Annotated in this window: 42 protein-coding genes (2 of these 42 cut by a window edge); 37 read left to right on the forward strand and 5 right to left on the reverse strand. The window is 42.6% G+C overall.

Annotated elements, in window-relative coordinates; translation table 11 throughout:
* From HNR77_RS18760 to glsA, 11 genes are all read left to right on the forward strand, one after another.
* Positions 1 to 511, forward strand: the 3' portion of a protein-coding gene (locus HNR77_RS18760; RefSeq protein ID WP_184187584.1) for a DAK2 domain-containing protein. Its footprint begins 1,286 nt before the window's first position; 511 of the gene's 1,797 nt are visible here — the last part of the coding sequence; the start codon falls outside the window, past its left edge; the stop codon is at positions 509 to 511.
* Positions 512 to 612: 101 nt separating this feature from the next.
* Positions 613 to 1,476 (forward strand): DegV family protein, encoded by an 864-nt coding sequence (locus HNR77_RS18765; protein ID WP_184187586.1) that lies wholly within the window; start codon positions 613 to 615, stop codon positions 1,474 to 1,476.
* An 11-nt stretch (positions 1,477 to 1,487) separates the two neighbouring features.
* The gene (gene recG / locus HNR77_RS18770) at positions 1,488 to 3,533 is read left to right on the forward strand and encodes an ATP-dependent DNA helicase RecG (RefSeq protein ID WP_184187589.1); all 2,046 of its coding nucleotides are present in this window, start codon (positions 1,488 to 1,490) and stop codon (positions 3,531 to 3,533) included.
* 84 nt (positions 3,534 to 3,617) lie between these two features.
* Positions 3,618 to 3,905, forward strand: a complete 288-nt coding sequence (locus HNR77_RS18775; RefSeq protein ID WP_184187592.1) for a stage VI sporulation protein F — start codon at positions 3,618 to 3,620, stop codon at positions 3,903 to 3,905.
* Between the two features lie 873 nt (positions 3,906 to 4,778).
* Positions 4,779 to 5,024 carry a hypothetical protein gene (locus HNR77_RS18780; protein ID WP_184187595.1) on the forward strand — a complete coding sequence of 82 codons (246 nt, stop codon included), beginning with the start codon at positions 4,779 to 4,781 and terminating at the stop codon, positions 5,022 to 5,024.
* A gap of 32 nt (positions 5,025 to 5,056) precedes the next feature.
* Positions 5,057 to 6,709, forward strand: coding sequence for a LytS/YhcK type 5TM receptor domain-containing protein (locus HNR77_RS18785; RefSeq protein ID WP_184187741.1), 1,653 nt, complete (start codon positions 5,057 to 5,059; stop codon positions 6,707 to 6,709).
* Between the two features lie 344 nt (positions 6,710 to 7,053).
* Complete coding sequence (locus HNR77_RS18790; RefSeq protein ID WP_184187743.1) at positions 7,054 to 7,869, forward strand: LytR/AlgR family response regulator transcription factor; 816 nt, start codon at positions 7,054 to 7,056, stop codon at positions 7,867 to 7,869.
* A gap of 200 nt (positions 7,870 to 8,069) precedes the next feature.
* The gene (locus tag HNR77_RS18795) at positions 8,070 to 9,338 is read left to right on the forward strand and encodes an L-lactate MFS transporter (protein WP_260410677.1); all 1,269 of its coding nucleotides are present in this window, start codon (positions 8,070 to 8,072) and stop codon (positions 9,336 to 9,338) included.
* Positions 9,339 to 9,600: 262 nt separating this feature from the next.
* Positions 9,601 to 10,083 (forward strand): GNAT family N-acetyltransferase, encoded by a 483-nt coding sequence (locus tag HNR77_RS18800; RefSeq protein WP_184187601.1) that lies wholly within the window; start codon positions 9,601 to 9,603, stop codon positions 10,081 to 10,083.
* Positions 10,084 to 10,474: 391 nt separating this feature from the next.
* Positions 10,475 to 11,641, forward strand: a complete 1,167-nt coding sequence (locus HNR77_RS18805) for a hypothetical protein (RefSeq protein ID WP_184187604.1) — start codon at positions 10,475 to 10,477, stop codon at positions 11,639 to 11,641.
* Between the two features lie 117 nt (positions 11,642 to 11,758).
* On the forward strand, positions 11,759 to 12,700 hold the full coding sequence (glsA, locus tag HNR77_RS18810) for a glutaminase A (protein ID WP_184187607.1): 942 nt from the start codon (positions 11,759 to 11,761) through the stop codon (positions 12,698 to 12,700).
* Positions 12,701 to 12,819: 119 nt separating this feature from the next.
* Here glsA and HNR77_RS18815 read toward each other — a convergent pair whose 3' ends face one another.
* From HNR77_RS18815 to HNR77_RS29965, 3 genes are all read right to left on the reverse strand, one after another.
* Positions 12,820 to 13,173, reverse strand: coding sequence for a YolD-like family protein (locus HNR77_RS18815; RefSeq protein WP_184187610.1), 354 nt, complete (start codon positions 13,171 to 13,173; stop codon positions 12,820 to 12,822).
* Positions 13,170 to 14,414, reverse strand: coding sequence for a DNA polymerase IV (locus HNR77_RS18820; protein WP_184187612.1), 1,245 nt, complete (start codon positions 14,412 to 14,414; stop codon positions 13,170 to 13,172). The genes HNR77_RS18815 and HNR77_RS18820 overlap by 4 nt, the downstream gene beginning before the upstream one ends.
* A 478-nt stretch (positions 14,415 to 14,892) precedes the next feature.
* Positions 14,893 to 15,096, reverse strand: coding sequence for a hypothetical protein (locus HNR77_RS29965; protein ID WP_221443913.1), 204 nt, complete (start codon positions 15,094 to 15,096; stop codon positions 14,893 to 14,895).
* Positions 15,097 to 15,294: 198 nt separating this feature from the next.
* Here HNR77_RS29965 and HNR77_RS18830 point away from each other — a divergent pair, with 198 nt between their 5' ends.
* The 6 genes from HNR77_RS18830 to HNR77_RS18855 all read left to right on the forward strand — a co-directional run bounded on the left by HNR77_RS18830 (position 15,295) and on the right by HNR77_RS18855 (position 23,957).
* A complete protein-coding gene (locus HNR77_RS18830) occupies positions 15,295 to 17,520 on the forward strand; it encodes a hypothetical protein (protein WP_184187616.1) in 2,226 nt (741 codons plus the stop codon).
* Between the two features lie 141 nt (positions 17,521 to 17,661).
* A complete protein-coding gene (locus HNR77_RS18835; RefSeq protein WP_184187618.1) occupies positions 17,662 to 18,873 on the forward strand; it encodes a HEAT repeat domain-containing protein in 1,212 nt (403 codons plus the stop codon).
* Between the two features lie 22 nt (positions 18,874 to 18,895).
* Positions 18,896 to 20,296 carry a glycosyltransferase family 2 protein gene (locus HNR77_RS18840; RefSeq protein ID WP_184187746.1) on the forward strand — a complete coding sequence of 467 codons (1,401 nt, stop codon included), beginning with the start codon at positions 18,896 to 18,898 and terminating at the stop codon, positions 20,294 to 20,296.
* Between the two features lie 238 nt (positions 20,297 to 20,534).
* Positions 20,535 to 21,338, forward strand: coding sequence for a response regulator transcription factor (locus tag HNR77_RS18845; protein WP_184187620.1), 804 nt, complete (start codon positions 20,535 to 20,537; stop codon positions 21,336 to 21,338).
* A 301-nt stretch (positions 21,339 to 21,639) separates the two neighbouring features.
* Positions 21,640 to 23,007, forward strand: coding sequence for a nucleotide sugar dehydrogenase (locus HNR77_RS18850; protein WP_184187622.1), 1,368 nt, complete (start codon positions 21,640 to 21,642; stop codon positions 23,005 to 23,007).
* A gap of 8 nt (positions 23,008 to 23,015) precedes the next feature.
* Positions 23,016 to 23,957 carry a hypothetical protein gene (locus HNR77_RS18855; protein ID WP_184187625.1) on the forward strand — a complete coding sequence of 314 codons (942 nt, stop codon included), beginning with the start codon at positions 23,016 to 23,018 and terminating at the stop codon, positions 23,955 to 23,957.
* 450 nt (positions 23,958 to 24,407) lie between these two features.
* Here the strand turns inward: HNR77_RS18855 and HNR77_RS18860 are convergent, their stop codons facing one another.
* Positions 24,408 to 25,313, reverse strand: a complete 906-nt coding sequence (locus HNR77_RS18860) for a helix-turn-helix transcriptional regulator (RefSeq protein WP_260410669.1) — start codon at positions 25,311 to 25,313, stop codon at positions 24,408 to 24,410.
* A 415-nt stretch (positions 25,314 to 25,728) separates the two neighbouring features.
* On the opposite strand from HNR77_RS18860, the gene HNR77_RS18865 reads away from it, so the two are divergent.
* The 4 genes from HNR77_RS18865 (at position 25,729) to HNR77_RS18880 (ending at position 30,245) form a co-directional block, all read left to right on the forward strand.
* Complete coding sequence (locus HNR77_RS18865) at positions 25,729 to 26,940, forward strand: LLM class flavin-dependent oxidoreductase (protein ID WP_184187628.1); 1,212 nt, start codon at positions 25,729 to 25,731, stop codon at positions 26,938 to 26,940.
* Between the two features lie 225 nt (positions 26,941 to 27,165).
* Positions 27,166 to 28,440, forward strand: a complete 1,275-nt coding sequence (locus tag HNR77_RS18870; RefSeq protein WP_184187630.1) for an ABC transporter substrate-binding protein — start codon at positions 27,166 to 27,168, stop codon at positions 28,438 to 28,440.
* A gap of 3 nt (positions 28,441 to 28,443) precedes the next feature.
* Positions 28,444 to 29,316: a carbohydrate ABC transporter permease gene (locus HNR77_RS18875; protein WP_184187633.1), complete on the forward strand. Its 873-nt coding sequence runs from the start codon at positions 28,444 to 28,446 to the stop codon at positions 29,314 to 29,316.
* 113 nt (positions 29,317 to 29,429) lie between these two features.
* Positions 29,430 to 30,245 carry a carbohydrate ABC transporter permease gene (locus HNR77_RS18880; protein ID WP_184187636.1) on the forward strand — a complete coding sequence of 272 codons (816 nt, stop codon included), beginning with the start codon at positions 29,430 to 29,432 and terminating at the stop codon, positions 30,243 to 30,245.
* 305 nt (positions 30,246 to 30,550) lie between these two features.
* Here HNR77_RS18880 and HNR77_RS18885 read toward each other — a convergent pair whose 3' ends face one another.
* Entirely contained in the window at positions 30,551 to 31,543 is a 993-nt protein-coding gene (locus HNR77_RS18885; protein WP_184187639.1) for a hypothetical protein, read from the reverse strand.
* Positions 31,544 to 32,082: 539 nt separating this feature from the next.
* On the opposite strand from HNR77_RS18885, the gene HNR77_RS18890 reads away from it, so the two are divergent.
* From HNR77_RS18890 to HNR77_RS18965, 16 genes are all read left to right on the forward strand, one after another.
* Entirely contained in the window at positions 32,083 to 33,303 is a 1,221-nt protein-coding gene (locus HNR77_RS18890; protein WP_184187641.1) for an MFS transporter, read from the forward strand.
* A gap of 713 nt (positions 33,304 to 34,016) precedes the next feature.
* Positions 34,017 to 34,643, forward strand: a complete 627-nt coding sequence (locus HNR77_RS30670) for a cell wall hydrolase (RefSeq protein WP_311768648.1) — start codon at positions 34,017 to 34,019, stop codon at positions 34,641 to 34,643.
* 1,629 nt (positions 34,644 to 36,272) lie between these two features.
* On the forward strand, positions 36,273 to 37,658 hold the full coding sequence (locus HNR77_RS18900; RefSeq protein WP_184187644.1) for a serine hydrolase domain-containing protein: 1,386 nt from the start codon (positions 36,273 to 36,275) through the stop codon (positions 37,656 to 37,658).
* Positions 37,659 to 37,695: 37 nt separating this feature from the next.
* Positions 37,696 to 39,441: an ABC transporter ATP-binding protein gene (locus HNR77_RS18905; RefSeq protein ID WP_184187647.1), complete on the forward strand. Its 1,746-nt coding sequence runs from the start codon at positions 37,696 to 37,698 to the stop codon at positions 39,439 to 39,441.
* Between the two features lie 50 nt (positions 39,442 to 39,491).
* The gene (locus HNR77_RS18910; RefSeq protein ID WP_184187650.1) at positions 39,492 to 41,234 is read left to right on the forward strand and encodes an ABC transporter ATP-binding protein; all 1,743 of its coding nucleotides are present in this window, start codon (positions 39,492 to 39,494) and stop codon (positions 41,232 to 41,234) included.
* A gap of 154 nt (positions 41,235 to 41,388) precedes the next feature.
* Positions 41,389 to 43,134, forward strand: coding sequence for a carbamoyltransferase C-terminal domain-containing protein (locus tag HNR77_RS18915; protein WP_184187652.1), 1,746 nt, complete (start codon positions 41,389 to 41,391; stop codon positions 43,132 to 43,134).
* A 36-nt stretch (positions 43,135 to 43,170) separates the two neighbouring features.
* Entirely contained in the window at positions 43,171 to 43,911 is a 741-nt protein-coding gene (locus tag HNR77_RS18920; RefSeq protein ID WP_184187654.1) for a TrmH family RNA methyltransferase, read from the forward strand.
* Between the two features lie 88 nt (positions 43,912 to 43,999).
* Positions 44,000 to 48,388 (forward strand): non-ribosomal peptide synthetase, encoded by a 4,389-nt coding sequence (locus HNR77_RS18925; RefSeq protein ID WP_184187657.1) that lies wholly within the window; start codon positions 44,000 to 44,002, stop codon positions 48,386 to 48,388.
* Between the two features lie 2 nt (positions 48,389 to 48,390).
* On the forward strand, positions 48,391 to 49,434 hold the full coding sequence (locus HNR77_RS18930) for a BtrH N-terminal domain-containing protein (protein WP_184187660.1): 1,044 nt from the start codon (positions 48,391 to 48,393) through the stop codon (positions 49,432 to 49,434).
* Positions 49,428 to 50,687, forward strand: coding sequence for a DegT/DnrJ/EryC1/StrS family aminotransferase (locus HNR77_RS18935; protein ID WP_184187663.1), 1,260 nt, complete (start codon positions 49,428 to 49,430; stop codon positions 50,685 to 50,687). Before HNR77_RS18930 ends, HNR77_RS18935 begins: the two co-directional genes overlap by 7 nt.
* 131 nt (positions 50,688 to 50,818) lie before the next feature.
* A complete protein-coding gene (locus tag HNR77_RS18940) occupies positions 50,819 to 51,616 on the forward strand; it encodes an FkbM family methyltransferase (RefSeq protein ID WP_184187665.1) in 798 nt (265 codons plus the stop codon).
* A 62-nt stretch (positions 51,617 to 51,678) separates the two neighbouring features.
* The gene (locus HNR77_RS18945; RefSeq protein ID WP_184187668.1) at positions 51,679 to 52,698 is read left to right on the forward strand and encodes a Gfo/Idh/MocA family protein; all 1,020 of its coding nucleotides are present in this window, start codon (positions 51,679 to 51,681) and stop codon (positions 52,696 to 52,698) included.
* Between the two features lie 73 nt (positions 52,699 to 52,771).
* Positions 52,772 to 54,487 carry a glycosyltransferase family 4 protein gene (locus tag HNR77_RS18950; RefSeq protein WP_184187671.1) on the forward strand — a complete coding sequence of 572 codons (1,716 nt, stop codon included), beginning with the start codon at positions 52,772 to 52,774 and terminating at the stop codon, positions 54,485 to 54,487.
* 13 nt (positions 54,488 to 54,500) lie between these two features.
* Positions 54,501 to 55,481, forward strand: a complete 981-nt coding sequence (locus tag HNR77_RS18955) for a BtrH N-terminal domain-containing protein (protein WP_184187674.1) — start codon at positions 54,501 to 54,503, stop codon at positions 55,479 to 55,481.
* A 32-nt stretch (positions 55,482 to 55,513) separates the two neighbouring features.
* On the forward strand, positions 55,514 to 57,334 hold the full coding sequence (locus HNR77_RS18960) for an amino acid adenylation domain-containing protein (RefSeq protein WP_184187677.1): 1,821 nt from the start codon (positions 55,514 to 55,516) through the stop codon (positions 57,332 to 57,334).
* Positions 57,335 to 57,671: the beginning of an aminotransferase class IV gene (locus HNR77_RS18965; protein WP_184187679.1), read on the forward strand. Its footprint extends 491 nt past the window's final position; 337 of the gene's 828 nt are visible here — the first part of the coding sequence; its start codon is at positions 57,335 to 57,337; the stop codon falls past the right edge of the window. It begins immediately after the preceding gene.

Genomic DNA, 57,671 nt, shown 5'->3' on the forward strand with positions numbered 1-57,671 from the left:
GTTTATTTTGCCGAACAACTCCAACATTGTACTTGCTGCTGAACAGGCTCGTGAACTGCTGGAGGATGAACGCCGTATTACGGTGATTCCAAGCAAGACCATTCCACAAGGCATGGCTGCTGCCTTTGCTTTCCAGGAGGACGAGTCTGCTGATACCAATCGGGATCAGATGCTGGAAGCGATCAGCCGTGTACAGTCCGGTCAGGTGACTCATGCCGTTCGGGATACGCAGTATGATGAGCTGGATATCAAGGCGGGACACTATATCGGTATTCATAACTCCAAAATTGTTGCAACAGATGAGAGCATGCTCCGTGCTTGTGAAGGTCTGCTTGCACAAATGCTGGAGAGCGGGGATGAAGTCGTCACGATTCTTGAAGGAGAAGAGGCTGATCCAGAGGTGACTGGTGCTCTGGCTGCATGGCTGGAAGAGCAGTATCCGGCTGCTGAGGTTGAGGTGCATCAGGGAGGACAGCCTGTGTATTATTATCTGTTCTCTGTCGAGTCCTGAGTCAAGCTGGCATCACAAACCGATTACTGCACTTTATGGTGCTGACAGATGGTTTGCTGAAAAAGGCTCGATTGTACTTTGGGTGAAGAGGAGGAATGCACATGAACCACAAAGTAGCGATTGTAACGGACAGTACAGCGGATATTCCTGAAGAACTGATTCGTAAATACGGTATACATGTGGTTTCGCTGCGTGTGTTGTTCGGGGAAGAAAACTATGCGGACGGGGTGGAGCTGACTTCGGAGCAGTTCTACGACAAGCTGAGGCAGAGCACTGTGCTGCCTACAACTTCGCAGCCTTCTCCTACGGATTTCATGAGCGTATACCAGCGATTGCTGGATGAAAATCCGGACAGACCGATTGTATCCATCCATCTGTCTTCGGGCATGAGCGGAACGTACCAGTCCGCGATGCTCGGCAAGTCACTTCTGGAACGTGAAGCAGACATTACGATAATCGATTCAAAATCAGCTTCATACGGGTATGGTTTAATGGTGGTGCATGCAGCCGAGCTTGCCGAGCAGGGTAAATCTGTGGCTGAGATTTCAGCTGCTGTTGAGGAGATGCAGCAATCCCGCAAGTTGTTTTTTCTGGTGGATACACTGGAGTATCTGCAGAAGGGCGGACGGATTGGCAAGGCCTCGGCTATACTGGGAACGCTGCTTAACATTAAACCAATCCTGTCTATTGATGAAGAGGGCATCATCTACGCTGTAGAGAAAGTCAGAGGCCACAAAAAGGCAATGGCACGTATTATTGAGCTGTTCCAGAAGGATCTGGCTGGAAAACGGGTCAACGTTGCGGTAGGTCATACCGCTGATCCTGCATCGGCAGCAGCTTGTGCTGAACAGTTAAGGAGTCATTTTACACTTAATGAAGTGATCTATACCAATATCGGGGCCGTCATCGGCAGCCATGTGGGACCCGGTGTCATTGCGATCTTTATGTGGCCTGTTCCGGAATGAGGGATTAAGACATGAAGCTTGAAGATATATCAGTGAAACAAATTAACGGCGTGAGTGCTCTCAGAGAGGGAGAGCTTCACGCCTTTGGCATCTCTAGTGTGAGAGACCTGTTAGAGTACTATCCATTTCGTTACGAAGATTATCGTCTGCGTTCGCTGAGTGAGGTCAAGGACGGAGACAAGATTACGGTACAGGGACAAGTTATGGGGGTTCCAGTGCTGCAGCGTTACGGCAAGAAGTCACGTCTGACCTGCAAAATTATGACGGAAGAGTGGATGATTACGGCAACGTGGTTCAACCGTCATTTTCTCAAAGACCAGCTTACGCCTAATCGGGAAATTGTGCTTACCGGTAAATGGGAGCAGAAGCGGATGCAGCTCACGGTATCTGACTCGGAGTTTCCGGATAAAGGAGACGGACGCTCTGGCACATTGCAGCCAGTCTATTCCGTCACGGGCAAGCTGACACAGCAGTGGATGCGCAAGACGATTAACCAGGGCTTAAACCAATACGGGGATATGATTCCCGAGATTCTGCCTCATTCCTTGATCAAAAAATATAATCTCATGCCGCGTAAGCAGGCTATTGCCGGTATTCATCGTCCGCAGGACAATCAGGAGGGCCAGCGAGCCAGGCAGCGGATGGTCTATGAGGAATTGTTTCTATTCCAGCTTAAAATGCAGGCGTTCCGTGCGCTGAATCGGAATCGGATGGATGGCATGGTCCATACGACGGACAATACAACAATTCGTGAGTTTGTTCGCAGTCTGCCGTTCGAATTGACTGATGCACAGAAGAAGGTTGAGCTTGAAATATTGCATGATATGCGTTCGCCCTATGCGATGAATCGACTGCTGCAGGGGGACGTAGGCTCTGGTAAAACGGTGATTGCAGCGATTGCGCTCTATACAACTGTGCGATCGGGCTTTCAGGGGGCTCTGATGGTGCCTACCGAAATTCTGGCAGAGCAGCATATGCGTTCCTTGCAGAAGCTGTTTGAACCGTTTGGTGTTACGGTGGGGTTGTTAACGGGCAGTGTGAACGGGCGCAAACGCAAGGATCTGATTGCCTCATTGCAGATGGGCATGCTCGATATTGTTGTGGGTACACACGCCCTGATCCAGGAGGATGTCTTCTTCCGGGAGCTGGGCCTTGTGGTAACGGACGAGCAGCACCGCTTCGGGGTGAATCAGCGCAGCGTTTTAAGACGTAAAGGGTATAATCCTGATGTGTTAACGATGACGGCTACGCCAATTCCGCGAACGCTTGCGATTACGGCTTTTGGAGATATTGAGGTATCCACCATATCGGAGCGGCCAAAGGGACGGATTCCGATCTCTACCTATTGGGTGAAGCATGACATGATGGAGCGTGTGCTTGGTTTTATTTCCAGAGAGGTGGACCAGGGTCGCCAGGCTTATCTGATCTGTCCGCTCATTGAAGAATCGGAGAAGCTGGATGTGCAGAATGCCATTGATCTGCATGTGCAGATGCAGCAGAATTTTCCGAAATATAGAGTAGGACTGCTGCATGGGCGCATGACTGCCGCGGAAAAAGAAGAAATGATGCGGGACTTCTACAATAATGATATTCAGCTGCTAGTGTCCACGACGGTGGTGGAAGTCGGCGTCGATGTACCGAATGCCACGTTGATGGTGATTATGGATGCGGATCGGTTCGGATTGTCTCAGCTGCATCAGCTTCGCGGCCGTGTGGGTCGTGGTGCGCATGCATCGTACTGTGTGCTCATCGCTGATCCCAAGACCGAGGTGGGGCAGGAGCGCATGAAGGTCATGACCGAAACCGAGGATGGCTTCGAGGTGTCCCGACGCGACCTGGATTTGCGGGGGCCGGGGGATTTCTTTGGTACCAAACAGAGTGGATTACCGGAATTCCGCTTGGCTGATATGGTCGCGGATTTTGCTGTACTGGAGCAAGCCAGAGATGATGTGTCTGCGTTGATCGCGGATGCCACGTTCTGGACATCGGTTGATTACGCGCCTTTGCGTGATTTTCTTCAGGAGCAGCAGGTGTTTAAAGGTGATCTGATTGATTAACCAAATTAAAAAGTGACAAGTAACCAAGCCCTCCCGACATATGAATAAGAAGTGAGTTCATTTTTTTGGGAGGTGCTGTACGTTTTGGGTTATCAACAATACGGAATCAGTCCGCAGCTGGTGGAGCGGATCAAACTAAAGATGAAAAATCCTGCGGTCAAAGAACGCATCAAAAAGCTGATTGATGGCGTGACCAAGTCCGATCTGCAGGATAAAACGAAGGTTCGCAGGCTGATCAAATCCTCCGCAGTCATTATGAATGAGCATTTTACCCCTGCACAGGAGGAGCAGTTTGTCGCCTTTGTCATCGCACAGAAGATTGATCCCAACAACACGTTCCATTTGATCAAGCTGTGGGGCATGTTTAGGTAGGCTTGAAAGTGATGTGTGGCGTTTCAAAAAAAGGGCGACTTCTTTACAAGGGTACAGGGCCCGATCGCTCTGCTCACAGACAAAAAGGCACTGTACATCATCCAGGCACGAGGTGGCGTGTTATCCCCGGATTTTTGGAATTACCCCTTATAAGGGTAAAAATCCGGGGATAAAGGCGTGATGATGCTTCTGAGGAAGCTTTCTTTCTTGGAGAAAGCTTTCAGGCGCCCGCCTCGCTTCTTCAGATTGGTTCTGTCCTCTCCGTTGTTGTGTGAACGAACATTCTGCTGAAAGGCCGCATTACATTCAAGGGGATTAGCAATGTGTGAAGGGCATTCTATCAGTCATCTGTGACTTGATGGAATGCCTTTTTGCTGTGATAAGCTGCTGTAGGCTGAGAAAGGGAGGGGGAGGAGGGCCCCATAGATTGGGTTGTCGCGGCGACGGGGCAGTGTGATGAGATAACTCCTCGGGGAGAAATGTGGCATGAACCGTTAGCGTACCGCTAACGAATCGAGAAAAGCTTATATAGCCCATTTAAGCATGCTGGAAAATGTAACGATTCTGAGAAACGTTATTTCCTTGTTTTTACCCCGGATTCATCGTTTTTTGCTGGTTTTGCAGGAAATAGCGTCGCTGGGAATCGTTACATTTTCGGGAGGGATAAAAACGCTATAATAAGGCTTCTGAGAATCGTTAGAGTTTGGAGTGGCACGATGTGGGTGCATGGAGGAGTTTCGCAGGAATAACGTGCTGCAGGTTTGGGCGCATAGATAAAGTATGGAGAAAATAATCGCGTGTTAAGCCGTGCTCAGCAAGGGAGTGAGGCGCTCGGTAGCGCCAAGTGTTGGTGGTGGAAGAGAAGTTGCTTGCATGCTGGCCCGTATTGGGCGTGGAAGTGAGGTTGTTGGTTCTAGCGGCGGAGTGCTGATGGTGATGGTCTCAAAATACAGAAATTCAGGTCAATCGAATCCATCCGATTGGCCTTTTATCCTTTTCACAGGTTATCCTTTGCTTTCCGGACAGCAGAACGGTAAACTGTTGCATACGAGTAGTGTGGTCGCCATATGCACCGGGATGCCGGGCAGTGCTCAGGCACTGCTGTATATTTTCAGATAGATGCGGGGGAAGTTACGTTGGAAATGTTTACAATGCTGCTGGGACTATTTGAACGGGCGGCGCTGCTGATTATATTTTTGTTTTTTCTGTCACGGGTACCGCGGTTCAGGCAGATTTTGCAAAAAGGGAATTTAAGAAGACAGGAGTATGCTGCGGTTACACTATTATTTTGTGCGTTTGCCATCTTTGGTACATATACAGGCATTAATGTGGAAGGTTCATTGGTTAATGTACGCATTATTGCGATCCTGTCGGGTGGAATATTGTTTGGTGCGCCTGTTGGCATCATTACGGGCATTGTCTCAGGGGTGCATCGATACCTCATTGATATGGACGGCATCACCGCTGTCCCATGTCTGATTACAAGTGTTCTTGCGGGTCTGGTGTCCGGCTACATTCACAAATACACCCCCAAATCCAAGCGCTGGATCATCGGCATTGGTGCAGGCATGATCATTGAAGCACTCACGATGCTGCTGATTCTGCTGTATTCGTATCCTGATCCTCTCGGGGCGGATATTGTATCGAAGATCGCACTTCCCATGATTCTGGGCGAGGTGAACATCGGTCTGATTGTACTTCTGGTACAGAGTGTGGAGGGGGAAAAGGAATTAATTGCAGGTCGTCAGGCCAAGCTGGCACTGGAGATTGCGAATAAAACACTGCCTTACTTCCGCTCGATTGATGAGGACTCACTCCGTAACGTTTGCAGAATAATACAGGAGGATATTCAAGCTGATGCGGTTGCCATTACCGATACGCGGAATGTTCTGGCTTATGTCGGTTTCGGGGAAGAGCGGTATCATATTGGCAATGAGATTATTAGCGAGATGACCAAAAGCACGATATCCAGCGGAGAAATTATGATCAGTAATGATGTGACGGATGAGAAAACACCGGATATTCACTCGCTGCTGATTATTCCGCTGAAGGAACGCGGTGAGGTGACCGGTGCGCTCAAAATTTATTATCGAAAAGCTTACAGAATTACGTATCCTCTGCAAACGATGGCTGTCGGGCTCTCCCAGATCATCTCTACTCAGATGGAGGTTTCAAGGGTAGAGGAGATTAAGGCTGCAGCGAACAAGGCGGAGCTGCGTGCACTGCAGACCACGATTCATCCTCATTTTCTGTTTAATGCACTGAATGCGATTGCCTCATCGATCCGTACCAAGCCGGACCGCGCACGGGAGCTGATTGTGAACCTCTCGGGATATATGCGTTACAATCTGGAGCTGTCTGATGAGTTGATTGATATTCATAAGGAGCTGGAGCAGGTCCGCAACTATGTAGAGATTGAGAAAGCTCGCTTTGGCAGCAGACTTAGCGTCATCTATGAGATTGATGAAGTGGCAGTGCATATTCCGAGTCTGGTTATTCAGCCGCTTGTGGAGAACGCGATTATCCATGGTATTCTCAAGGTGAAGGGACCAGGAACGGTACGGATTCGCGTTCAGGATGTTCCTGATTATGTGCGCATCAGCGTGAGTGATACAGGGGCAGGCATCAGTCCCGATATTATTGAGAAGGTATACCATGATCGCATGCCGGGCAATCAGATTGGGCTGTATAACGTGCATCGGCGTGTGAAGCTGATCTATGGACAAGGCTTAACGATTACAAGACTGGAGCAAGGAACGGACATTTCATTTGATGTGCCCAAAGGAGATGTCTTAACGAGATGAGGGATTTCTGGAAGTGAACGAGGATGGAATGAAGAGAGTTTCTATATAAGTTGAACTATTTATTTACACGTGAACGGAGAGGACAGAAAAAACCTGAAAAAGCGGAGCGGTCGCCTTTATCACCGGATTTTTCCCTCTGGAAAAGGGAATCCAAAAAATCTGGGGATAACAGCGATTGGAAGGTTGTTCTGTCATCGGAGTGGATTGTGTAAAATCTTTAGTTCAACTTATATAGACGAAGTACCCATGAGAGAGCATCTGATGCAGGTACTATGAGACGCACGATTGAGGTATTATAGGAGCCTATGATGGAGGGTATTATGAGAGCGTTAGATAGAGGTATTATGAAAGCTTTAATTGTAGAGGATGAAATTCCGGCTAGTGAGGAGCTTAGTTATCTGATTCAGGAGCACAGCCGCATTGAGATCGTGGATTGTCTGGAGGATGGCCTGGATGTGCTCAAGTTTCTGCAGGAGCAGGAGGTCGATGTTATTTTTCTCGATATTAATATTCCTTCGCTGGACGGTATGATGCTGGCTCATCATATTGGCATGTTTGCACGTAAACCCTACATTGTATTTACCACAGCGTACAAGGAGCATGCTGCCGAAGCTTTTGAACTGGAGGCATTTGACTATATTCTGAAGCCTTACGATGAGAAACGGATCGCAGCCATGCTGCACAAGCTGGAGGCGACCTTCAAGCGGGACCAGGAGCTGAGCGATGGAGTTCAGGTCAGTGGGCGGGAACAGCAAAACGTGCAAGGAAATCAAGGCACGCAAGGGCATGCTGTAGACAATGACCCTGGATATGAACAGGACAACCAGACGGGAAAACGTATTAATCTGCTGCGCAATGAAAATATTATCGTCACGGATTCGGCGGATATCTATTATGCAGAAGCTCAGGAGAAGGTGACGAAGGTGTACACCAAAAACGGGGAGTTTACGATGCCGGTCAGCATATCTGATTTTCACAGCCGTCTGCCTCAGGATGCCTTCTTCCGTTGTCATCGTTCCTATCTCGTGAATCTTTCCCAGATTCGTGAAATTGTACCCTGGTTCAACAATACGTATTTGCTGCGTCTGCGTGATTTGGAGGCCGAAGTGCCTGTCAGTCGCGGCAAGGTCAAAGAATTCAGGCAGCTCATGCGCATATAACGGCATTTCATTCCGTAAATGATGCAACTCATGCTCAAAACGTTCGAATGAATCCCCTTTCATGTATGATTGGCTTGTGAACAACGTTCCGGTTTGCTCGAGCAGCATACAAGAATGTTCAACAGGTTACAGACATCGGCAAAGGGGAGATTACGATGAAAGCAGCTATTTCATCCGCTTCATCAGCATCTGATTCAACCATGACATCATCTATACCAATGAACCGCTGGCTCATTGTACTTGGTACGATCATTGTACAAATGGGGCTCGGCACAATCTACACCTGGAGTTTATTTAACCAGCCGCTGGCTGACCGTTTCGGATGGGACGTCAGTTCGGTTGCGATAACATTTTCAATTACGAGTTTTGCTTTGGCTTTTGCTACGTTGTTTGCAGGTCGGCTGCAGGAGCGTTGGGGGCTTCAGCGCCTGATTCGTACGGCTGGCATTGTGCTTGGGCTGGGACTGATTCTTAGTTCTCAGGTCAGCTCACTAACGCTGCTGTATCTGCTGGCTGGCTTTGTCGTTGGTTTCGCGGACGGCACGGCGTATATTACGTCTCTTTCGAATTTAATTAAATGGTTCCCTGAACGAAAAGGTCTGATCTCGGGTATTTCGGTTGGTGCCTTCGGTACGGGTAGTCTATTGTTCAAATATGTGAATTCCGCCTTGATTGGTGCAGTTGGTCCGGCACAAGCGTTTATGTATTGGGGCATCATCGTTCTGGTGCTGATCACTGCAGGATCATTCCTGATCCGCGAGGCGGTCGTTCGTGAGACCTCTCCGGCGGCAGATGTAAAGGCGGGTACGGGTGTGAAACGAGCAGAGGTCCGTCATGAATACACGGTCAAAGAAATGCTTCGTACCAAAGAAGCATACATGCTCTTTGGTATTTTCTTCACAGCTTGTATGAGTGGTCTGTATCTGATCGGTATCGTCAAAGACATTGGCGTGAAGCTCGCAGGACTGGATGTAGCTACAGCGGCGAATGCGGTGGCCATGGTGGCGATTTTCAACACGGCGGGCCGTATCATTCTGGGGGCCTTGTCGGACAAAGTGGGACGTATGAAGGTCATCGCAGGAGCACTGCTGGTTACAGCTGTAGCTGTCATGACACTGAGTCTCGTACCACTGAACTTTGGCATCTTCTTCGCATGTGTGGCAGCGATTGCCTTCTGCTTTGGCGGTAACATTACGGTGTTTCCAGCCATTGTAGCCGATTACTTCGGTTTGAAAAATCAAAGCAAAAACTATGGCATCATCTATCAAGGCTTTGGATTTGGTGCTCTGGCGGGATCATTCATTAGTGCGCTGCTGGGTGGCTTCCATATTACCTTCATCGTAATTGCTGTACTCTGTGCCGTATCCCTGCTGATGGCTCTGATGATTACACCTCCGGGTTCAAACCGCCGGACACGTACTGCTCAGAAAAAACAGATGCAGTTCAATCCTTCATCACGCGCGAGCTGAGTCGGAGTATATATTGTGCATGATGTAATGCTGTGTCGCTATTCGGTTTAACGATTCTCCAACTGAACACAGCATGCCGTGCAAAATGAATAAACCTGACAGGCAAACGGTCTCTATTGAGACCGTTTTTTTGCTTTTGGAAACGGCTCTGTTATACTCAAGATGAATCGGGGACTTCGTGCACTTCGGGTGACGACGTTGCATCTTGATCCATAGCTGCCGCACAATCACATTTAATGATGTATTCCAAGGAGGCATTTCCATGAATTTTGTGAAATACACAGAACCGGACTTTGAACATTATTATGCACTTGTTTCCAATGAGGACGTTATGAAACAGATTACCGAGCGTGCGATTCCTGAAACGGAGGCCAGAACACAGTTTGATACGATGCTGGATTATAATCTTCGTTCGTTGTGCGGGCACTACCGAGTTAACTTGCAGGATGATGCAGGTGTGGCTTACGCCAAATTAATTCAGGATGAGGACAATCCGTCGCGGGCAGAGATGGGATATATGATTCTGCCGGAGCATTGGGGCCAAGGTCACGGAACAGCCATTGCGTCCCGTCTGATTATACAGGCTCAGGCCGCAGGCATAGAGCTGCTGTATGCCGTGATTGATCCTTCCAATGCGGCATCCCGACAGATTTTGCTCAGACAGAACTTTGAATCAACGTGGACGGGAGACTACGATGGTTTGCCTGGTGAGATATTGGAGTTAAATCTGCGTCCTGGCAGATAGAGAAGGTGGTTTATTCCGTGAAAAAGTCGCTGAAAAGCGATTTTTTTATATCTATCTATATCTGTTGTGCAGGTGATTTCTCATCGACTAATGATCCAGCAATCAATCATCCAGCAATGGAACAGTATAATACAATTTTCAGGCGGTTAAATTAAGTTTTGTAATAGAGCAATTTTGTCAATTCATTTACACCTTAACGGAGAGGACAGAAAAAACCTGAAAAAGCGGAGCGGTCGCCTTTATCACGGGATTTTCCCTTTAGAAAAAGGAATCAAAAAAATCTGGGGATAACAGCGATTGGAAGGTTATTCTGTCATCGGAGTGGCTTGTGTAAATTCTTTAGGTCAACTTATATGAATTACTCTTAAATCAAATGTACAAGGAGAGCGCCATGATCACACCACTGGAGAAGATCTCTCATCCTCCGTTTAACCCCATTCATAACAAACTTTATAATCCACTTGAGCTGCTGAAGGGCTTTAATCCGGACAACCCACAGAGCCTGCTAACCACGCCTGACTTCCAGTGTTTTATCTATTTTCATCAACAAGGGGGTACGACCATCTCGGACCCGTATGCCGCTATGATGGAGGCTATGCATGACACATCGGTGGTGCGCGAGATGAATGCATTTCTCGCAGCGGAGTTAGAGGCAGGCCGTCGTCCTGTTGCCATCATGGGAGGACATCAGGAAAAGCGAGGGAGTACAGCGTATTGTAAAGTAGCGCGAATTGCCAAGAAACTATCCGAGTCCGGCTTTGTTGTCGTTAGTGGAGGCGGACCGGGTTGTATGGAGGCAACGCATCTCGGCGCTCTTCATGCAGGGCGATCTGCGGACTCGCTTGAATCAGCCATTAATCGATTGGCCAAAGAACCCTACGATGCATTTCCCCAAAACATGCAGCATCTCATCGGGAAAGATGGACGTTCCGTTCAGGAAGAACTGTTAAAAGAACTGCATGCATGGATGCTTCCCGCGTGGGAGATTGTGAATGAACTCAAGGACCAGCTCACCCCGCTCAATCGCAGTCTGGCCTTGCCGACCTGGCATTATGGGCACGAACCCTTTACGCCGTTTGCTACCCATGTTGCGAAATATTTCCTCAATAGCATACGTGAAGATGTTCTACTGACCCTGGCTTCATGCGGTATCATTTTTTCGGAAGGAAGAGGGGGCACCATTCAGGAAGTGTTCCAGGACGCTTCACATGTCTATTATCGTGATAAGGATGCTGACAGCAAGGCTCCGATTACTTCCATGCTATTTCTCGATAGCAAGTTCTGGACTGTTCCAGACGTCCCGGATCAGGGACTTCACATGCCGGTTCTGGATTTGCTTTATCCACTTTTCGTGGGTACGAACAATATGACAGAAGAGGAATTCAAGCGTTATATCCGCGTTGTGGATGATGCGGATGAAGTGGTAGACATTATTATCGAAAATGCACATTCAGCGAGCCAGGTCGTACATAAACTCGCCAGAATCGGTATTACCAATATTGATTCGAAGCTCATGGCTGAAAGAGCTGAAACTTTTGTTAATCAAAGAAACATATGAGCATACTCCTGTCTCCAGTTCGGGTGATTTCCCGTGCCGGAGGGGTAATGAATAGGATAGAATAGGGATAGGCATCGTGCAGGATGCTTCTATAGATACAGGTGGAGGAGATGACATATGAGTGATTCAACGATGGATCGACTGAATGCCTTGCTGCCAGAGTGGCTGGAGACCAGCCGCTTGCATACAGGGCAGGGGAAGGTGGCTTCCTATATTCCAGAACTGGTCAAAGCGTCACAGGATGATCTCGGTATTCATATTATGGACGCTGAAGGAAATTATGTGTCTGCTGGCGATTGCGGTGTGCCTTTTACGATGCAAAGTATCTCCAAGGTGTTCACGCTGATTCTGGCTCTCATGGATCACGGGGAAGAGGCCGTCTTCTTTAATGTAGGAAAAGAACCGACAGGTGACGATTACGACTCGATGATCAAGCTGGAGCTGGTTGAACCGGGCATCCCGTTTAATCCCCTCATTAATGCGGGTGCAATAACCGTATCCTCCCTCGTTGGCGGTGACTGCAAGGAAGAGAAGTCCCGCCGCATTCTCGAATTTTTTCGCAAGCTCGCTCACAATGAACGACTGGGTTATAACGAAGACGTTTATCGCTCCGAATCCGAAAGTGGTCATCTAAATCGCTCACTCGCTTATTTTCTCAAACATAACGGTGTAATCAAGGATGAAGTGGAGGATGTCCTGGCTGTCTATTTCCGCCATTGCTCTATTGAAGTGACCTGTGCGGATCTGGCCCGCATGGCACTTGTTCTGGCGTATAACGGAACGGATCCTATCACGGGTGAAGAGCTTATTCCCCGCCGTTACGTGCAGATTGCCAAAACGTTCATGACCACCTGCGGCATGTACAATGCCTCTGGTGAATTTGCCATTGAGGTAGGTCTTCCGGCCAAAAGCGGTGTTTCCGGCGGTATTTTGACGCTCGTACCGGGACAATTCGGCATCGGCCTGGTTGGACCGGCATTGAACCGCAAGGGCAACAGCATTGCTGGTGTGCATCTGCTGGAGCGTCTTTCCAAGGAGTTTGACTGGAGTTTCTTCTGAAATTTTCTTTCGGACGAAGCAGGGCACGGGAACTGTTTGTCGGCTGCTTTTTATTTCATTAGACGACTATTACAGAGATACGGTGCTGCACAAGTTGAAGCTGCTGTATCGTTCCACTCTCATTCATCCAGCCATTCACCAGCGGGTGTTACACCTGTAATCAGGTTCATCTGTAAATCACGGGTTCCATTTGCTGTCAGGAGCCTAAGCGTACGGGCAGGGCCATCCAGCTTGAGCACACGTCCCGTATACCAAATATCGTCATGCTCATGGAATAGGGTGATGGTGATCTGGTCACCCAGCACCATGGAGTTGCTCAGCAGCCGGGACATTTCTTCGGCAGCCTGAGCATCCAGAGAAGGACGAGTACGCGGGGCAAGCTGCTCCTGATGAAGAATATAAGCTTCCCGATGCTCCGGAAGCATCATGCGTGAGGACTCAAAAAGTCCGTTCTGCTGCAATTTTTTACTCATTTATAGTGACCTCCAATTTTGTGAGAACGGTCCTGGGCCTGTGCAGACGAACAGAGGGAGGATGCCCGCATAATGGCGGTGTCTCCGAACTTGCGTTTGATATCATCTGTGGCCCGTTCCAGTTCTCTTTTGCGTTCACGGTCGTCAAACCAGGATAACTGCACCTCCGAATCGGGGACAAGCCCGGTCAGAGATACGCTGATGCGGCGAATGGGTAATCCGTCCCAATGGCGAAGAAACAGGGCAGCCGCGGCATCATATACTTCATCCGTAATGTTGGTGGGTTCATTCACCTTCATCTGACGGGAAAAGCCTGTCGGTCTGTCGTAATCCTGCCCCCGGCACCCAACCGAGACCACATGCCCCATGAGTGATTTGTCCCGGGAACGCCGACTGACCAGTTCTGCCAGCTCCAGCAGTACAACCTTGATCTCTTCCCAGGTCTCATAATCCCGCGGCAGTGTCATCTGATGTCCGATGCCCTGCTGCTGGTGTGTGTAAGTGCCAGGCTTCACCGGGGAATCGTCTATACCGCGGGCTATACGCCATAATACTTCCCCATTTACCCCCCAGCGCTCCTTCAGACGAGACAGCGGTGTATTGGCCAGATCACCAATCGTATGAATTCCCATCTTGTAGAGATGCTGTGCCATACGTGAACCGACCATAAACATGTCGCGTACCGGTTTTTCCCAGATTGTGGACGGCATCTCCCTGCGCGGCAGCGTGTAGATGCCCCCGGGAACTTTTTTGGCATACAGATCACAGGCCATTTTACTGACCACCTTGGTATCGCTGATCCCGATGCGGATGTAAACGCCCGTTTCATCCAAGACTCTGGACTGAATGCTGCGTGCAATCGTTTCGGGACCGCCGAACAGCTCCAGACTTCCGGTGACATCGAGAAATTGTTCATCAATGCTGTAGGGTTCCACAAGATCGGTGTACGACTGCAAAATGCGCGTAATGTGAAGGGAGACGCGGATATACTCGGCCATACGTGGACGAATGACGACAACATCCGGGCACTTGGCAAGGGCTTCACCCAGCCGTTCTGCGGTCGTAATGCCGTAGGACTTGGCGAGAGGACAGGCCGCCAGAATGATGCCCGAACGCCGTGCCGGATCACCAGCTACAACCAGAGGGCGATCCTTGTACTCGGGATGTGCAGATTTCTCCACACTGGCATAGAACGACTGGCAGTCTGCCAGCATGATGACACGTCTGTCTTGGCGGGGCATAATATTTCCTCTCCTTATCTGCTGTAATTCTGGGTGTTGTTCCTATCGTGTGATCTATAGGCGGAGTAATCGTTATTTACAGTTTATTTACAGTATGGAACAAGTGTTCCTGTTTTATAAGCATAAAGGACAATTGCAAACGCGGCAACCGGAATTATTTTGCAAATTGGACACAAATACAGAATGACCAGATTGAAGCTCGGAAATAGGAAATAAGAAGTGCTTTTTTACATATAATGTGAGAGATCTGTGACCGCAGGGTGATGACCAGCAGTTCATTTTGCTATTTGTAAAAGGTGGATCAACGGACAGAGTCCTATATGAGGGACTGATGTCCTTTTTTCATTTTCAGCATTTTTCAGAAAACCTTGATGTGGCGCGGGTTTTCACTGATGCGTTATCGGACTATAGTATCAATTTTGTAATCTTTATGGTTAATACTGTAAAAAACAGCGCAACTTTAAAAATCGACTTGCGTTTAATGGGGTATATGTTTCACGGGGGAAGGATGCCTGGGGCCGCGTTGCACATAACAATAACGAGTGGAGTAACGCAGGAGCAGCGGTGCATTCATCTGTGCTTTTTTGGGCAGATCAGACATGTAAAAAGACCGCAAACGGAGCTGCTGCCTTGGTGTGCTGAAGGATGGCGCGAATGGCCGGGTATGGGCAGAACGTTCCATATCATGTTTGCTTCCATCAGCCTAGTTACAATACAGAGGCTTAGCGCTATAGTGAGAACTACACCGCTGACATCTCTACCAAAGCGGACATCCGAAGCGGAATGATCGTATGTTTCCTGTCCGGATTTGATGTACACATTATAAATCCGGTGAATGGGGAAGCAGGATGCATACTAGAGAGGTGAGCAATCAGAAGTCATGAGCAGACAACGACGAAGACGCTGGTTACTGACAGCTTTGACAGGTGCGATGGTGCTGACTGGCGGGATATTGGCCGGATGGCATTATATGCAGCCCAAGCTTGTTACGTATACAGCGGAGAATGGCACGGAGATGAAATTCAAGACCAATGGAGACCGGTTCATGCAATACGGGTCGGATGGAACGTGGAAGGAAATGTTCGTCAAAGGGGTCAACCTGGGTGCAACCTCACCAGGACATTACCCGGGAGAATTTCCACTCACCGAGCAGGATTATCTGCGCTGGTTCGAGCAGATTCAGGACCTCGGAGCGAATGTGATCCGTGTGTATACGGTCCATCAGCCGATTTTTTACTCCGCACTGGTCGATTATAATCGCGGCCGGGAGCAGCCATTATATTTTATACAGGGCATATGGTCACCCGAGGAGGAATTGATTGAGAAGCGGGATGCCTATGCCGATCATATTGAGCAGACGTTCAAGCAGGAGATTGAAAAGGCAGTATCTGCGGTATACGGAGATGCAGACATTGCAGCCAAAAATGGAGAATCCAGCGGTAAATACAGAACCAATGCCGGAAAATATTTGATGGCATGGCATGTAGGCACAGAATGGGACCCTGCTATGGTGGACAATACAAACAAGGTGCATGCGGATGTGCCGCAGTACAAGGGGGTGCATTTCTCAGCGACCGCAGAAGCTTCTCCGTTCGAAAACTGGCTGGCAGAGCTTCTCGACTATACGGCTGTTCAGGAGAAAAAGTATGGATGGGAGCACCCGATGACCTTTACCAACTGGGTCACAACCGATGTGCTGGACCATCCGGGCGAGCCCCTGTATGAGGAGGATATGGTCAGTGTAGATGCACGGCATATCAAGCCTGAGGCATGGGATGGAGGTTATTTTGCCGCCTACCATGTGTATCCGTATTACCCGGACTTGTTCCACATCGATAAGACGCTGCAAACGATCAAGGATGCCAATGGGGAGTACAACACGTACAAAAGCTATCTGCGCAAGCTCAAAGCCGAGTTTTCCGATATGCCTGTAATGGTTACAGAGTACGGTGTACCTTCCTCTCTGGGCATTTCCCATCTGGGCATGGGCGGCCGGAATCAGGGCGGGCATAACGAGGTGCAGCAGGGAGACATTGATGCCTCGCTGACACAGGATATTTATGACGAAGGGTACGCAGGAGCTATTCTGTTCATGTGGCAGGATGAGTGGTTCAAAAAAACCTGGAACACGATGCCGATCGAAATTCCGGCTGACCGCCGGGCGTACTGGCTGAATGTGCTGACGAATGAGAAAATGTTTGGCCTGCTGGCGATGGACCCCGGTAAGCAGGACCAGCTGACCATCGACGGCAAGCTGGATGACTGGAATAAGCTGCAGCCTGGAGAGGTCACGGTCTGGAAAGGCAAGGTGCAGGGCATTCAGGAGATGAAAATGACCCATGACGAAGCCTATCTGTATATAGGCCTGACGCTGGATCAGCCATTTGACCCTGAACAGACGCTGCTTCGAATCGGTACAAATACCCTTGCTGGTGGCAGTCAGCCTGGCAGTATGCTTTCAGGCAATACGCTGAGCGATGGACTGGAAACGGTCATTACGCTTGGCAAGGATAACGAGTCACAGGTGCAGATTGCGAAGGATTATGATTTCAACCAGCGACTGTATGGCAAGGATGGATATGACATGATTCCGGATCAGGAATTGAAGTCGGCTGAACCGTTTCATTCGTGGAACCTGGCGGTCAGTCTGAAAATGACACCACCGGATACACGTTCAGCGCATCCATTTATGACAGAGAACGTCGGGATGTTAAAGCGGGGAACAACAGCACCCGGACAGACAGACACCGATTCGTTAACAGCCTGGCAGTATAACGGCAATCAGGTGGAGATGCGAATCCCATGGATGCTGCTTGGCTTCGGTGATCCAAGCTCCTTGCAGGCGATTGAGTATGGACCATTGAAAAACGGACGTGAGTTCTCTACAACGACAGTTGAAGGCATCACGCTCGTTCCATGGCTGACGAACCGATCCACGAAACAGGTATCATGGCCTGGTGGTGAACAGACAAGCCTCGACTTGAAGGCATTGCCCGTCTACAGCTGGAAGCCTTGGGAACAGGTCAAGTACAGCGAAAGGCTCAAGCTAAGCTATGAGAAAATGAAGCAGACCTACGAAAAAATGCCTAGTTTTCGCATTGATTAAATAGGATAAGTAAGCTTGGAGATAGGATAAATGAGTGCATAAAGACGGGATAAATAAAGGAATAAAGATGAGATGAATTAGAAATTCCTTGAATCAACAGCACAGAAAATCATAAAGCAGCATAAAGGAGGACTTTTTCACATGTTCCAGAGTTTGGCTTTGGCCTATTGGTTTCTGATGGTCTGCATCGCACTTGTGATTGTGGGCGTCATCATTCTGTTTGCCATGAAAATGTCCCACAATGGCAAACAGCGCAAAATGGCTTTGTACGAAATGAAGCAGCGGGATTATTTCACATATTTGCAGACGGCACTCACAGAGAACAGCCCGCTCAAGCTGCCGCCCGGAAAACTGGCCCCGCTGGAGCGCCGGGTTATTCAGGACAAGCTCATTGAATGGATTGACCAGTTCAAAGGCGAGTATCGGGAGAGACTGATTGAATTGTGCCGTGAGGCCGGATTTGTCGAGCATGATCTCAAAGAGCTGGGGCGCTTGCGGTACGGTCGTCAGATTGATGCGGCATATCGTTTGGGTGCGATGCGCTGTCCTGAAGCGGTTCCGGGATTAATGGAGCTGCTCAGAGATGAGAAGCCTGGCCCGATGGCGATTATGATTGGACGTTCGATTGCGAGATGTACGACCCGTCATGGCGAGTTGAAGGATATGCTTGCACTGCTTTTAACGAAAGGAAAATCGATTCATCATCTGGCCGCAGATATACTGCTGGAAGCAAATCTTGATACAAGCCGTGTCCTGCTCGAGCTGCTGGAGGACCGCAATCCTGACTTTGTCAAAGTGGGCCTTGTAGCGATGTGGGGGCAAGCGGTGCCTGAAGTAATGCCTGCACTCGACAGGCTCGTTGGAGCTGAGCATCAGGATGTACGGGCCGAAGCCGTGAAGCTGTATCTCAGTGCAAGTCCGGCCCTGCGGGATGAGACGATTCTGAAGCTGATTCAGGATCCGGACCCGGAAGTTCGCGCTGAAGTGGTGCAGGCGCTGGGCTCGAAGCATGCTGCAGGCAGTATTCCGCTGCTGCGCAAGGCACTTCGTGATGCAGATTGGAGAGTGCGCTACAACAGTGCGGAAAGTCTGAGCAAGCTGGGCGAACCCGGGTTCGAGGCTTTGTGTCAGGCAGCCGTGCAGGGAACAGGTGCAGAGCGCGAGATTGCGATGCAGCAGATCGAGAGCACGATGCAGCAATCGGGAGCCGACCACAAGGCGGTAGAGCAGATGATTGCACATAACAAAAAAAGATTGCTGTATGAACGTTACTTTGGCCCTGTGCGCGGTGGGAACCGACCAGCCAAGAAACGTGCAGGCGTTGCAACAGTAGGAGGGGATTACACTGCTTAGAGATCTATTGCTCATCTACGGTATGGTCGCCATCTATTATGTGGTGTTTGTTAATACACTTTATTTTTCCATACTGGCCTTATCATTTCGTAACATCTGGACGATCTTCCGGCGTTCACATTACTCCAAGTACAACACGTTATCCGGCTCGGAGCTGGTACCTTCGGTTTCCCTGCTAGTGCCAGCGTACAACGAGGAACTGACGATTATTGAAAATGTGAACTGCCTGATGACACTGAATTATCCTACGTATGAGGTTATTGTCGTCAATGACGGCTCCAGCGATTCCACCTTGAAGATGCTGCTTGAGGAATATCGTCTAAAGCCGATGCCGAATACGCAGCTGCGGGGAAAAATCCCTTGTCAGTCCATTCGCGGAATCTACCATAACCCGGAGTTCCCGGATCTGTATGTGATCGACAAGGAAAATGGCGGCAAGGCTGATTCCCTGAATGCAGGCATCAACCTGTCCCATTATCCGCTCATCTCTTCCATTGATGCCGATTCACTGCTGGAGAAGGATGCCCTGATCCGCATGGCCCGCATGTATATGGAGAACCCGGAAGAAACGGTAGCGATCGGCGGCGATGTGCGTATTGCCAACGGCTGCAAGATCGAAAATGGCGCGGTACAGGACGTATCCTTGCCGCGCAAAATCTGGCCGATGTTCCAGTCTATCGAGTATCTCAAGGCTTTTCTCGGCGGACGGATTGGCTGGAGTCATATGAACGGTCTGATCATCGTCTCGGGTGCTTTCGGTATGTTCCGCAAGGATGCCGTTATTGCGGTAGGGGGTTACCGCGACGGTTATCCGGGTGAGGACATGAACATTATTATCAAGCTTCATCGCTATATGCTGGAAAATAAATTGAAATACCGCGTTGCCTTCTGTCCTGAAGCGGTGTGCTGGACACAGGCGCCGGATTCCTACCGGATTTTGTCCAGCCAGCGCAAGCGCTGGGGCCGCGGGAATCTGAAAAACATGCTGGAAAATCGCGGTATGCTGTTCAACCCGAAATACAAGGTTATGGGATTAATCACGATGCCATATAACGTCATTTTCGAAGCGCTGAATCCGTACTTCCGAATTACCGGACTGATGGCTCTGGCTGGATACGTGCTTCTGGACATGACCCAGTGGCCGATTCTTGTCCTGTTCGGTTTGCTGAACTTTGTGAGTGGATATCTGCTGAGTGTAGGGGCGTTGATTCTGGAGGAGATTGCGTTCAAACGGTACAACAAGCTCTCTGATCTGGTCAAAATGCTCGTCTATTCTGCGCTGAAATTTGTGGGTTACCACCAACTTGGCGTGTTATGGAGATTGCAGGGTCACATTCAGTTTTTGCAAAACAACAATTCCTGGGGCACGATGACCCGCCAAAGCTGGTCCGAGGAATCCAAGGATGCCGGGAAAGCAGCTTAAGTAATACAGTAACAACAGTATAGATGTTCAACTCCATTTTTACACGACGACGGAGAGGACAGAAAAAATCTGAAAAAGCGAAGCGTTCACCTTTATCACTGGATTTTTCCCTTGAGAAAAGGGAATCGAAAAAATCCGGGGATAACAGTGATTGGAAGATTGTTCTGTCATCGGAGCATGCGTGTAAACGACTTGTTGAACTTGTATAAATCATTGAAGGAGAAGGGTGGAAAAGAACATGCCAAATACGGCGACATTGCAGCGTGACGCTGCCGTTGATGTGTACCGCAGTGTAGAACAGGGATTGAAGGAAACAGGTGCTGAAGCATGCGGCTTAATGTTCATTCACTGTGCAGGTCAGGTTCAGCCGGAGCAGCAGGTCAGAACACATCTGGAGCACGCGGGTTATGCGTCCTTCGAGGTGTGGCAGGATAGCCAGACGCAGACCGTTGCTGTACTGCTTCCCGGTCTTTCGCTCGACGAGGTTCACTATGAAGGACTCCGCATCAAGCATGAGCTGCAGGAAAGTGTTCCTGGTGCTGATCCGCAAATTACACTGGCCAGTTTCCCGCCAGGGGAGCGCCCTTCGAAGGCAACGATTCAGCATATGGCCGAATCTTCGAAGCTTGTGGATTCATCGGAAATTCATATCTACACGCTGGAGCATACCGCAGATGAACCGGAACGGATTCTGATTGTAGATAATGATCCGACGGTTCGTGAGTTTTTGCAGCTGCGTCTGAAAATGCAGGGATACGAAACCTACGAAGCGGTGGATGGACTCGCTGCTCTGGAGCTGATCGAAAAAGTAACGCCTGATCTGGTGCTGACCGAGTTGAATCTGTATGGCATCGATGGTCTGCCATTTATCCATCACATTCAGAAGCTGGAGATGGAGCAGCCGCCCAAAATTGTGGTGTTGACGGAGCAGCGGGTCGAGCAAACGATCAGCCAATGCTTCCGCAGCGGGGTCGATGATTATATGACCAAGCCGTTCTCTCCTGTGGAGCTGGACGCCCGGATCAGACGCTGCCTGCACTAGAAGATCAACAGAGTCACAACAATTACAACCACATCTATATGATCTGAACTATTATTTTTACACTTTAACGAAGAGGACAGAAAAAACCTGAAAAAGCGGAGCTAAAAGCTTTCTGAAGGAAAGCTGCATCGGAAGCATAGGCTTCACCTTTATCACCGGATTTTCCCTTTGACAGTAGGGAATCAAAAAAATCTGGGGATAACAGTGATTGGAAGGTTATTCTGTCATCGAAGTGTCCGTGTAAAACCTCTTAGTTCAACTTATATAAGCAACATCAAATAAACTGCCCGGAGGGAATATCATGGAGAATCAACAATTTCACACTTTACTGAACGCGATCGAAAATAAAGAAGCGGTGCTGGGCGTTGTCGGCCTCGGTTACGTTGGCCTTCCCCTTGCGGTGGAGATGGTCAACCAAGGGTTTACCGTGATCGGCATCGACCTGGATGCTTCCAAAGTCGACAGCATCTACAATGGAGATTCCTATATTCACGATATTTCATCCGACGAATTGAAAAAAGTAATGCAAAGCGGCCGTTTCCAGCCAACAACGGACTACAGCATGCTGCGTGTCATTGACGCATTAAGCATCTGCGTACCGACACCGCTTAGCGAAAATCAGGACCCGGATACCTCTTACATTGAGACCGTTGTAGATCAGATCAAGCTGCATATGAAACCAGGCATGCTGATTACACTGGAAAGCACAACGTATCCAGGTACCACGGAAGAGTTGATCCAGCAGGAGCTGGACAAGATCGGACATGAAGCTGGCAAGGACTATTTCCTTTGCTTCTCGCCTGAGCGAGTGGACCCGTCCAATGGCCGTTTTACCACGTATAATACACCGAAAGTCATTGGTGGTACCACCGAAGCTTGCCTGAAGCTCGGCACGGCGTTATACAGCAAATATGTAGAAACCGTGGTTCCGGTATCTTCACCTAAAGTAGCGGAAATGTCCAAATTGCTGGAAAACACCTTCCGCAGTGTCAACATTGCCTTCGTGAATGAAATGGCGATGATGTGCGACCGGATGGGGATCGATATCTGGGAGGTTATTGACGCGGCTGCGACAAAACCGTTTGGCTTTATGCCATTCTATCCAGGGCCAGGCATCGGCGGACACTGCATCCCGCTCGACCCGATGTATCTGTCATGGAAGGCCAAAGGATTCCGTTTTTACAGCAAATTCATTGAACTGGCGCAATCCACGAATGACAATATGCCGTACTATGTACTGAATAAAACGTCAACGATTCTGAATGAATACGCGAAGTCTGTTCGCAAATCGAACATTTTGCTGCTCGGCATGTCGTACAAACCGAACATTGCCGATCTGCGTGAATCACCAGGACTGGAAGTATACGAACTGTTCAAGGAAAGCGGCGCAAACGTTAGCTATTACGACCCGCATGCAGCATCATTCAGAGATAAACACGGCGAAACCGTGTACAGCCAGGCTTTTAATCTGGAGCAATTCAAAACATATGATTGCATCGTGCTGATCACCAACCACAGCGACTTGCCTTATTATGATATTGCGGAACTGGGTGTACCGATTCTGGATACACGCAATGCATTCCGTACGTACAATCATTCACACATTTACAAGATCGGTCACTCGGTACAGCATCCCGTGTTTGCACCAAGTGAAGCGGTTCTCGTCTGAGGCGACTAATGAGAAAACAGGGCAAGTGGGCAGGTAAGGCTAAATGGGCTATTGTGGCTGTGGTGTTCTGCCTGCTGCTGCTGTCCTGGCTGTTCAAATGGTTTTCGCACGAGGAGCACAAGGCGACCTGGCTGTGGGATACGTCGATCATTACAAAGCAGACACCTGAGATTATCGCGTTCTCCAAGGAACAGGGCGTGGATACCATTTTCCTGCAACTTCAGGATGAGGTACCCGATGCGGCCTACCGCAAGTTTATTGCAGCTGCGACCAATGCCGAGATCGAAGTGCACGCCCTTAACGGTCATGCCGACTGGGCTTATCGCGAAAAGCGCGCAGAAGGACTTGCTTTTATTGAACGAGTTCGAGCATACAATACATCTTCTGCGAAGAATGAACGCTTTGTGGGCATTCAGCTCGATGTCGAGCCGTACCAGCTAAGACGTTGGGAGAACGAAGAGAGCAGTGTCATTGCCGAGTGGCAGAACAATATGGAGGTCTGGACGAAAGCCGGAAAGGCCGCAGGCCTGTATATGAGTGCAGCTATTCCATTCTGGTTGGATGCTCGTCAGTCCGCTGGAGGCAAGGAAACATTCAGTCGCTGGGTCATCTCCCGTTTTGATGCAGTAGCTATTATGGCTTATCGGGACAGCGGGCAGCAGATGTATGATCTGTCCAAGGAAGAGCTGGCTGAAGCAGATGAGCTGGGCAAGAAGGTCTGGATTGGAGCAGAACTTGCGGATACACATGAGGGGGACCACCTGACCTTTTTCCGCAAACCGATCAGCAATATGGACGAAGAGATGCAGAAGGTGTTTGAACTGGGCGCATCACATTCGTCTTTTGCAGGTGTGGCTGTGCATCATTATGAGGCCTGGTATGCGAAGCAAAACGGGATTCCGCTGGCGCGCAAGACGGAGGAAAAGAAAGAGGAATCACAAACGGAATAGTCGAAGCTTCAACGTGAAGTGATGATCCCTTCTGGGCAAAAGCTGCAGGTATTCGTTCCTGTGCTTTGCGGCTCAGAAGGGATTTTTACATCATATAGAGAATGTGAATGTGCTTATTAATAAGGTGTAAGGTAACTCTACTCTTTACTCACTTGTACCGTTTTCGTTTGCGAGTCATAGGAGAAATTAATGTTGTAGATCGGTACGATATCTTTTAATGGAAAATAAATGCGGTTTTGAATCAAAAGAACGGGGTTATTCATCAGAAATCATTAGAAGTAACGTAACACCGAGTACATAAGTTACATAGGTTCAGGAAGTAAAATGAAAAGAAAACCTGAATAAGGAAAATCCCGATCACTCGCTTAGTGAAGAGACTTGCCTTATTCAGATTATTTAGCGCTAAGCAAGATGGAAACGCAAACCCAGCGTGCCTGTTGTCATATCGGATCAATCTCTTTTCTGTTCCGTATTCGTTGTCCGATAACGGTTAGGGGGCAGACCAACCTGCTTTTTAAAAGCTTTGGAGAACGAAAACAGGTCGGGATAACCCACGGAATGAGCCACCTCCGTTAAACTCAGCGTGGTCTGCACGAGCAGAAGCTTGGCCTGGTTCATTTTGAGCTGCTGAATATACTGCACAGGAGACAAGCCGTAAGCTTTGCGAAACTGCTTGGCAAAGTGGGTTCGATCCACTCCTGCATGAGCGGACACACCTTCTACGGAAATTCCTCCTGCAAAGTGTAATTCAATATACTCCTTTCCTTTTTGAAGCCAAGGGATGGCTGCATCTGGTTGTAAGTCTTTGGTTGCCGGAGAACGTGCGATACGGTCAAAAAGACTGAGAAACCGTGTCAGTCGCCCCAGATCACTGGCACCGTCCTGTGGTTTGCGAACGTCTTCCATAAAAGAACGCATGCTGCTTGTGGTTTCGGGTGTCAGCACACCTGAACGATACGGGCTATCAGGACTCAACCCAATTCGCGAGAGCAGTTCAGCGGCATATGATCCGTCAAAGGCGATAAATATTTTTTGCAATGGATGGTCGGGATCTGTCCAGTACTCATGCGTTACATGCGGAAACAGACAGAAGGCATCTCTGGCTCGCAGAGGATACTGCTTTCCGTCCTGAATGAATGTGCCCTCCCCCTCCAGTACAAATAACAAATAGTGATATGGCGTAGTCCGAGGACCAATATGATAGTTGCTTTTGGCAATGTTGCGACCAATGCGTAAGGGCCAGGCACCGCTGGCCTTCTCAAATTCAGACGGAGTGAAGAATAGAATATCCAGAAACTCGTGGTGATCCTCCTTCATGCGTTCAAGCTCGGTCATCAGGAACACCTCTTTAATCATTAAGTATCGTTGATATCATCTAAAAGAATCGTTTATAACCTATTATACAGGTTGGTTTTATGTAAATTCAAGACGAGTAAAACCTGAATTCGAAAACGACCACAAAATGACAAAAATAAATTGCCGCGAAATGACATTGATCACAGACAAATCAATTGATATGATGTCCATACCTATTAAACCAAGCTAATTAATCGGCATTTAAGATTATTTATGACTGTTATATTGATTTAAAGAATCACACGACAACGGAGGGGACAGAAAAGACCTGGAGAAGCGAAGCGTGCGCCTTTGTCACCGGATTTCCCCCATAAATAGGGAATGAGAAGAAATCTGGGGACAAGAGTGCTCGAAAGGTTTTCTGTAACCGAAGTGTTTGAGTGAACATTTAGAGCAATTTTATCCATAGAAGGGAATGACGATTGTGAGCGAACAGGAAGAGATGAAGTTTGGATGGTTTTTACCAACGGCTGGAGATGGGAAGTATGTAGGTGTAGAGCCAGAACGTGAGCCAAGTCTGGATTATCTGGTGCAGGTGGCACAGACGGCAGAGACGGCCGGATTCGAATTTGTACTGATTCCGACAGGGGGAGCCTGTCTGGACGCATGGGTGGTCGGCTCGGCGGTAATGAGTCACACCAAGACATTGCGTCCCCTTGTAGCGATTCGCCCAGGTCTGGTGACACCCGTACTGGCAGCTCGCATGGGTGCGGCACTGGATCAGCTCTCTGGCGGTCGCGCCATGATTAACGTGGTTACAGGCAGTTCGGTTCGAGATCTGGAAGAGCTCGGTGATCCGCTGGCACATGCGCATGATGAACGATATGTTCGCGCAAGCGAATATATGGAAGTCATGAAGCGTTCATGGACGCAGTCCACGGGACTGAATCTGACAGAGTTTGCCGGAAGTGGTGCACAATCAGGTGCAGATGCATCAGGCAATCCAAATCCTGAATTTAACGGTCAGTATTATAACTTCAAAGGCCCGGTAGGTATGCCCGAGACGGTACAGAAGCCACACCCTCCATTCTATCTTGGAGGAAGTTCTCCGATTGCAAAGCGAGTGGCGGTTGAACATGCAGATACGTTCCTGATGTGGGGCGAGCCGCATGACTGGATTCAGGAGCAGATCGAAGAGATCGAGGTCATTCGCGAGCAGGTGAAAGAGGAAACGGGACAAGATCGTCAGCTCCGTTACGGTATGCGTGCACAGGTGCTCATTCGGGATACCGAAGAAGAGGCATGGGCAGCAGCGTGGGAGATCATCAGCAAAGTACCACCGGAAGCGATTGAGAAGGCCAAAGCCGCATTTGCCGAGACGGATGCCACCAACCAGCGCAGACAGAATGAGCTCCGGGAACTGTCCGAGAAACAGCAGTTTGTGGTTGGGCCGAACCTGTGGACAGGTTTGTCGGTAGTACGCTCCGGCGGAGCTATCCTCATCGTAGGTACAGCGGAGCAGGTTGCAGAACGGTTGATGGAATACGGAGACCTGGGCGTGACGACTTTCATTTTGTCTGGTTATCCGCACTTGGAAGAAGCCGAAATCTTCGGCAAGACCGTGATGCCGATCATCCGCGAAAAATGGAAAACAAGACAGAAGCAACATTCAGTTACTACTAACTAGTTACTACCAATCTAAGTAAGTGCACTTTTTTTTACACTTTAACGGAGAGGGCAGAACCGATCTGAAGAAGCGGAGCGCTCGCCTTTATCACCAGATTTTAACCATTGAAAGAATAAATTCAAAAAATCAGGGGGTAACAGCGATCGGAAGATGGTACTGCACTCGGAGTGTCTTGTGTAAAACATTCGTTAAACTTACGTTATCATCCTTAGGAGGTCGTCTTTCATGAAAAAAACGAAAAAAATGATTCTGCCGCTTGTCAGTATGCTGGTCATGTCCATCCTGCTGTCCGCTTGCGGCGGTGGAAATAACGAATCATCCGGAGAGAACGGCTCCTCAGATTCAGGTAAAGTGACCATTAGCTTCATGCACTGGCGCGGCGAGGTTTCCGAAGCATTCAACAAGACGATCGATGCGTTTGAAAAAGAAAATCCGAACATCCATGTGGAGATGCAGACGCTGCCTTCGGATCAGTATCAATCTACGGTACAATCCAAAATCAGTGACGGCTCCACGGGCGATGTGTTTGCTTCTTTCCCGGGTGCCCAGTTCCAAGCTTTCAGCAAAGCCGGATTATTTACGGATCTGACCGGATCATCCTTCCTTTCGGCTTACAATCCGAAACTGATCGAGGCAGGGCAAAAGGATGGCAAGCAATACGCTGTTCCCTACCAACTTGTATACAACGATCCGATCTATAACGTGAAACTGTTTGAAAAGTATGGCCTCACACCACCGAAGGATTGGGAAGGCTTCCTCGCTCTTTGCCAGAAGCTGAAAGACAATGGCATCATTCCGATTGCCTTTGCCGGAGCGGACATTGGTCCAGGCCAATTCATGAATACGATGGTGATGAACAATGCACCGAGTGACGACATTTTTACCAAAGTTGAAGCAGGCGAAGCCAAACTGACAGATGAGTTCTGGGTGAAAACGTTGACGCAAATCAAAGAACTGAACGATAAAGGATACTTCCAGCAAGATGCACTGGGTACGAAAGACCCGGCAGCAGGTGCACTGTTTATTCAGGAAAAAGCAGCGATGCTCGCAAGTGGATCGTATCAACTTGCTCAGAACAAACAGCAAAACCCGAATCTGGAGCAAAAGCTGCTCGCACCGATTACGGTAAGTGCCGATCAGGCGAAATACGAAGGGGTGCACACGACAACGTTTATGCTTGCGGTAAACAGCAAGTCAAAACACCCGGAAGAAGCCAAGAAATTCCTAGAATTTCTGAGCAAACCGGATGTAGCTGGCGCATACGCCAACCAGACAGGACAAAATGTAACGGTGAATGACGTGAAGTATGACACACCTGAGCTTCAGGTTGCAGGAGAGTGGGCGAACAAAAAGACCGTGTTCCAGCCACGGTTCACGATTCTGAATGGAGATAACCAAAAGGCGGTAACCAACTCCATTCAGGCTGTACTGAGCGGCACTTCACCAGAAGAGGCCGCACAGCAGGCACAAGCGATCATTGATCAGCATATCGGGAAATAAACGATGAAAAACCGGTTTCAGCTATCCCTGTTTCTGTTACCCGGATTGCTGTTGTACGTTGGATTGTTCGTATTTCCTACATTGACGGGGCTGTTCTATTCGTTTACGGATTGGGACGGGGTATCCCCGTCGTATGCATTTGTAGGGCTGGATAATTACAAGGACAGTCTCAGCAGCATCGTATTTCGCAAAGCCTTCGGCAATAACGTGGAGTTTATGTTAACGGTTGTCATCGCACAAATTTTTATTTCACTCGTCCTGGCACTGCTTCTGGTACGCAATACCAAGACAAGAGTGATGCTTCGGGCGCTGTATTTCCTGCCGGCGATTCTGTCATCGGTGTCGGTTGGTCTGATCTGGGCGTTTATGTATGACCCGTCTATTGGACTGATCAATTACGGATTAAACGAGGCGGGCATGAGCGGCATCGCTCGTAACTGGATCGGTGATCCGAAGATTGCGATCTTCTCCATTGCTGCGGTGCAGGTCTGGGCTCATGCAGGACAGATGATGATTGTGTTCATCGCAGGTCTGCAAGGCATTCCGGCAGAACTGTATGAAGCGGCACGTATGGACGGCGGCAGCAAATGGCAGGTATTCCGTACCGTGACCTGGCCGCTGCTGGCCCCTTCGGCAACGATTGTTGTAGCCTATACGACGATTCAGTCGTTCAAGGCCTTTGACCTCATTTTCACGATGACGGACGGAGGACCGAACTACGCCACTGAAATTTTGACCACATATATTTATCATACGGCCTTCGGCAGCTATTCATTTGGTCTGGCTTCTGCCGGTTCGATGATCTTCCTGGTGCTGCTCGCGTTGTTGACACTGTTACAGTTCAAAGCGCTGCGTGCCGACCGGGTAAGTTATTAACGGATAAATGATTGCTTCTTTTCGTGAAAAATACGAACTAGTTGATGTTAATGTTGATGTTGAATGAAGAGATTCGTTATAAGTGTGAGGTTGAGTGGAAGGAGGGAGATTATATGGTTTTCAAATGGTTCAATCGACTGATTCTGTTTGTGTACGCACTGCTCATTCTTGTGCCGCTGTATTTTGTATTTGTATCTTCGTTCAAAACAAGCAGCAACTTCTTCACCAGTCCATTCAGCTGGCCGGACCCGTTTACATGGGATAATGTGACGGGGCTGTTCCGTAATCAGCCGATGTGGCAATACTTCGGTAACAGTATGGTTGTGACGCTCGGGACGGTTGCGATTGAGCTGCTGCTCAGCAGCATGATTGCTTACGCTATTGTCCGCTGGGGCGGAAGTGTAGGCAAAATTGTGTTTGCGCTGTTTGTGGCAGGTTTGATCGTGCCGTCCCAGGTCAGCATGCTGCCGATCTATTCCCTCACACGTACGCTCGGATGGTCCGACAGCCTGACGGGTCTGATTATTGTGTCGGCTGCCATGCTGATGCCTGTTTCCGTGTTCATGCTGACAGGTTTCATGCGTATGCTGAATTCGGAAATTTTGGAAGCAGGCAGTATGGATGGCGCTAACGAGTGGAGACTCTTCACCCGAATTGCTCTGCCACTGGCGGCACCTTCACTCGCGGCAACAGCGACGTTTCTGCTTGTGATGGTGTGGAATGACCTGCTCATTCCGATGCTTATGCTTACCAGCAAGTCGAAGCTGACTCTGCCACTTGCACTGATGCAATTTCGCGGGGAATACGTGACCAATTATCCGATGATGCTGACCGGTGTTCTTGTGACAGCGATCCCGATGATTGTGCTGTTTCTGCTGCTTCAGCGTTATTTCGTGGCAGGTCTGACCGCAGGTTCACTCAAAGGGTGAGGGACTGAAAGTCATACGGAAAGCGACATGTGCAGATATGGGAGAAATGATGAGTTTGCACCATTCAACCCATTAACATGAACTGAATGTTTTTGCTCAGAGCAACGAGCTACAGGAATGAGTGATGCATTAGTTTCCAGAATGAACTAGAGGTAAGCTAAAAGCGAGTGTACGCATTAAGTGCAACCCGCTTTTAGCTTACCTCTATTATAGTCACTTTTAAAAGTAATGAGTGAGTCGTATTTGAAATTGGAAAGGGAGATCATTAATTCTTGTTATTGTTTGTGAATGTTTGGTCTACTAAATTAATCAATGCTAAATCCAAGTGATTGTAAGTCATCTAAAATCATATTTAATGTATCCGTTTCTTTAGATACTAATAAATCAATAGAGGTCGCTAGATTAGACAAAGCCATATTGTCGAGAGAAACTGAATACTTCAGTATAATATTTCGGTGTATTTGAGCAAGTTGTTCTATCTCTTTATATTTTGAATAAATCTTAGGATTCTTTATATAGTTGTGTTCCATCATATAGTTTATTCTCTCAAGCATACAAGATTTGTGCTCCAATAAAATATGAAAGGGACGTATATCAGCGTTATTTGAATCTGATTTAATTATTTCAATATATCGTTTGAGATAGTCATAGGTTTCAATACCAAATATAGGATTGGAAGGAAGATAACCATTTCCTTGATTAGTATTAATAGAGAGTAAATAATCTTTTATTGAACGTATAACATTGTGAATATTAAATTGTGGAGTAATGTAGTTATTGTAATTGTATAGAATAGTTAGTTTATAATCAGCATGACTATAAGCTTTTCTAAAGTCTTCAAAGTGAACTTGTGTGCTAGCAAAATGGTAACTCTCATTAAAACCTAAAACATTAAATTTTTCATCTTCGTATCCATAAACAAAAATATTATGAGTGAAGGATTTATTTGTTTTCTTATTTGGGATATAGAGCTCATCAACATGAGTATAAACATAACAATCTTTATTGATGCTATTTATAATGTAGTCCACAATGTCGATTTCACTAATTGAGAACTCTGGTTTAGAAGCATAAGCCTCTATACATGGGTAACTGAACAATCGATCGTTTGGAAAGTAAAAATCAACTAGATGGTCATTTTTATACTCAAAGTATTCTGGATTACATATTATTTGGATAAAGTTATTATAGAACCAAGGAAGATAGTCATTGTAATTACCCATTATTGACAACGGATAAGCGTGATGTAAAAAACCGATAACTTTTGGCCGGGAAATAGGAAGTACTCTAATAACCATTGTTTAAATTCTCCTTAGAAATTATTATATGCTGAAAAAAAACACCAATTCACCTAATTCAAATTTCGGTTATAAAGTTATAGTTTTCAATTAGATAAACCCATATTAGTGAATAGAAAATAAGTTCAACTTTGCAAAATTAGTTTCCAATCAAGCAAAATGTAGAGGATAGGATCTAGGGATATTCAATAAAATATATGTTATGGTAATTATTCGCTTTTATTGTTCAAGCATTCGCTAACGTTTTATTATTCGAAACGATTCGAGTTTATTTTAAAATGCTCTCTTTCTTAAGTTATAAATGAAAAATAATGATTTTGCAATTTAAGTGATGGTGCCTAGTTCTCAATATCCAATTGTGTCCCGAGAAAAGAATCTCCTTAGGATACTGAAAGAAATCTTTCCAATGATAACCTCCCTCGTGTTTCAGCAGGTTAGATCAGCGGGCCGGTGTATTTTGCATTGATTTCTGGTTCATTCTGCATAATAATGGTTTAGTGTCAGAATGACTACATAGAGATCAAGGGAGCTATAATCTGATGAGCAAATTGGAAGTATTGCGCAATCCCAAGCAGCGCAAGCTGCTGTTCAGTGCCGGTATGAGCTGGCTGTTTGATGCGATGGAGGTCGGCATGATCTCCTTTATCGTGGCTGCACTCGCGAAGGAGTGGAGTCTTAGTCCCGGACAAGTCGGGGTGCTGACAAGTATCAATTCGATTGGTATGGCGCTCGGTGCCTTGCTGGCAGGTGCACTTGCAGATCGTTTTGGACGAAAAGCGATTCTGATGTGGACGCTGCTCATCTTTACGATTGCAAGCGGTCTGTCTGCACTCGCTACCGGATTTGCGGTCTTGTGTGCCCTGCGTCTGCTTGCAGGTATTGGTCTTGGCGGCGAGCTGCCGGTGGCATCTACGCTGGTATCAGAATCCATGCCTACGGCGGAACGTGGACGTGCGGTTGTTTTATTGGAAAGCTTCTGGGCAGGGGGCTGGATCGTATCGGCGCTCATTGCCAATTTTGTCATTCCAGAGTATGGGTGGAGAATTGCGTTTGCAATCGGTGCACTTCCGGCGTTCTATGCGCTGTATCTGCGCCGTGCCATTCAGGACCCGCCTCGTTACAAAAATCACACGAAATTGCGTAAAATCACGTTCCGCGAAAAGGTTGCCACGGTCTGGTCTGCACCGCATCGCCGAACAACATTAATGCTGTGGATTTTGTGGTTTACCGTTATTTTCTCGTATTATGGCATGTTCTTGTGGCTGCCTTCGGTTGTGATGGCAAAAGGTTTTACGTTGGTGAAAAGCTTCCAGTACGTGCTGATCATGACGATCGCACAGCTGCCAGGTTATTTTACTGCTGCGTATTTCATTGAACGTTTTGGCCGCAAATTTGTGCTTGTTGTGTACCTGACGCTGACCGCAATTAGTGCGATCGCCTTTGGACTGGCTACAACGGAAGCGACGATTTTGGCCGCCGGAATCTGCTTGTCGTTCTTCAATCTGGGCGCGTGGGGCGGACTGTACGCGTACAGTCCAGAGTTATATCCCACTTCAGTGCGTTCCACAGGCGTTGGTCTGGCTACATCGGTAGGCCGAATTGGGGGCGTGCTCGCACCATTTATGGTAGGTATGCTCGTGCAGCGGGAGGTTCCGATCAGCCTGATTTTCACCATTTTCTTCGTAACAATCCTTATTGGAGCAGCTGCCGTGCTGTTCTGGGGCCGGGAAACGAAAGGACAGGAACTCGCCGAGTCATAGTCAGAAAATGGTAGCGCAACTTTTGTGCGGGTCTGTTTGCCTACGGAAATGGCGGCTGGACAAGCGGTACAAGGTTGATACAAGAAGAGGTGTGACCCTGATATGACCATGGGCTCATGCCTCTTTTTGATATGTGCAGGACTCATTTTTTCATGCTCCATCGGTCCGATAGACTTGATATTTTCGATATCCTATAATGACACTCGGGATGTCCAACCGAGAGAATTCAGGGGGAAGAAGGTTATCTGGATTCAGAAAAATGGAGGGTAAATAAGATGATGAAGAACAAATTTACGATGAATCAGATGTCTGAAATGAATGCTGAAAATATGATAAATCAAAAGCGTAGAATGAAAGAAGAGCTTATGACGAATGAGCAGCATGGCTTGTATGAAGTGATGCGTATAAGTGAGGGTGCCGGGATGCATGTAGTGTATGGCTACAATGACAACGATAGGATGAGTGAGATAAACGGAAAGGTTGATGTGATTGATCTTACTCCGGTAAAAGAGATGAAAGAAGCACAACAGACAACGGTGATGACAAGTTATATCCTTAGCTCTGATGAGGAAGCTGGATTAAGTTTGGAGAAGAGCAGGCTTGACCTGCACAATTTGCACACAGCCATAGATCATATGGAGCCTATCACAGTGAGTCGTAAAGTCACCCATCGCAGGGGGAGAAAGACTGGCAAAAGAGCAGGTCGAGTCAGCATGCTTCTTGGTGCCTGCGCAATGACCCTTGGACTTACCGTTGCCGCACCTTCGGCTGGAGCACAGAAGCTGGAGCAGGGAATTCGCAGTGAGCACGTGGTACAATTGCAGGAGCAATTGAGTGAGCTGGGGTATTTTGACGCTGGTGTGACCGGTTATTATGGTACGATTACCAAGAGCGCGGTTCGCAAGTTCCAGCAAGCGCAGGGACTGAACGCCGATGGTATAGCAGGGCCGGTTACTTTGGAGAGGCTGAACAAAAAGGTCAAAGCCGAAGGAGAAACGCTGCGTCAATTGGCGAAGCTGATCCATGGGGAAGCGCGCGGTGAATCTTTTGAAGGACAGGTTGCTGTAGGAGCAGTTGTCTTAAACCGGGTACAATCGGGAGAATTCCCGTCTTCCATCTCGGAAGTCATTTTCCAGAAAGGCCAGTTCACAGCGGTGGACGACGGTCAGTTTAATCTGAAGCCAACTGCGACCTCGTTCAAGGCTGCACGCCAAGCGCTTAATGGCGTTGATCCAACCAATGGTGCGCTGTACTATTACAATCCGAAAATTGCCACGTCCGAGTGGAGCAAGAGTAGGCCGACATTGCTGACGATTGGGCAGCATGATTTTACGAGATAGGTTTAGTTAAAGAAATATTTAAAACTGCAAAAAATTTGAATCTCATAAGTGAATTGGTGGATTCACTTATGAGATCAATGGAGTATTTTAATGGAGAGATATCCCTTATGCAATGGAAAAGTATTATTGCTATGTGGATAAACTTATATTACATAATCTTGACATTTTCGAATACGTAATGTATCGGCACTACTTTTTCGTATCGGGTTTGTTCTTAAATGAACTTGCTTTAGTTTGTAAAGTTTTTAGATATCCATTCAACTGCTGATTCTATTTACTTACTAAAAATAAATAATGATCTGAATAATGCAGAGTTAAAAAGTTGTAAATCCCGTTGTTTTCATTTTTTACTTTATTTTCACAGTAATTAATTGTATATTTTATATCATAAGCATTGACAGAAATGGAGACAAGAAATAAAAGAAATGGTTAGGTTGTAGAAGACATAGCTGTCTAAGCATTTATTTTATCTTCCACCAATAGAGGTTCAAAATCATGGATAAAACAAATATCGCCTATTAATTACCTGTAATAACTCATATTCCTTTATTTGTTAATTGAGATGCTATATTAAGCGTAGAGAAACAAAATTATATACCATGGTTTTTTCAAAATCACGTTCAACTAGTCGTTTCAAAATGCCTTTAAAAATTTCTATTCTGAAGAAGAGTGGTTTAAAGGAGTACAAATATTGGAGGTTAGCAGCACCCAACATGGTTTTGAAATAAGTACTTTGATAAAGCATATGAGTGATTACATTCATATGGATAATTCCTCATTAGATTATAGTCTTAATGAAAGCCTAATTCAGACACTGATTACTGAGGGGGGATACTTTACTGAGCGAAAATTTAAAACATAGTCCTTTGGAATCTACAATATTAAGATCTGCACATTTGCTTTGTGAACACAAGAGTGCAATGTTAAAATGAATAAATTTCTTGAATCACCAAGGTTATATTTCAAGTGCAGGCAACTATATTGAATTATTTATAGATATAGAAAAACAAATGCTGATTGTTAGAAATATTATTCTAAGACTGAGAATCTTCCTAAAAAATCTTCAGATACGTTAAAAAGATAATTAAGCTCTTAACTGAGATTGGAAGAGATGAACAAAAAGCCATAGAAGCTTTAATCAAAGACATAGAAAAAAATAGACGACAAATCCACGAACCCTGAGATTAATGTCAAGCATTTTGTTTGGATTTTAAGTAAGAGCGATGAATAGTGCATAGGTTCTCAATCTGGTTGTGGGCATTGCCTAATAAAGTCATTGGAGTTGGCCTTCAGTTTCTGGGTTGCTCATTAACGTTCCCTGTACATTAATTTAAATAAAAAAGAAAAAAATCAAGGAAATAATATGTGCTAGTATTGTTATATGAATATCGGTGTTATATAATGGAAAAAATAATTCATTATATTGGATTTTTTAGAATAAAAGATATTTTTTTTAATTTAATGAGATCAATAGTATAGGATTCCAAATAAAATTTAGTTATTTTCTTGTTATTATCTCCTTTTTTAAAATCCTAAAATACATGCTAAGGGTATTTTGGAATAAGTGTTGTCATCGTAGGCGTTACAAAAGTGATCTTATTTTGAAATGATGGTGTGGTGAAAAATGGGATGAAAACAAAAATAAATAGAGTTGTTAAACCTGTCCTTACTCAATCGGATAACAAGTTTAATAGAGGTGTGAGTGAATGTTTGTATGAACGTATGGCAAGCTATGATACTCCGGGAGTTAGTATAGCATTAATTGATGATTTTGAAATTAAATGGGCATGTGGTTACGGTGTCAAACAATTTGGAATAAATGATCTGGTTACCGATACGACGCGCTTTCAAGCAGGATCGATTAGTAAACCAGTATTTGCTTTAGCAGTCATGCTATTGGATCAAGCAGGGGAAATTGATATTGATAGAAATGTAAACGATTACTTAAATGTATGGAAAATGAAATCCAACAATGGTTGGCAGCCAAGAGTCACACTTAGACAGCTGCTTAGTCATTCAGCAGGTGTTACAGTCAGCTCATTTCCTGGCTATCTAAAAAATGAAAAGATACCCTCAACAATAGAAATTCTAATGGGATTAGAACCATCAGTTACAGAATCTGTAAAAGTTGACTATCTGCCAGGAGGACATTTTAGATATTCAGGGGGAGGGTATACAATAGCTCAGCTTGTGATTGAAGAGTTAATGGAGAAATCTTTCCCTGAAATAATGAAAGAGCTAGTCTTAGGACCTTTTGGAATGAACAACAGTACTTTTGAACAAATTCTTCCTCAAGCTACTGCGGAAGAGGTGTCAAGCGGTCATTTCAAAAAGAAGCAAACAATTAAAGGTGGTTATCATATTTATCCTGAAATGGCAGCAGCGGGACTTTGGACAACGCCTACTGATCTTGCTAGTCTGGGAGTTGCTTTACAGAGTGTGTTGAGTTCAAAATCCTGTGGTCCTTTGGAGCGGAATACAATATTGCGAATGTTAGAACCGCAGACAAATCCGCGTATGGGGATAGGGTTTTATCTAGAGGGAAGAGGAAAAGATTTGCGATTCACCCATAATGGATGTAATGAAGGGTTTACATCTAGATTGACTTTATACAAAAATCATGGCAAGGGTGCTGTGATTATGGTTAACGCTAATGAAGATGGGAAACTAATATTTGAAATTGAAAAGGAACTAGCTAGAGAGTACAATTGGCCAGGATATTTTCCTCGTGAAATATCAAAGGGAATTTCAATAGATAGTCACTTAGAACGGATTACTGGTAGGTACATTGTTAGGAAGAATGTAGAAACAATGATTCAGATAAACAATAATCAGCTAGAATTAGTATTTGATCATCAACCCCCTCTAATCTTGATTCCAGAAACCAAAAATAAGTTTAGGATTTCTGAAATTAAATCTGTGGTTTATGTTGAAAATGATAAACAGGGGGAAGTTGTTGGATTAAGCATTCATGAAGGTGATAATAAAATATTCGCAAGAAAAAGTAAGTTTTGAAGGGATTTTGTGATTAAATATAATTTTTGGAGGAATAATGGCTACATTTAAAGAATATGGAACGTTTTTGGGGGATTACTTAAAGCCACATAAAAAGAAAGCGTTATCCCTGGGGGGGCTGATGCTAGCAGGCACAGCGTTATCACTTGTTAATCCTCAAATACTCAAGAATTTCATTGATAAGGCTCAAGACGGCAGCGATATAAATTTGTTGCTATGGCTCGGGATTGCATTTGTTGTTATAGCCATCTGTGGTCAAGGGTTATCTTTACTCCAGGTATATTTAGGACAAATGATTGGTTGGAGTACGACGAATGATCTAAGAAAAGATCTTCTCAATCATAGTTTGCATCTTGATATGTCATTTCATACTAAACGTACTTCTGGAGAAATGATTGAAAGAATTGATGGTGACTGTAGAAATTTATTTTCATTCTTCTCAGGTGTAATCTTTCAAATGATTAACAGTCTCTTATTGTTGTTAGGGATTATTCTTGTTTTATTTTTTGAGGATTGGAAATTGGGAGTTGTTTTATCGATCTTCTCTCTTTGTACTGTACTCGCATTAATGCGTGTGCACGGAATTGCTGTACCATCAGCAAAGAAGGCACTTGAAGCTAATACGGATTTAATGGGCTTTTTAGAAGAACGTTTTTCTGGTCTGAGGGATATCACTAAAAATGGTGGCTCTTCATATTTTCTTAAGAGATTTTTCCAGTTTCAATATGCTCTATTTCGTGCTTCCCAAAGGGCATGGGTAATAAGTAGACTAAGCACTTGGTCCGTTACTATTATTCTTTTTGCGATAGCCAATGTTGTTATCCTTTCTTTAAGCGTATCATTCTATTCTGCAGGTTCAATCACTATAGGGACAATATATTTGGTAGTATTTTATACAAATATGTTAGTTGAGCCTCTACAGAATATAGCTAATAATTTACAGGAGTTTCAAAATTTTAACGCTAGTATTCAACGTATTAATGAACTTAAGCGAACGCAAAATGCTATAACCGATATGGGTAATCAGTATCTTACTTCTGGACCAAAAGAAGTAACATTTAATCATGTGAGTTTCTCCTATGGACAAGGAAAAATTGTATTAAATGATATTAACTTTAAGCTGGGCAAAGGAATAACTTTAGGTGTACTAGGGAGAACAGGTAGTGGCAAGTCAACGCTAATTAGACTTCTATCGAGAATCTATGATCCTTCTACAGGAACGATTGCTGTGGATGGTGTCAACCTTAGAGATATTCCACTTGCACATTTAACAGAGAAAATTGGAGTTGTAACACAAGAAACTTACTTGTATCAAGGTAATATACGAGATAATTTGACGTTTTTTAACTCTTCAATCACCGATGAAGATATCTTTACAGCTATTAGAAGCTTAGGAATTGAGGATTGGTTCAATCGATTTCCCAAAGGATTAGATACTCTTATACAGTCGGGTGGAGGAGGCATGTCCTCTGGTGAAGCTCAATTGATTGCTTTAATACGATTATTTTTAAAAAAACCAGACATCATTATTCTTGATGAGTATTCTTCTAAATTAGACGTAATTACTGAGAGTTGGTTACAACAGGCAGTTATAAATCTGATGACTAACCGGACAGGGATCATTATTGCTCACAGATTATCAACAGTAAATTGGGTGAACGAAATTATGATTCTAGAGAACGGTTCAATCGTTGAACACGAAAAAAGAGAGGACTTAGAGTCTAGACTAGATTCGAGATACATGGAGCTCCTGAAAACAGGACTGGAGGTACAACCGAATTGAACATAAATCGATTTATTCTAAGACTTGTTTCTTTTCGTAAGTGGGTATTTGTGTTGAATTTGTTGGCTTTTATCTTGTTTTCCACGCTAACTTTAGGAACAGGGTACATTGTATCGCGAATATTCCAAAATCTTACTGGTGATATAAATTATTTTGGTATTAACGTACTCTTGGCTCTTATACTGGGGATTGCCATTGGACGAATCATACTTAATGTGGTTTGCGTATACTCCTGGGCAATTCTGAATTTTGCATATTTAGCATTAATAAGAAGCAATTTGTTAAAGCGGATGACAAATCAAAAAAAATCAAAATTATCTTCTAAATCATCTGGTGAGTTGTTAAATGTTTTTCGTGACGATGCAAACGCAGTAATTGATTACTTGGAATACTGGGTCGATGGAAGTGCTGCATTTGTTTATACATTAGTAGCTTTAACTGTAATGTTTACAATTGATCCAATGATAACAATGGTAATCATCATACCCATTACTATAATTTTAGTTTTAGTTAAATATTATAACAAGAAAGTAGAGAGACTCTATTCCGAATCACGAGAGGCTACAGGTGCAGTAACTGGATTTATTGGAGAGGCTTTTAGTACTGTGCATGCGGTGAAAGTAGCATCGGCTGAAAAAAATATTGTTGATCATTTTGTTAAGTTGAATGAGGAGAGAAAACGTATATCTATTAAAAGTACGATGCTTCAATCACTTATCCGGACTGCAAATACTAATGTTTCTGACATAGCTATTGGAGTAATTTTAATGTTGGTAGCTAGTTCTTTAAGAAATGGTACATTTTCAGTTGCAGATTTCGTACTGTTTACAACCTACCTTGTTCAAGTTTCGGGCTCAATTTCGGAGATGGGAGGATTTGCAGCAATAAAAAAGTCAGCTGAAGCCTCATTAAAAAGAATGAATCAAGTCATTCCAGATCATCATCCTGGAGAACTGATTGAGTATGGCGATGTCTTTATGTCTGGCTCTTTGCCCCCAGTAGTAGAATTGGACAAAAAGCAAGAGGACATATTGGAAACTGTTGAAATTAATGAACTCAATTTCCAATACCCCAATTCAACTAACGGAATCAAAAATATTAATCTCACGTTAAAACGCGGTTCATTAACCGTTGTGACAGGTCAAATTGGTTCAGGAAAATCTACTCTACTTCAAGTCGTACTAGGTTTACTTCGTAAGGATTCTGGCGAGATTAAGTGGAATAATAGTGTTATTGATGATCCTAATACATTTTTTATTCCGCCCAGATGCGCTTACACACCTCAGGTTCCTAACTTGTTTAGTGAAACCATCAGGGATAATATCTTGCTTGGTCAAACTGTTGAAGATGAAAAATTGCAAGACGTGCTGAGACTTGCTGTCCTGGAAAAGGATATTGATAATTTGGAGAATGGAATAAATACGGTTATTGGGGCTCGAGGGGCTAAATTGTCAGGAGGACAGATTCAAAGGGTTTCTATTGCGAGAATGCTCATGACAAATTCAGAATTGTATATTTTCGATGACATCTCTAGTGCTCTAGATCTGGAAACAGAGCAAACATTGTGGTCCAGACTATTTGATGAAAGTGATTCCACATGTCTTGCTGTATCACATAGAAAACCAACCCTCCAACGTGCTGACCAGATTATCGTATTAAAAGAAGGGGAAATTTCAGCAATAGGTAAACTAGAAGACCTCTTACACTCGAGTGAGGAGTTAAAACATATATGGTTTAAGGATCACAATACAACAAATGAAATGAAAATTAAAGAAGTAGGTGAGTCAGATTAAATCGGGATATTATTTGTCATTGTATACTCATTGTCAGCCTCTAGCACATATAAAAAGAATTAATTTGAGACATGATCATAATATTGCACTATGGAAACTAAATGATAATAGGGTTGAACTAGTTCACTATTGGGAAATTGAAAGACTTTCCGGAATGAAGCATCATTGGTTATCTCTTTACAATGAAGAGCAAGCACATAAAATCATCAATAATCTACTAAAAACATACGGTCTATCGATGAATGATATTATTCATATATGGGGTACACCGATGCTTGAAAATGATGATTCTTATGATTCAACGGGGTTATATCCAGAGTTACCCCTTCACAGTATGATGCATTTATTCTCAAGTCTTCTAATGGAAACGGATATATTTTATCAATCTAATATGATTTCTCTTGCTTTAGATGCTGGTCCTGATAATATCACCGATCCTTTGGCTCGGGATAAAAAATTTTATGCTGGAGCAGTTAGTTTGTTAGGTAAACCACATATTTTTAGTATTTCTTCACCAGCAATCTTTTGGAAGATTGCGAGTGAGCGATATGGGATGGAAGAAGGATCACTCATGGCTCTGGGGAGTGCCAGTAACAGTGAATATTATGAAGCAATAACTAAAGCTCCGAGAATAATGTCCGGTGAGGATATTAATGCTGCTATTGATTGGATAACAGGTCTTGCAGAAATGATAGAGAGTTTAACTACTGATGATGTTGGTGGAAAATTCAGTGGTTATGATGAGCGATTTTCGCGAGCTGAAAACCAGATTAGTATGTTAGTGAAAATTTTACAGAATCAATCTGAATTGATGATCAATGAAATAATCGATCAAATTATAGAAAAATATGATTTAGATCCGAAAGAAACATATTTGTCTTTGTCCGGAGGATATGCACTTAACTGTCCCTCTAACACTAGTGTTATGAATAAATACAAATTCAAAGGTTTTATTGCTCCCCCATGTGTGAATGATTCAGGGATATCATTGGGAATGGGCCTATATGCTTTTTTTAATAAATTAGGAAAAATCAATTTTTCTCTCGGTCATGCTTATTATGGAGATAAATGCACTAACGAAGAATCCGTTTTTGATGAGTACTCACACTATATTGATAGTATAACTATAATGGATCCGAGAGAAGCCGCAGAAGATATTATTAACCATCCAATTTTATGGTTCAATGGTAGGGCCGAAATAGGGCCTCGCGCATTGGGGAACAGAAGTATATTGGCTGACCCGAGGCGAATTGAACATAAAGATAAACTAAATGAAATTAAACAAAGACAGTGGTGGAGACCGGTTGCACCAATTGTAATGAAGGAACGAGTATCGGAGTGGTTTGAAACAGACTATACTTCACCATTTATGCTCCATGCCTTTAAACTTATTGAAGATAGGAAGGTTCAGGTCCCTGGAATATTACACCTTGATGGGTCTTCTCGAGTGCAGACACTCGATCGATCTCATAACTCTTTGTTATATAATGTGCTCGAACAATTTAATGAAATTACTGATGTACCTATCATTTGCAATACTTCTTTAAACGACCGAGGAGAGCCGATTTGCAATACCATTCAAGAGGCTTTGAATTTTGCTTTAAGGAAAAAAATGGGCGTTGCATACGTTAACGGCAAAAGAATCGTTTTGAAAAACTTTGATGAGTATGGAAACAATAAGCCTTTACCTAGGCTGGAATTCATATGTGAACCACTTTCAGTTTTAGATCTTGAGAACGCTAACAGGGAGATAAACCCATTTAATTTGACTGAGAAAGAGCTGTCTATTTATTTTAATTATCCGATATTTCAGGAATATGATTTAAATGTTGAAAAGGAAGTACTTGCTTTTCTTAAAATCATTAAATATTACGAGAAAAATAAGACCATTATGTATTAATAATAATTTGTTTTGTATTGTCAAGGAGGTAAGATTATGTCTTTATTGCTTAAAACTTATCATCGAGATTTGTCACATTCGTATACGTTGGGTGTCTTCCCAACAATTGAATTAATTAAGCATAAGCCACAGATGGTTAAGAAGGTTATATTGCATTCCAAAGGTTCCGGAAATGCAGGAGTTGAAAAATTGAATGATATTTGTGGGAGATTAGGGATACCTATTGTTATTAACGATAAATTAACTTTGAAATTGAGTAAAAAGGAAGATTGTTTTGCTGTTGGTGTATTCCAAAAATATACCTCACAGTGTTTAAAAGGTCAAAACCATGTGATCTTAGATCATCCAAGTGATATGGGGAATTTAGGAACTATTATACGCACAGTTTTAGGTTTTGGAATAACTAATCTAGGAATAATTAAACCTTCTGTTGATATCTTCAACCCCAAAGTAATTCGAGCGTCAATGGGGGCAATATTTCGAATGAATATTGAATATTATGATGATTTTGATCAATATAGAAGTTCACACGAAAATAGTGTGTATCTCTTTGCTTTGAATAAATCTGCAACAAAATTGACGAATATAAACTGTTACCAAAATTCGCCATATACTCTTGTTTTTGGCAATGAAGGTTCAGGGCTTGGAGAAGAATATGAAAATAAAGGGGAGTATGTGATTATTCCTCATACTGATAGTATTGATTCTCTTAATTTGTCAGTAGCGGTTGGTATTTCAGCACAATATTTCACTAAAGATCTATTTTCTGCAGGATAAATTTAATGTGCTTTTCACAGAAACTGCGATTGTGGTTTGTTATGCATCGGCCAACCAGAGATATTATGTAGTGGAAAGGATTTTATTTATGGAAGAGACAGTATTCTATCCTTTAACCCATGCTCAAAAAAGAATATGGTATACAGAAGTGATCCATCCAAACTCTTCTATCAATAATATAGGGGGACCTATAACATTTAATGGAATGATGGATGTGGAAAAAATCAATCTTGCAATAAATGGATTCATTAAAAATAATGATGCACTTCGTATAAGAATTGTGGATCTGGACGGTGAAGTTCAACAATACTTTGCACAATATGTATTTCATCAATTTGATTATTTTGATTTTAGCGATCAGGATTCTCCAAAAGAAGCTTTTAATCAATGGGTGCAAAAAGAAATGAGTGTACCTTTTGCAATACTAAATTCACAACTATACTATTTTGCTATATATAAAATAAATGAAAATAGTTATGGGTACTTAGCAAAGTTTAACCATATCATTGCTGACGGATGGTCGATTCAATTAATGAGTCAACAAATTATTCTTGGATACAAGCGAATTATTTCTGGAGAAACCACTAATGAGGAAGAAATATTTTCGTATTCAACGTACATCAATGAGGAATTGAAGTATGTAAAATCGAAACGATTCGCTAAGGATAAGGAGTATTGGATTCAGCGGTTTACCCCGCTTCCTGAACTTCCAAAATCAAGTTTGTATTTTTCAGGCGGCAATAGAATATCTTGTCAATTAGATACAAAACTTTTTCGGCAGATAAAAGGATATGTGCAAGAGATAGGTAGTTCAACGAATGCTTTTTTCGTGACCGCATTAAAGATATATCTCTATCTAAAAACAGATAATACTGATTCTGTTATTGGGATTCCTGTTGCAAACAGAGGCGGGAAGGACCTGAAATGTACGGTTGGAATGTTTACGAGTACAATTCCTTTGCTTAGCCAAATTAATACAGATAAGACCTATTCAGAGTTGATTATTCAAACACAAATTGATATTAGTAAGGATTTTTTTCATCAAAAATATCCATATGATTTATTAATTCGTGATCTTGAAGTCACTCAAAAATCAAATGCTGGTCTTTTTGATATATCTGTTAATTATTATAATACGAAACTTGTAGATGAATATAACGGATACAAAATAGAAAACGAAGAAATTTATAGCGGTGAACAATTAAATTCACTTGATATAATTATTAAGGAATGGTCAGATACATTTGATCTGTTATTCGACTATAAAACTGGTAATTACTCGGATAACGATATTAAAAAGTTGGTAGAGGAATTGACACTCGTTATAAAAGAGATGGTTTGTTTTCCAAACAATAGAATTACTAAATCTAAAGATTCCAGAGGAGAAATCAATCCTTTAAATAACACTATATTCGACTTGTTTGAGGAACAAGTTTTAAAAACTCCAGATCGTACTGCAATTACTTTCGGTTTAGAAGAGGTATCGTATAGTGAATTAAACCGAAGGACAAATAGTTTAGCAAATTATTTGGTTAAAATCGGAATTCGTAAAGGGAATGTGCTTGGAATTAGAGCCAGTCATGGTATCGACGCTATCATCTGTATAATGGCTGCAATTAAAGCAGGGTTTGTATATGTTCCTATAGATGTTAACTATCCCGTTGAAAGAGTTCAGTATATCTTAGACAATTCTAATGCGGTAGCATTACTTACAAACTCACCTGGACAAATCGGGGATATAGAAATACCTATTATAAATGTCAAGATACTTAATTTAAATGTTGATGATAGCTCTTTTACTACGAATAAAATTGACTTAGATGACCTTGTGTATATCATGTACACTTCAGGGTCCACAGGAAATCCTAAAGGAGCTATGATCCAACATCGAGGTCTGGTGAATTATATTACATGGGCTAAAAAAGTTTATGTAGGAGACAGTGAGACCGAGATTTTCCCGCTTTATTCATCTCTAGCGTTTGATCTCACTGTGACTTCGATTTTCACGCCATTGATCTCAGGAAACAAAATTCATGTGTATGCTAATCAATCAGATGAACAAATCTTAAACAAAATTTTGCAAGAGAATATTGCAACTATAATTAAATTGACTCCTTCCCATCTGAAGCTCATATCTGAAGCTAGTTATGGGAGGGGGGCCGTGAAGAAGTTTATTGTTGGAGGCGAAGATTTAAAAGTAGAACTAGCTAAAAGAATACATGATAATTATGAAGGGAAAATTGAGATATTCAATGAATATGGGCCAACAGAGACTGTCGTTGGATGCATGATTCATAAATATGAACCGAATAAAGACATCGGTGTTTCTGTTCCAATCGGCATTCCTGCTGATAATGTACAGATATATTTATTAAATGAGAGTTTACAACCAGTTGATATTCATTCTGAGGGTGAAATATACATTGCTGGATTGGGTGTAGGACTTGGTTATGTTAATCGACCAGATTTAACCAATGAGAGATTTGTAAATAATCCATTTACTAATAATACTAAAATGTACAAAACGGGTGACATCGCTCGATTTATCCATAATGGAAAACTAATAGAGTATATAGGTAGAACTGATCAGCAAGTCAAGATCAATGGTTATCGAATAGAGTTAGGAGAAATTGAAAGTGCGATTTCTTTAGTGGAAGGTGTCCGAGACGTTTTGGTCACATCCTTTAAGACAGATTTTGAATTTAGTTCTTTGTGTGCATTCATAGATACTGACAAAGAAATATCTAACTTGAAAGAGTTATTGAGTAAATCTTTACCAGCATATATGGTTCCAGAAAAGTATGTATATCTTGATGGATTTCCACGCACCACTAATGGTAAAAAAGATCAAAATAAAATGATAAGACTCATTAAGTTTAAAGATCAACGTTCTAGTTCTCATAGAACTGAAGATAACAAGCTAAATCTATTGATGGAAGTTTTAGGAGAAGTACTCCATCAGGATGAAATAAACCTAAACGATAATTTTTACAATTTGGGTGGGGACTCAATAAAAGCAATTAGCGTGTCATCGAGATTATTGGATAAAGGTGTAACACTTTCTGTGAAAGACATCCTTTTAAATCCTGTATTAGGAAAAATGGCAGTTTTCATGCAAGAAATTAATGGAAGTCAACGTAAGTATGTCAAAGCTGAGGGGTACATTGAAACGACTCCAATCATTTCATGGTTCTTATCTAGAAATTTAAAGAACCCAAGTTTTTATAATCAAACCTTGATTTTAAATTTTAAACAGAGAGTAAGCCGTGATCTGCTTGAGCAAGTTTGGGTCTCACTTATGGAACGACACGAGATACTAAAGTGTAGATATGATCCAGTTGTCAGAAAACTTTATTATGATAATTCAGAAAAAAAAGAATATTTTTTAAGAGAAGTTGATTTACCTATTTCTTCAGAGAAACAGGATATTGAGTTAATTTTGGATAATTTGTGCCAGGAAATGGCTGAAAGTATTGATATTGTTAATGGTTCTTTATTTGATATCGCACTTGTCGATATCGGGAATAGGGATATGAGATTATTACTTACAATTCATCATCTGATTATTGATGGGGTTTCCTGGAGAATCTTATTGGAACATATGGATCATCTTTTAGCTGAAGCGGAACTTGGGGAACTATATCCTGAAATAAGATTCAGCTCATATCAAGAATATGCACTTTTGAAGGCAAGAAAAGAAGAAAGCAATAAAATTGAATTCTTTGAGAAAAATAACAATCAAATCTGTCCTATTCCTGAATATGATATGAGCGACGATACTTACGGAAATAGTATAACAATTACTTCGAAGTTGACTAGGGAAGAGACTAGCAGATTGCTACAAGTTTCAAATCTAGGTTATAGAACCTCGGTTGAGGAAACCTTGCTCATTTGCTTATCACTTTGTGGATATGTGCAATTTAAAACTTCTAGATTAAATGTCAATGTTGAGGGACATGGACGAGACTTTTCTATTGAGGGAATGGATATTGGGGATACAATCGGTTGGTTTACTTCTATAAAAGCAATAGAGTTAAATGTAGAAAAAGCCGATATTTATTCAAATATTACTCCTCTAAAAGAACAAATCAGGACACAGCTACGCAAATCTGAATTCTCATTTAACTCCAAGGCCATTACTTTTAACTATATGGGAGATATTAATTATCGTTATAAGTATTTTGAATTAGGTAATACGATGACACATATTCATACTGATCCTCGTAACAAACTAACTTCTATGATAGAAATCAACAGCATGATTATTAGGGATGAGCTAATGATAAGCTTAACGTTCAGTCCAGGGAGAGATAATGATAAACGGATGGAAAAATTCATGAATTATTATGTCACTTGCATTCAACAATTTATACAACACTGTGAGCTACAAACCGAGATCATTTTTAGTCCATCTGATTTTGATATGGTCAGTTTATCTCAAAAAGAGCTAGATTCTCTATTTATAAAAGGATGCTGATGATGAATAAGAACTTTGATGATACGGTAGTACCTTTTAATGATTGTTTCTATTTTTCTTGTTTTTATAGTTCTCTATTCCCTGTCTTAAAATACTTTAATAAAAGCATTTTCCCTTTTATGGTACAAGGTATACCCAAATACAAACAAAATGATAAAATGGGTAATTTTGGTCTATATACGGAATATGTATTCAACGAAAATGTCATTGAAACGATGAAAAAAACAGGTTTACAATTTGACACATGGGTCACATCAAAAGGCGTTGTCCAAGATGTTATTGAATCATTAATAAAGGAAAAGTTAGTTATTGTATCTGTCGACTGCTACTACCTATCATTTCGTTCGGACTTTTATCAGAAGGAACATTGGCGGCATTTCTTATTGATCACTAGTTATGACAGTCGATCTGGTTGTTTTAATGTTATTGATCAAGAAACTACAGATTCGGATTATACTTGGCATCAGTTACCTGAAAAAGATCTTGAATTCGCCTACAATGGATTTATTTCCAAATTCAAGGATGACGGTGAGGTGACATTAACCAGCATTGGTGAGAATGGAAGAAAAATTAAAACTAATGAGGATTTTGAAAGTTATGCTTCTCAGTATACAACAAATGTGAAAAAAATGATTTTGGAACTACTTGAGGGAAATCAAGCAATCAATCATTTTATGGATCAATATAGCACAATCATGGAAAATGAATCAGAGTTAAAGCAAAATTCTGAAGTTATTCTTAATGGATTTAACGATATTATCAAAGTGAAGAAAACACAAAAATATCTCCTCGATCATTTGTTTTTTCATCATTCTGAATTGACTCAAAGCATTCAAAGAACAGTTGAAAATTGGAATTTTGTACGTATAGTTCTAGCAAAATATCATTACTCAGGAGTTTATAAGGAAAAATCTTTGATGAAAACTGCAAAAATTCTTCGAGAAATTCAATTGGAGGAAAATAAATTTCTTCAATTACTGCTTGGTGTTGAATGTGAGGAAGTGATACAAGGATTTTTAAATAAGAAAGGGGAAAAAAAATGTTAGCAATAAATGGGGGATCTCCAGTCAGAACGCGTGAATGGGCTCCGGATTATATCAGTACAGAACAGATTGGTTTGGAAGAAAAAGAAAGAGTTCTTCATGTACTAGAGAAGCGTAGACTCTTTCGTTGGGAGTCAGATCAAATAAAAGATTCTGAGACGGCGCAACTTGAAGAATTTTATTCAAGAAATTTAAATGTGAAGCATGCGCTTGCAGTAAATTCTGGATCATCTGCACTTGTTACTGCTTTAGTTGCATTGGGAATTGGTCCTGGTGATGAAGTAATTGTTCCTTCGTATACGTTTATTGCTACGGCCTCTGCAGTACTTATCGCTGGAGCTGTACCAGTTATTGTGAATGTTGATGATACCTTAACTTTATGCCCAAAATCAGTAGAGAACGCAATTACAAAATATACAAAAGCTGTAATACCAGTTCATATGAGAGGTATCCCTTCTCAAATGGATATCATTATTTCAATAGCTAATCGATATAACCTGAAAGTTATAGAAGATGTGGCTCAGGCAAATGGTGGATCCTTTTTTGGTGAAAAATTAGGTTCAATTGGAGATGTTGGTTGTTTCAGTTTTCAGCAAAGCAAGCTTATCACAAGTGGTGAAGGAGGAATGTTGGTAACTAATGATGATCATGTATATGAAAGAGCGTGTACCTACCATGATGGAGGGCTAGGCTTTAGGAAAACGAGCGCATCCCTCTCTAAAATTTCGTTTCCAGCAGCGAATTTCAGAATGAGTGAATTAAATGCGGCAATAGGACTGGCTCAATCAGAAAGAATAAACGAACTTATTGTAACGCTTCAAGGAATCAAGACAAGAATAATAGATGGTATTAGAGACCTTGATTTCATCACTATGCATAGGGTTCCTGATCCTAAAGGTGAGATATCAACAAATTTAATTTTTTATGCGAATAACTCTTCGTTAGCTCTAAAATTTTCAAACTGCTTACTTCATGAAGGTATACCCAATGGAGTGCTTCGAAATAGAGGATTTGCTGATCAACATATATATACAAATTGGGATTACATAATTAAAAAGAGGGGGATTTCGAGTGTTTGGAACCCATGGAGTAAAGAAACATACAAAGGAAATGTAGAGTACTCACTGGACATGTGTAAAGAAACTCTTAGCTTTTTATCTCGTGCCATTACTATCCCTTTACACCCTAGTCTTAGTGAGGCAGATTGCAATGATGCGATTGAAGCAATAAGAAAGGTTGCGGCTTCTTTTAATTGATTGATGGGCTGGGAGGTTAAAATAGGTTTTTATAAAAGGTAAACGATTCTTCCTAAAAATATTTTCAAAATAAAACGAAGCTTTAATAGCTAAGTTTGGAATGTTTTGAATGTGCTAAAGGAGATAGATTAATGCTCAAACTACCTAATGGGATGGAATTAGTGAACCCAATTAATACTCAACAAGCTATTCGGCTGTATAAAGAAATATTTGATGGAAAAGTTTACCTGAGGAATGGAATAAAGTTACATGATGGTTGCTGTGTTTTGGATGTAGGTGCAAATATCGGGATGTTTACTCTGTTTTTAAATACAATCTGCACTAATAGTACTACGTATTGTTTTGAGCCGATTCTTCCTATATTTAAGGCTCTTGAATCGAATTTGAAACATAATAATATTAATGCGAACTATTACAACGTTGGGCTTTCAAATCAAAGTGGAGAAGCGAATTTTATCTATTACAAGCAATTTCCAGGTATTTCAGGTCAATTCGTAGATCCTATAAAGAATCTCAATGAAGCTAAAAATAATGTGCAAAATATCCTAAATGAAAATCAGAAAAGGTCTGCTGCCATAGAGAGCAAAATTAATCAGTATGTTGATCAATTTTATAAGTACGAAAATGTTACATGTAGATTAAGGACCTTATCTGAAATAATAAAAGAAAATCGAATCAGCAAAATTGATCTTTTAAAAATTGATGCCGAGAGTAGCGAATACTTGATTTTGGAAGGGATAAAAAAAACGGATTGGCTCAAAATTGAGCAAATCATTATAGAAGTGCATAATGAAGAACTACTGGATAAGATCAGTTCACTTCTTATAGGGAAAGGATATAGTTTACAGATTAGCGCTAATCCGCAAGTTGAAAATGGTAGCCTACCTGTAGGGCTTGAAGATTGTATGCTTTTTGCTTTTCGTACTTGATAAGCCTTATTCAAGATAGTTTGCGAATTATCATATTTTGAATATTTAATAAGGAGCTAATTATGAAAAAACTAAGAGTTGCAATTATCGGTTGTGGTTCTATTGCTAAGAAAAGACATGCTTACGAATACGTTTCTAACAGCAATGTAGAGATTGTTGCATTTTGTGATATTAAAATTGAGCGAGCTGAGCAACTGGTTAAACTCCATGGCGGAAAAGCATATTCAGATTATCGAGAACTACTACAACTTGAAAAGCCAGATGTAGTGAGTGTATGTACACCTACAATACATCATGCACCAATCAGTATCTCAGCGGCTGAGGCAGGAGCACATATACTTTGTGAAAAACCAATGACTGTTAGTTTAGAAGATGCTACAAAAATGATCGAAAGTGCTGAGAAAAACAATGTTATGTTAATGATAGCGCAAAATCAACGTTATATGCCGTCTCACATAAGGGCAAAGGAGTTACTTCGTGAAGGAAAGCTAGGAAAAGTTCTGGCATTTAGAAGTACTTTTGCGAATAAAGGCCCAGAATATTGGAGTGTTGATGGCGAAAATTCATGGTTTTTTAGGAAGGAAGATTCCAAATTCGGAGTTATAGGGGATTTGGGGGTGCATAAAATTGATTTAATTCGATGGTTACTTGATGATGAGGTTATAGAGATTGCATCATTTGTTAAAAATATTCATAAAAAGTGGACGGAGCTTGATGACAATGCAACGTGTATTCTTCATATGAAGAACGGCGCAATAGGAAATATTACGGTTAGTTGGACGTACCATTTGGAAGAAAATACAACTGAAATTTGGTGTGAAAACGGGATGATTAAAATGGGAGATAATCCTGACGAATACACTATTGTTGAATACCAAAATGGGCGGGTAGAAAAGTATTTGTCAGAAACCAATTCGCTAGTTGCAAGAACACGTCATAATAGTGGTGTGATCAATGCATTTGTAGATCATATTCTCACTAAAACCAAACCTATGGTAAGCGGAGAAGAAGGTTTACAAACTTTGAAAGTTGTTTTGTCAGCAGTGGAATCTCAAAACACAAAAAAATATGTAAATCTATAATAGTCAAAGAGATGAATTAAGTTCTTTTATTTGTTGAATATGTTCTAAATAGTTAAATGAGGAGTGAGAATACATGATTAATAAAGTCTCAAATATAGGTATGATGGGGAATGTTTTTCGACCAATGGCAGGGCTTGATTCCGTTTTTGGCTATGATATTGCAGTAGATGACAACGCAAAGGCAATGTTGGAATTTGGGAAGCAAGATAAAATCACTTACTTTTATGAACCACTACAATTCCAACAATTGGCGATAAAGAGAAAATTTCAAGCACTGAGTCATGAAAATAAAACAGAAACTACGTTGGAATTTTATTCGGAATTGGATTTACTGACGAAAAAAGAGAGTGTTGATATTGATGTGCTTCATAATGTTGGGATGGAGTTTCTTCCTCAATTAAGTATGAGAGAGTTCATCTCTAAGAAACTTTTCCCAATAACATATACTATTCACGGGGCAAGTTATCCTAATTATATTGAGAATTTTTACCTAATGATGTTATTGACACCAATTCGTCCATTTGATTCGCTTATTTGTACGTCAGAATCAGTTAAAACAGCGGTTAAAACAATTTTGGATAACATTAGTGATTCTCTCAACAGAAGCTATAACACGTCTATTAAGTACAAGGGAAGACTTGATGTAATTCCACTTGGTGTAGATACTGAAAAGTTTACATTCAGAGATAACAGACCAATTCGAATGGAGATGAACATCCCTGAAGATGCTTTTGTAATTCTCTGGATTGGTAGACTATCTGCCTATGATAAAGCCGATTTATTACCATTGTTAATAGTTTTTAAACGTTTATTGGAGAAAAATCCAAACCAAAATCTAATGTTATTAATAGCTGGACATGACAGAGCCAGCCTTCCATTCCTTCCTGCTGTTGAAGATAAAATGAATCAGTTGGGAATTAAAGATAAAGTAAGAATAATTGAAAAAAATGATGTTGCCAAGAGGCACTTATTATTTTCTGCTGCAGATGTTTTTACATCACCAGCAGATAACCTCCAAGAGACTTTTGGCATAACTCCAATTGAAGCTATGGCAAGTGGAATTCCGCAAGTGGTTTCTGATTGGGATGGGTATAAAGACACGGTCGAACATGGTAGAACCGGTTTCTTAATTCCTACCTACTGGACCGGTTGTGATGACGACATAAGAAGAGCTCCGATGGTTTTTACTGATGTAAATAATCGTTATGGATTACACCATCTGATGTTAAGTCAATCCGTCGCAGTTGATATGCATTTGTATGAAAGGGCTTTCCAAGATTTGATTGACGATCCTGAACTAAGAAAAACGATGTCACTTAACTCAATAGAAAGAGCAAAAGAAAAATTTAGTTGGAAAAAAGTCATTCGCCAATATGAAGACTTGTGGCAAGAGTTAATGACAGTTCGAGATCAATGCGAGGAAACTTATAACGAAAAGCAGGCAAGAGAGAAAGAATTTGAATTCATGAGACCAATATACTGCAAAGCCTTTGCTGATTATCCGACTCGTTTTTTAGGGATTGAGTCTGAGGCAATAATCACTAGCGAAGGTAGGATGACGTTGCTTAATGAGGATCAATTGCCATTTCATTATGAAATTGAAAACCTTCTAAATGAACCAAAGATTGGACTACTCATATTAAAAGAGATGGTCAAAACTGCTGATGGGACAATCTCAATGAAGGAATGTATCAATGTGTTTAAGTCAAATTATCATGAAGATTCAATAAAAAGAAGTTTTATGTGGCTCATTAAACATGGTCTAACAAATTTAAAAAATAACGTTTAATTGGAGGGTGAAAATGATATTACTTGATGTTAAACCAATTGAAACTGAAGTGTGTGATTGTATGATGGCCTCCCTCACTAATGCAGCCCTGTATTTTAACAAAGATTATCAATTTCTTTTTTCAGGAATATGGGTGTTTGGATTCAGGACAAAAACAGAAGAATATGATGCTTTTTGGAAAAGATTATTCACACCGTCATATTTATATCCTCATGATGAGTTGAGAAAATATCACGGGATTCAACTTATTGAAGATGAATTCACTCCCTATAATGAATTTCTTAATGTAGTCAAGGCTGAGTTAACATCAGGTATACCAATGGCCGTGAAGTTTAGTGCATATTATGCACCATGGACGCAGTTCTACAAGAAATATCATATGGAACACTATTGTTTAATCATCGGAATTGATGAAGCCAATGGCTACTTTTATATTACCGACCCTTATGTGACTAATAAAATAGAGAAATTACCGATAGAAGACTTAAAAGCCGGTTACGAAAAGTCCTACACCTTTCGATTTGTTGAGCCAGAATGTGATATAGCCGACTGGAGAGCAGTAATTAACACAGCATTAACTCATAGATATGAAAAACAAGACAATATGGACTCATTTGATATGATGAGAGTTTTTGCTCAAGAGATTTTGGATTATTCAGGTTTTGTTAAAGAACTTAAAAAGCAAAGTGACCTGTATTCGTTCGAGTTATTTTATCAATTGAAGTATATGTCTCATAGTCGCTTGAACTATTCTTGGTTCCTAGAGTTCATTTCTCAAAAATTTAATGTTGTAGGTATACTTCCAGTAGTTAATCGATTACAAGAAGTAGCTGCTTTATGGAGAACTGTTTGGCTAAAATTCACAAAAATCACTTACATGGAGAATGAAATCATGATTGAGAAAGCCATAAAGAATATCTCCGAACGATTATTAGAAATTGCAGATATGGAACAGAGATCAGCGGATGATCTACGAATCATTATTAATCGGTAAGTTTAGTCATGAGCGATCGGGAGGGATATTGATTGAACACAAGAATGATTCGTTTGTTTACTGGACCAAAGGTCGAATATTCAAATTGTTCTATAGTAAATAGATTTGAAGAACAAGTTAACAATCATCCAGATAAAATAGCAATTCTGACGGAGGGAGAGTCCTTTACTTACAAAGATATACAAACGAGAGTGAATCGTCTTTCTCATTATTTAAAGAATGGTTTGAAGATTGAGTATGGTGACATTGTCGGTATTTTATCAAACAGACGTCCTGAATTTATCATTGGAGTTCTAGCAATATTGAAAATTGGTGCAGCTTACATGCCAATTGATCGCAATTATCCTCAAACAAGAATTAAGTATATGATTGAGAATTCTGGAAGCAAGATATTGTTACTTCCCGTGAGGGAGGCAGAAATGTGTGAAAACATTGGAGTTAATAATGTATATATTGATGAAATCATTAATCAAACGTATTTCGACATAGTCGACAAGGAATCAACCATAGAGCCTTATGAGAATAATCTAATGTATGTAATCTATACATCGGGTTCAACCGGAAATCCTAAAGGGGCTAAGGTGAAGTGCCATTCGTTCTTAAATCTTTTGAATTGGTATATTGATGAACTGAAGCTAAAGGAAGATGACAGGGTATTGTTTTTCACTTCCATTAGTTTTGACCTAGCTCAAAAGAACATTTTTGCTCCTTTAATAACTGGTGCAAGTATATGCTTGTTCTCTAAAGATCAATTCAATGTTAGAGCAATATCTGATCTGATTGAGAATCAAAATATAACACTCATTAATACAACCCCAAGTGCTTTTTTACCGATCATTGAATATAACCAGAAAGATCAATTCAAAAAACTAACTTCTCTTAGAAATGTTGTGCTTGGGGGAGAAGCATTAAACATCTATCAATATCTTCCGTGGCTAAACTCAGAAGAGTGTGAATCAAACCTCTATAATACTTATGGGCCTACGGAATGTACGGATATTGCAGCTTTCTATAAGGTTGATCGTCGAAAGAAAGATACACTTTCGAAAGTACCGATTGGCATTCCTATAAATAATGTGGAAATTTATTGTATAAAAGAAGAAGAGGTAGATGGACCCTGGGAGGTGTACATTGGCGGCGAAGGGGTGGGAGCCGGATATTTGAATTTACCTGAAGATACTGCAATGAGATTTATTTATCTCTCAGATAATCCAAATAAATTGCTTTACCGAACTGGTGATCTAGTCACAATCACCCTGGATGGAAATTTGGAGTTTGTTGGACGAGTGGATAATCAGTATAAAATCAGAGGCCATAGAATTGAAGTTGAAGAAATTGAATCTTTCTTGGCAAGGCATGATCATATTAATAATTCGGCTGTATTAGTTAAGGAGAGAAATGAAAGTAAATTCTTATGTTTATATTATGAGTCTAACAATCATCTTACAGAATTAGAAGTTAAGCAATACATGCAAGCACATTTACCAGAGTATATGGTGCCTGATTTCATTGTTCAACTAGATGAGTTACCACTTAACCATCATGGTAAAGTCGACAAACAGTCGCTACCAGATTTACGAGCTGCTCCTGAACCCAGTTTATCATCTCAAGAGCATATTGAGGAAAATGTAAGATTAATATTAAAAAAATATACAAAATTTCCTGAACAAATCGATTACTTGGATAGCGAAGAAAATCTAGAGCATTTGGGAATAGACTCTATAGTTTATATATCTGTTCTTGTCGCAATAGAAACGGAATATAACCTACAGTTTGAGGATGAAATGCTTGAACCACGTAGTCTACCTAATCTTAGATCGATCGTAAACCACATTCAGGGAGCGATGAAATAGATGAGTATCACCGATAACACATCAGAGTATGGCTCTCTTAATGGCAATATTATCTCAATTCGCGAAATTCAAATTCCGATTTCTACCCCAACAGTATATGAAGTGATAAGAATTATGGAAGGAGTTCCACTTTTTTTTGAGAGTCACTATGAGAGATTGAAGAATTCTTTACAGTTATCTGGATATAAACTTATTTGGTCTCCAGAACTCTTGAAATCTTATATCCTAAGCCTAGTTCAATTTGAAAAAATCCAAAATCACAATGTGAAGATTCAGGTTTTTCAAGAAGGCAGTCAATCAATGATGTTTATCTATTTTAATCGTACCTCTTATCCTC

This window comes from Paenibacillus sp. JGP012, from assembly GCF_014203995.1.
GTDB lineage: Bacteria > Bacillota > Bacilli > Paenibacillales > Paenibacillaceae > Paenibacillus > Paenibacillus silvae.

What these genes read in the sequence shown, in the direction of transcription:
- HNR77_RS18765 (WP_184187586.1), top strand. Translation starts at nt 613, where the DNA reads ATGAACCACAAAGTAGCGATTGTAACGGACAGTACAGCGGATATTCCT.
- recG (WP_184187589.1), top strand. Translation starts at nt 1,488, where the DNA reads ATGAAGCTTGAAGATATATCAGTGAAACAAATTAACGGCGTGAGTGCT.
- HNR77_RS18780 (WP_184187595.1), top strand. Translation starts at nt 4,779, where the DNA reads ATGCTGGCCCGTATTGGGCGTGGAAGTGAGGTTGTTGGTTCTAGCGGC.
- HNR77_RS18785 (WP_184187741.1), top strand. Translation starts at nt 5,057, where the DNA reads ATGCTGCTGGGACTATTTGAACGGGCGGCGCTGCTGATTATATTTTTG.
- HNR77_RS18790 (WP_184187743.1), top strand. Translation starts at nt 7,054, where the DNA reads ATGAAAGCTTTAATTGTAGAGGATGAAATTCCGGCTAGTGAGGAGCTT.
- HNR77_RS18795 (WP_260410677.1), top strand. Translation starts at nt 8,070, where the DNA reads ATGACATCATCTATACCAATGAACCGCTGGCTCATTGTACTTGGTACG.
- HNR77_RS18800 (WP_184187601.1), top strand. Translation starts at nt 9,601, where the DNA reads ATGAATTTTGTGAAATACACAGAACCGGACTTTGAACATTATTATGCA.
- HNR77_RS18805 (WP_184187604.1), top strand. Translation starts at nt 10,475, where the DNA reads ATGATCACACCACTGGAGAAGATCTCTCATCCTCCGTTTAACCCCATT.
- glsA (WP_184187607.1), top strand. Translation starts at nt 11,759, where the DNA reads ATGAGTGATTCAACGATGGATCGACTGAATGCCTTGCTGCCAGAGTGG.
- HNR77_RS18815 (WP_184187610.1), bottom strand. Translation starts at nt 13,173, where the DNA reads ATGAGTAAAAAATTGCAGCAGAACGGACTTTTTGAGTCCTCACGCATG.
- HNR77_RS18820 (WP_184187612.1), bottom strand. Translation starts at nt 14,414, where the DNA reads ATGCCCCGCCAAGACAGACGTGTCATCATGCTGGCAGACTGCCAGTCG.
- HNR77_RS29965 (WP_221443913.1), bottom strand. Translation starts at nt 15,096, where the DNA reads ATGGAACGTTCTGCCCATACCCGGCCATTCGCGCCATCCTTCAGCACA.
- HNR77_RS18830 (WP_184187616.1), top strand. Translation starts at nt 15,295, where the DNA reads ATGAGCAGACAACGACGAAGACGCTGGTTACTGACAGCTTTGACAGGT.
- HNR77_RS18835 (WP_184187618.1), top strand. Translation starts at nt 17,662, where the DNA reads ATGTTCCAGAGTTTGGCTTTGGCCTATTGGTTTCTGATGGTCTGCATC.
- HNR77_RS18840 (WP_184187746.1), top strand. Translation starts at nt 18,896, where the DNA reads ATGGTCGCCATCTATTATGTGGTGTTTGTTAATACACTTTATTTTTCC.
- HNR77_RS18845 (WP_184187620.1), top strand. Translation starts at nt 20,535, where the DNA reads ATGCCAAATACGGCGACATTGCAGCGTGACGCTGCCGTTGATGTGTAC.
- HNR77_RS18850 (WP_184187622.1), top strand. Translation starts at nt 21,640, where the DNA reads ATGGAGAATCAACAATTTCACACTTTACTGAACGCGATCGAAAATAAA.
- HNR77_RS18855 (WP_184187625.1), top strand. Translation starts at nt 23,016, where the DNA reads ATGAGAAAACAGGGCAAGTGGGCAGGTAAGGCTAAATGGGCTATTGTG.
- HNR77_RS18860 (WP_260410669.1), bottom strand. Translation starts at nt 25,313, where the DNA reads ATGATTAAAGAGGTGTTCCTGATGACCGAGCTTGAACGCATGAAGGAG.
- HNR77_RS18865 (WP_184187628.1), top strand. Translation starts at nt 25,729, where the DNA reads ATGACGATTGTGAGCGAACAGGAAGAGATGAAGTTTGGATGGTTTTTA.
- HNR77_RS18870 (WP_184187630.1), top strand. Translation starts at nt 27,166, where the DNA reads ATGAAAAAAACGAAAAAAATGATTCTGCCGCTTGTCAGTATGCTGGTC.
- HNR77_RS18875 (WP_184187633.1), top strand. Translation starts at nt 28,444, where the DNA reads ATGAAAAACCGGTTTCAGCTATCCCTGTTTCTGTTACCCGGATTGCTG.
- HNR77_RS18880 (WP_184187636.1), top strand. Translation starts at nt 29,430, where the DNA reads ATGGTTTTCAAATGGTTCAATCGACTGATTCTGTTTGTGTACGCACTG.
- HNR77_RS18885 (WP_184187639.1), bottom strand. Translation starts at nt 31,543, where the DNA reads ATGGTTATTAGAGTACTTCCTATTTCCCGGCCAAAAGTTATCGGTTTT.
- HNR77_RS18890 (WP_184187641.1), top strand. Translation starts at nt 32,083, where the DNA reads ATGAGCAAATTGGAAGTATTGCGCAATCCCAAGCAGCGCAAGCTGCTG.
- HNR77_RS30670 (WP_311768648.1), top strand. Translation starts at nt 34,017, where the DNA reads ATGCTTCTTGGTGCCTGCGCAATGACCCTTGGACTTACCGTTGCCGCA.
- HNR77_RS18900 (WP_184187644.1), top strand. Translation starts at nt 36,273, where the DNA reads ATGAAAACAAAAATAAATAGAGTTGTTAAACCTGTCCTTACTCAATCG.
- HNR77_RS18905 (WP_184187647.1), top strand. Translation starts at nt 37,696, where the DNA reads ATGGCTACATTTAAAGAATATGGAACGTTTTTGGGGGATTACTTAAAG.
- HNR77_RS18915 (WP_184187652.1), top strand. Translation starts at nt 41,389, where the DNA reads ATGAAGCATCATTGGTTATCTCTTTACAATGAAGAGCAAGCACATAAA.
- HNR77_RS18920 (WP_184187654.1), top strand. Translation starts at nt 43,171, where the DNA reads ATGTCTTTATTGCTTAAAACTTATCATCGAGATTTGTCACATTCGTAT.
- HNR77_RS18925 (WP_184187657.1), top strand. Translation starts at nt 44,000, where the DNA reads ATGGAAGAGACAGTATTCTATCCTTTAACCCATGCTCAAAAAAGAATA.
- HNR77_RS18930 (WP_184187660.1), top strand. Translation starts at nt 48,391, where the DNA reads ATGAATAAGAACTTTGATGATACGGTAGTACCTTTTAATGATTGTTTC.
- HNR77_RS18935 (WP_184187663.1), top strand. Translation starts at nt 49,428, where the DNA reads ATGTTAGCAATAAATGGGGGATCTCCAGTCAGAACGCGTGAATGGGCT.
- HNR77_RS18940 (WP_184187665.1), top strand. Translation starts at nt 50,819, where the DNA reads ATGCTCAAACTACCTAATGGGATGGAATTAGTGAACCCAATTAATACT.
- HNR77_RS18945 (WP_184187668.1), top strand. Translation starts at nt 51,679, where the DNA reads ATGAAAAAACTAAGAGTTGCAATTATCGGTTGTGGTTCTATTGCTAAG.
- HNR77_RS18950 (WP_184187671.1), top strand. Translation starts at nt 52,772, where the DNA reads ATGATTAATAAAGTCTCAAATATAGGTATGATGGGGAATGTTTTTCGA.
- HNR77_RS18955 (WP_184187674.1), top strand. Translation starts at nt 54,501, where the DNA reads ATGATATTACTTGATGTTAAACCAATTGAAACTGAAGTGTGTGATTGT.